This is a genomic window from Nonomuraea bangladeshensis (assembly GCF_039529455.1).
Lineage (GTDB): Bacteria > Actinomycetota > Actinomycetes > Streptosporangiales > Streptosporangiaceae > Nonomuraea > Nonomuraea bangladeshensis.
The window spans coordinates 53,106-110,177 of record NZ_BAAAMV010000024.1; the positions used below are offsets into that span (position 1 = coordinate 53,106).

Annotated in this window: 54 protein-coding genes (1 of these 54 cut by a window edge); 26 read left to right on the forward strand and 28 right to left on the reverse strand. The window is 68.1% G+C overall.

Annotated elements, in window-relative coordinates:
* On the forward strand, positions 1-2,545 hold a 2,545-nt coding region (locus ABD292_RS47400), incomplete at its 5' end, for an alpha-amylase family glycosyl hydrolase (protein ID WP_344219809.1).
* Here ABD292_RS47400 and ABD292_RS47405 read toward each other — a convergent pair.
* The 4 genes from ABD292_RS47405 to ABD292_RS47420 are packed head-to-tail and all read right to left on the reverse strand — an operon-like array spanning position 2,538 to position 6,944.
* Positions 2,538-3,236 carry a TetR/AcrR family transcriptional regulator gene (locus tag ABD292_RS47405; protein WP_344219811.1) on the reverse strand — a complete coding sequence of 233 codons (699 nt, stop codon included), beginning with the start codon at positions 3,234-3,236 and terminating at the stop codon, positions 2,538-2,540. The two genes, ABD292_RS47400 and ABD292_RS47405, sit on opposite strands and share 8 nt — an antisense overlap.
* Positions 3,233-5,503, reverse strand: coding sequence for a xanthine dehydrogenase family protein molybdopterin-binding subunit (locus ABD292_RS47410; RefSeq protein ID WP_344219813.1), 2,271 nt, complete (start codon positions 5,501-5,503; stop codon positions 3,233-3,235). The genes ABD292_RS47405 and ABD292_RS47410 overlap by 4 nt, the downstream gene beginning before the upstream one ends.
* A complete protein-coding gene (locus ABD292_RS47415) occupies positions 5,500-6,489 on the reverse strand; it encodes an FAD binding domain-containing protein (protein ID WP_020547428.1) in 990 nt (329 codons plus the stop codon). Before ABD292_RS47415 ends, ABD292_RS47410 begins: the two co-directional genes overlap by 4 nt.
* Positions 6,486-6,944, reverse strand: coding sequence for a (2Fe-2S)-binding protein (locus tag ABD292_RS47420; protein ID WP_344219917.1), 459 nt, complete (start codon positions 6,942-6,944; stop codon positions 6,486-6,488). The genes ABD292_RS47415 and ABD292_RS47420 overlap by 4 nt, the downstream gene beginning before the upstream one ends.
* Positions 6,945-7,096: 152 nt before the next feature.
* On the opposite strand from ABD292_RS47420, the gene ABD292_RS47425 reads away from it, so the two are divergent.
* Both ABD292_RS47425 and ABD292_RS47430 read left to right on the forward strand, forming a co-directional pair.
* Entirely contained in the window at positions 7,097-7,924 is an 828-nt protein-coding gene (locus tag ABD292_RS47425; protein WP_020547430.1) for a TetR/AcrR family transcriptional regulator, read from the forward strand.
* 31 nt (positions 7,925-7,955) lie between these two features.
* Complete coding sequence (locus tag ABD292_RS47430; RefSeq protein ID WP_026215209.1) at positions 7,956-9,158, forward strand: cytochrome P450; 1,203 nt, start codon at positions 7,956-7,958, stop codon at positions 9,156-9,158.
* Positions 9,159-9,435: 277 nt separating this feature from the next.
* Here ABD292_RS47430 and ABD292_RS47435 read toward each other — a convergent pair whose 3' ends face one another.
* Positions 9,436-9,651: a DUF397 domain-containing protein gene (locus tag ABD292_RS47435; protein WP_033411412.1), complete on the reverse strand. Its 216-nt coding sequence runs from the start codon at positions 9,649-9,651 to the stop codon at positions 9,436-9,438.
* Entirely contained in the window at positions 9,639-10,469 is an 831-nt protein-coding gene (locus ABD292_RS47440) for a helix-turn-helix domain-containing protein (protein WP_344219817.1), read from the reverse strand. The genes ABD292_RS47435 and ABD292_RS47440 overlap by 13 nt, the downstream gene beginning before the upstream one ends.
* 259 nt (positions 10,470-10,728) lie before the next feature.
* Between ABD292_RS47440 and ABD292_RS47445 the strand changes: the two genes are divergently transcribed.
* The 4 genes from ABD292_RS47445 (at position 10,729) to ABD292_RS47460 (ending at position 12,095) form a co-directional block, all read left to right on the forward strand.
* Complete coding sequence (locus tag ABD292_RS47445; protein ID WP_344219819.1) at positions 10,729-11,205, forward strand: ATP-binding protein; 477 nt, start codon at positions 10,729-10,731, stop codon at positions 11,203-11,205.
* A gap of 58 nt (positions 11,206-11,263) precedes the next feature.
* A complete protein-coding gene (locus ABD292_RS47450) occupies positions 11,264-11,473 on the forward strand; it encodes a hypothetical protein (RefSeq protein ID WP_344219822.1) in 210 nt (69 codons plus the stop codon).
* A 63-nt stretch (positions 11,474-11,536) separates the two neighbouring features.
* Positions 11,537-11,743: a hypothetical protein gene (locus tag ABD292_RS47455; RefSeq protein WP_344219824.1), complete on the forward strand. Its 207-nt coding sequence runs from the start codon at positions 11,537-11,539 to the stop codon at positions 11,741-11,743.
* Between the two features lie 31 nt (positions 11,744-11,774).
* Positions 11,775-12,095 carry a hypothetical protein gene (locus ABD292_RS47460; RefSeq protein ID WP_344219826.1) on the forward strand — a complete coding sequence of 107 codons (321 nt, stop codon included), beginning with the start codon at positions 11,775-11,777 and terminating at the stop codon, positions 12,093-12,095.
* Between the two features lie 694 nt (positions 12,096-12,789).
* Here the strand turns inward: ABD292_RS47460 and ABD292_RS47465 are convergent.
* On the reverse strand, positions 12,790-13,368 hold the full coding sequence (locus ABD292_RS47465) for a site-specific integrase (RefSeq protein WP_425565254.1): 579 nt from the start codon (positions 13,366-13,368) through the stop codon (positions 12,790-12,792).
* 59 nt (positions 13,369-13,427) lie between these two features.
* On the opposite strand from ABD292_RS47465, the gene ABD292_RS47470 reads away from it, so the two are divergent.
* Positions 13,428-13,964 (forward strand): GNAT family N-acetyltransferase, encoded by a 537-nt coding sequence (locus tag ABD292_RS47470; protein WP_344219830.1) that lies wholly within the window; start codon positions 13,428-13,430, stop codon positions 13,962-13,964.
* Positions 13,930-14,970, forward strand: coding sequence for an IS630 family transposase (locus tag ABD292_RS47475; protein WP_344219832.1), 1,041 nt, complete (start codon positions 13,930-13,932; stop codon positions 14,968-14,970). Before ABD292_RS47470 ends, ABD292_RS47475 begins: the two co-directional genes overlap by 35 nt.
* A gap of 100 nt (positions 14,971-15,070) precedes the next feature.
* On the opposite strand, the gene ABD292_RS47480 is transcribed toward ABD292_RS47475, so the two are convergent.
* The 5 genes from ABD292_RS47480 to ABD292_RS47500 form a co-directional block, all read right to left on the reverse strand.
* A complete protein-coding gene (locus ABD292_RS47480; RefSeq protein ID WP_344219834.1) occupies positions 15,071-15,862 on the reverse strand; it encodes a tyrosine-type recombinase/integrase in 792 nt (263 codons plus the stop codon).
* The gene (locus ABD292_RS47485) at positions 15,838-16,164 is read right to left on the reverse strand and encodes a hypothetical protein (protein WP_344219836.1); all 327 of its coding nucleotides are present in this window, start codon (positions 16,162-16,164) and stop codon (positions 15,838-15,840) included. The genes ABD292_RS47480 and ABD292_RS47485 overlap by 25 nt, the downstream gene beginning before the upstream one ends.
* 41 nt (positions 16,165-16,205) lie before the next feature.
* The gene (locus ABD292_RS47490; RefSeq protein WP_344219838.1) at positions 16,206-16,481 is read right to left on the reverse strand and encodes a helix-turn-helix transcriptional regulator; all 276 of its coding nucleotides are present in this window, start codon (positions 16,479-16,481) and stop codon (positions 16,206-16,208) included.
* Positions 16,482-16,792: 311 nt separating this feature from the next.
* Positions 16,793-17,731 carry a TRM11 family SAM-dependent methyltransferase gene (locus ABD292_RS47495; protein WP_344219840.1) on the reverse strand — a complete coding sequence of 313 codons (939 nt, stop codon included), beginning with the start codon at positions 17,729-17,731 and terminating at the stop codon, positions 16,793-16,795.
* On the reverse strand, positions 17,731-18,669 hold the full coding sequence (locus ABD292_RS47500; RefSeq protein WP_344219842.1) for a hypothetical protein: 939 nt from the start codon (positions 18,667-18,669) through the stop codon (positions 17,731-17,733). The genes ABD292_RS47495 and ABD292_RS47500 overlap by 1 nt, the downstream gene beginning before the upstream one ends.
* Positions 18,670-19,286: 617 nt before the next feature.
* Between ABD292_RS47500 and ABD292_RS47505 the strand changes: the two genes are divergently transcribed.
* The 9 genes from ABD292_RS47505 (at position 19,287) to ABD292_RS47545 (ending at position 30,827) form a co-directional block, all read left to right on the forward strand.
* Positions 19,287-19,751, forward strand: coding sequence for a hypothetical protein (locus tag ABD292_RS47505; protein ID WP_344219844.1), 465 nt, complete (start codon positions 19,287-19,289; stop codon positions 19,749-19,751).
* Between the two features lie 265 nt (positions 19,752-20,016).
* Complete coding sequence (locus ABD292_RS47510; protein ID WP_344219846.1) at positions 20,017-20,913, forward strand: hypothetical protein; 897 nt, start codon at positions 20,017-20,019, stop codon at positions 20,911-20,913.
* Between the two features lie 345 nt (positions 20,914-21,258).
* The gene (locus tag ABD292_RS47515; RefSeq protein ID WP_344219848.1) at positions 21,259-21,678 is read left to right on the forward strand and encodes a pilin; all 420 of its coding nucleotides are present in this window, start codon (positions 21,259-21,261) and stop codon (positions 21,676-21,678) included.
* Positions 21,679-21,743: 65 nt separating this feature from the next.
* Complete coding sequence (locus tag ABD292_RS47520) at positions 21,744-23,435, forward strand: TrbL/VirB6 family protein (protein WP_344219850.1); 1,692 nt, start codon at positions 21,744-21,746, stop codon at positions 23,433-23,435.
* Positions 23,432-24,394: a PrgI family protein gene (locus tag ABD292_RS47525; RefSeq protein WP_344219852.1), complete on the forward strand. Its 963-nt coding sequence runs from the start codon at positions 23,432-23,434 to the stop codon at positions 24,392-24,394. Before ABD292_RS47520 ends, ABD292_RS47525 begins: the two co-directional genes overlap by 4 nt.
* Positions 24,391-26,241 (forward strand): VirB4 family type IV secretion system protein, encoded by a 1,851-nt coding sequence (locus tag ABD292_RS47530; RefSeq protein WP_344219855.1) that lies wholly within the window; start codon positions 24,391-24,393, stop codon positions 26,239-26,241. The genes ABD292_RS47525 and ABD292_RS47530 overlap by 4 nt, the downstream gene beginning before the upstream one ends.
* Positions 26,238-28,811, forward strand: a complete 2,574-nt coding sequence (locus tag ABD292_RS47535) for a DUF8128 domain-containing protein (protein WP_344219857.1) — start codon at positions 26,238-26,240, stop codon at positions 28,809-28,811. The genes ABD292_RS47530 and ABD292_RS47535 overlap by 4 nt, the downstream gene beginning before the upstream one ends.
* 70 nt (positions 28,812-28,881) lie before the next feature.
* Entirely contained in the window at positions 28,882-29,823 is a 942-nt protein-coding gene (locus tag ABD292_RS47540; RefSeq protein ID WP_344219860.1) for a replication-relaxation family protein, read from the forward strand.
* Positions 29,820-30,827 (forward strand): C40 family peptidase, encoded by a 1,008-nt coding sequence (locus tag ABD292_RS47545; RefSeq protein ID WP_344219862.1) that lies wholly within the window; start codon positions 29,820-29,822, stop codon positions 30,825-30,827. The genes ABD292_RS47540 and ABD292_RS47545 overlap by 4 nt, the downstream gene beginning before the upstream one ends.
* A 153-nt stretch (positions 30,828-30,980) precedes the next feature.
* Here ABD292_RS47545 and ABD292_RS47550 read toward each other — a convergent pair whose 3' ends face one another.
* From ABD292_RS47550 to ABD292_RS47560, 3 genes are all read right to left on the reverse strand, one after another.
* Positions 30,981-32,063 (reverse strand): hypothetical protein, encoded by a 1,083-nt coding sequence (locus ABD292_RS47550; RefSeq protein ID WP_344219864.1) that lies wholly within the window; start codon positions 32,061-32,063, stop codon positions 30,981-30,983.
* 635 nt (positions 32,064-32,698) lie between these two features.
* Entirely contained in the window at positions 32,699-33,019 is a 321-nt protein-coding gene (locus tag ABD292_RS47555) for a helix-turn-helix domain-containing protein (RefSeq protein WP_344219866.1), read from the reverse strand.
* 5 nt (positions 33,020-33,024) lie between these two features.
* The gene (locus tag ABD292_RS47560) at positions 33,025-34,068 is read right to left on the reverse strand and encodes a tyrosine-type recombinase/integrase (RefSeq protein ID WP_344219868.1); all 1,044 of its coding nucleotides are present in this window, start codon (positions 34,066-34,068) and stop codon (positions 33,025-33,027) included.
* 512 nt (positions 34,069-34,580) lie between these two features.
* On the opposite strand from ABD292_RS47560, the gene ABD292_RS47565 reads away from it, so the two are divergent.
* On the forward strand, positions 34,581-35,324 hold the full coding sequence (locus tag ABD292_RS47565; protein ID WP_344219870.1) for a GIY-YIG nuclease family protein: 744 nt from the start codon (positions 34,581-34,583) through the stop codon (positions 35,322-35,324).
* A gap of 84 nt (positions 35,325-35,408) precedes the next feature.
* Here the strand turns inward: ABD292_RS47565 and ABD292_RS47570 are convergent, their stop codons facing one another.
* The 6 genes from ABD292_RS47570 to ABD292_RS47595 all read right to left on the reverse strand — a co-directional run bounded on the left by ABD292_RS47570 (position 35,409) and on the right by ABD292_RS47595 (position 40,228).
* On the reverse strand, positions 35,409-35,843 hold the full coding sequence (locus ABD292_RS47570) for a ParB N-terminal domain-containing protein (RefSeq protein WP_344219872.1): 435 nt from the start codon (positions 35,841-35,843) through the stop codon (positions 35,409-35,411).
* Positions 35,840-36,397, reverse strand: a complete 558-nt coding sequence (locus ABD292_RS47575) for a hypothetical protein (RefSeq protein ID WP_344219874.1) — start codon at positions 36,395-36,397, stop codon at positions 35,840-35,842. The genes ABD292_RS47570 and ABD292_RS47575 overlap by 4 nt, the downstream gene beginning before the upstream one ends.
* A gap of 65 nt (positions 36,398-36,462) precedes the next feature.
* On the reverse strand, positions 36,463-37,056 hold the full coding sequence (locus ABD292_RS47580) for a hypothetical protein (protein ID WP_344219876.1): 594 nt from the start codon (positions 37,054-37,056) through the stop codon (positions 36,463-36,465).
* A gap of 154 nt (positions 37,057-37,210) precedes the next feature.
* The gene (locus ABD292_RS47585; protein ID WP_344219878.1) at positions 37,211-37,660 is read right to left on the reverse strand and encodes a hypothetical protein; all 450 of its coding nucleotides are present in this window, start codon (positions 37,658-37,660) and stop codon (positions 37,211-37,213) included.
* A 155-nt stretch (positions 37,661-37,815) separates the two neighbouring features.
* Positions 37,816-38,820 (reverse strand): DUF932 domain-containing protein, encoded by a 1,005-nt coding sequence (locus ABD292_RS47590; protein ID WP_344219880.1) that lies wholly within the window; start codon positions 38,818-38,820, stop codon positions 37,816-37,818.
* A 220-nt stretch (positions 38,821-39,040) separates the two neighbouring features.
* A complete protein-coding gene (locus tag ABD292_RS47595) occupies positions 39,041-40,228 on the reverse strand; it encodes a hypothetical protein (RefSeq protein WP_344219882.1) in 1,188 nt (395 codons plus the stop codon).
* Between the two features lie 416 nt (positions 40,229-40,644).
* Between ABD292_RS47595 and ABD292_RS47600 the strand changes: the two genes are divergently transcribed.
* On the forward strand, positions 40,645-41,352 hold the full coding sequence (locus ABD292_RS47600) for a hypothetical protein (protein WP_344219885.1): 708 nt from the start codon (positions 40,645-40,647) through the stop codon (positions 41,350-41,352).
* Between the two features lie 1,284 nt (positions 41,353-42,636).
* Here ABD292_RS47600 and ABD292_RS47605 read toward each other — a convergent pair.
* Positions 42,637-43,479, reverse strand: coding sequence for an ATP-binding protein (locus ABD292_RS47605; protein WP_344219887.1), 843 nt, complete (start codon positions 43,477-43,479; stop codon positions 42,637-42,639).
* A 277-nt stretch (positions 43,480-43,756) separates the two neighbouring features.
* Between ABD292_RS47605 and ABD292_RS47610 the strand changes: the two genes are divergently transcribed.
* A complete protein-coding gene (locus ABD292_RS47610) occupies positions 43,757-44,146 on the forward strand; it encodes a hypothetical protein (protein ID WP_344219889.1) in 390 nt (129 codons plus the stop codon).
* A gap of 52 nt (positions 44,147-44,198) precedes the next feature.
* Here the strand turns inward: ABD292_RS47610 and ABD292_RS47615 are convergent, their stop codons facing one another.
* The 3 genes from ABD292_RS47615 to ABD292_RS49160 form a co-directional block, all read right to left on the reverse strand.
* Complete coding sequence (locus ABD292_RS47615; RefSeq protein WP_344219891.1) at positions 44,199-45,878, reverse strand: AfsR/SARP family transcriptional regulator; 1,680 nt, start codon at positions 45,876-45,878, stop codon at positions 44,199-44,201.
* A gap of 368 nt (positions 45,879-46,246) precedes the next feature.
* The gene (locus ABD292_RS47620; protein WP_344219893.1) at positions 46,247-47,410 is read right to left on the reverse strand and encodes a hypothetical protein; all 1,164 of its coding nucleotides are present in this window, start codon (positions 47,408-47,410) and stop codon (positions 46,247-46,249) included.
* Between the two features lie 249 nt (positions 47,411-47,659).
* Positions 47,660-48,043 carry an SSI family serine proteinase inhibitor gene (locus ABD292_RS49160; RefSeq protein ID WP_425565253.1) on the reverse strand — a complete coding sequence of 128 codons (384 nt, stop codon included), beginning with the start codon at positions 48,041-48,043 and terminating at the stop codon, positions 47,660-47,662.
* 1,460 nt (positions 48,044-49,503) lie between these two features.
* Between ABD292_RS49160 and ABD292_RS47625 the strand changes: the two genes are divergently transcribed.
* Positions 49,504-49,863 (forward strand): hypothetical protein, encoded by a 360-nt coding sequence (locus tag ABD292_RS47625; RefSeq protein WP_344219895.1) that lies wholly within the window; start codon positions 49,504-49,506, stop codon positions 49,861-49,863.
* 48 nt (positions 49,864-49,911) lie between these two features.
* On the opposite strand, the gene ABD292_RS47630 is transcribed toward ABD292_RS47625, so the two are convergent.
* From ABD292_RS47630 to ABD292_RS47640, 3 genes are all read right to left on the reverse strand, one after another.
* A complete protein-coding gene (locus ABD292_RS47630) occupies positions 49,912-50,796 on the reverse strand; it encodes a pentapeptide repeat-containing protein (RefSeq protein WP_344219897.1) in 885 nt (294 codons plus the stop codon).
* A 197-nt stretch (positions 50,797-50,993) separates the two neighbouring features.
* Complete coding sequence (locus ABD292_RS47635) at positions 50,994-51,581, reverse strand: HD domain-containing protein (RefSeq protein ID WP_344219899.1); 588 nt, start codon at positions 51,579-51,581, stop codon at positions 50,994-50,996.
* A 12-nt stretch (positions 51,582-51,593) separates the two neighbouring features.
* On the reverse strand, positions 51,594-52,742 hold the full coding sequence (locus ABD292_RS47640; RefSeq protein WP_344219901.1) for a helix-turn-helix domain-containing protein: 1,149 nt from the start codon (positions 52,740-52,742) through the stop codon (positions 51,594-51,596).
* A 127-nt stretch (positions 52,743-52,869) separates the two neighbouring features.
* Here ABD292_RS47640 and ABD292_RS47645 point away from each other — a divergent pair, with 127 nt between their 5' ends.
* The 4 genes from ABD292_RS47645 to ABD292_RS47660 all read left to right on the forward strand — a co-directional run.
* Positions 52,870-53,226 (forward strand): hypothetical protein, encoded by a 357-nt coding sequence (locus ABD292_RS47645; protein WP_344219903.1) that lies wholly within the window; start codon positions 52,870-52,872, stop codon positions 53,224-53,226.
* Positions 53,227-53,954: 728 nt separating this feature from the next.
* Complete coding sequence (fxlM, locus tag ABD292_RS47650; protein WP_344219905.1) at positions 53,955-55,187, forward strand: methyltransferase, FxLD system; 1,233 nt, start codon at positions 53,955-53,957, stop codon at positions 55,185-55,187.
* Between the two features lie 68 nt (positions 55,188-55,255).
* On the forward strand, positions 55,256-55,450 hold the full coding sequence (locus ABD292_RS47655; protein WP_344219907.1) for an FxLD family lanthipeptide: 195 nt from the start codon (positions 55,256-55,258) through the stop codon (positions 55,448-55,450).
* An 81-nt stretch (positions 55,451-55,531) separates the two neighbouring features.
* On the forward strand, positions 55,532-57,072 hold the 5' portion of the coding sequence (locus tag ABD292_RS47660) for a lantibiotic dehydratase (RefSeq protein ID WP_344219910.1). 1,528 nt of this gene lie beyond the right edge of the window; the window shows 1,541 of its 3,069 coding nt (coding positions 1-1,541); it begins with the start codon at positions 55,532-55,534; its stop codon lies beyond the right edge, outside the window.

The window sequence follows — 57,072 nt, forward strand, 5'->3', positions numbered from 1 at the left end:
GAGCACCGCCAACATCCACTACGGCATCGGCGGCACCTGGACCACCGTCCCCGGCATCGCCATGGACACCGCCTGCACCGGCTGGAAAAAGAAGACCGTCGACCTCGCCACCGCAACCACCTTCCAGGTGACGTTCAACAACAACAGCGGAACCTGGGACAACAACCACGGCAACAACTACACCCTCGGCACCGGCACCACCACCGTGAAGAACGGCGTCGTGAGCGCGGGGGCGTCGGATCCCTGTGGGGCCGAGCCGCCGCCGGACACGACTCCGCCGACCGTGCCCACGGGCCTGGCGGCGACCGCGTCGGGCACGAACGTCACGCTGACCTGGACGGCGTCGACCGACAAGGTGGGCGTCACCGGCTACGAGATCAGCCGGGCCAAGGGCGACGAGACGCCGGTCGTCCGATCCACGTCCGGCACGACGTACAAGGACTCCGGGCTGGACCCCCAGACGTCCTACACGTACAAGGTGCGAGCACTGGACGCCGCGGGCAACAAGTCCGCGTACACCGGTGCCGTCTCGGTGAAGACGGGCGACGGGCCGCCGCCGGCGTCCCCGGGGACTCCGCTCGGCGGCGATCCTCGCAAGGACTCCATCTACTTCGTCATGACGGCACGGTTCTATGACGGCGACACCTCGAACGACAGGGGCGGAAGCCAGAACATCAGGTCCGGTAACGCGACGAACAACGACCCGATGTTCCGCGGCGACTTCAAGGGCCTCGTCGACAAGCTCGACTACATCAAGGCCCTCGGCTTCTCCGCGATCTGGATCACCCCGGTCGTGCTGAACCGCTCCGACTACGACTACCACGGCTACCACGGCTGGGACTTCTACCGGGTGGACACGCGGCTGGAGACGCCCGGGAACACCTACCAGGACCTGATCAACAAGGCGCACGCCAAGGGCCTGAAGATCTACCAGGACGTGGTCTACAACCACAGCTCCCGTTGGGGCGCCAAGGGCCTGTTCGTCCCGCCCGTCTACGGCATCCGTGACGAGCAGTGGAAGTGGCTGTACAGCAAGAAGGTTCCGGGCCAGGAGTACGACCCGATGGTCGAGCACCAGGGCGACGACCCCGACATGACGGCCGCCCAGAACGAGATGGCCAAGGGACGGCCGTACAACGGCGACCTGTGGTCGACCGAGGAGCCCGCGGGCAACACCTGCAAGAACTGGGGGACCCCGACGCAGTGGTTCAGCCCCGAGGGCTACACCATCTACAACTGCCAGTGGCCGAGCCCGACCTCGGGCATGTTCCCGGCGAAGTACTACCACCAGTGCTGGATCGGCAACTGGGAGGGCGAGGACTCGCGCAGTTGCTGGCTGCACGATGACCTGGCCGACTTCAACACCGAGAACGCCGAAGTGCAGAAGTACCTCATCGACGCCTACAACCGGTACATCGACATGGGCGTCGACGGTTTCCGCATCGACACCGCCATTCACATCCCCCGCGTCACCTGGAACCGCCGCTTCCTGCCGGCGATCTATGACCGGGTGAAGGAGAAGTTCGGCGAGGAGAAGGCCAAGAACTTCTACGTGTTCGGCGAGGTGGCCGCCTTCGTCAACGACAAGTGGAACCGCGGTTCTGTCAACCACTCCGCGCAGTTCTACACCTGGAAGGAGCGCAAGGAGTACAGCGCCGACGACGAGAAGGCCGCGATCGAGCAGTACAACTACGAGGAGCAGCTCGGTACGGGCAACCAGCCCACCAGCACCAACGCCCGCCTGAACGGCAACGATTACCACGCGCCGGACCACTCGAAGTTCTCCGGCATGAACATCATCGACATGCGCATGCACATGAACTTCTCCGACGCGCAGAACGCCTTCAACAACGGCAAGGACTCCGACGACAGCACCAACGACGCCACCTACAACACCGTCTACGTCGACTCCCACGACTACGGACCCAACAAGTCGTCCAACCGCTACGCCGGCGGCACCGACGCCTGGGCCGAGAACATGAGCCTGATGTGGACCTTCCGCGGCATCCCCACGCTCTACTACGGATCGGAGATCGAGTTCCAGAAGGGCAAGCAGATCGACTGCGGGCCCACCTGCCCGCTCGCCACGACGGGCCGCGCCTACTACGGCGACAAGATCGAGGGCTCCGTCAACGCGAGTGACTTCGGGGTGGTCTCCAGCGCGTCGGGACCCGTCGCGACCACCTTGAGCCAGCCGCTGGTCAAGCACCTGCAGCGGCTCAACCAGATCCGCCGGTCGATCCCGGCCCTGCAGATGGGGCAGTACTCGACCGAAGGCGTGACCGGGCAGATGGCCTACAAGCGCCGCTACACCAGCGGATCCACCGACAGCTTCGTCCTGGTCACCGTCTCCTCCGGCGCCACGTTCACCGGCATCCCCAACGGGAAGTACGTCGACGCGGTCACCGGGGACGTCAAGACCGTCACCGACCAGACCCTGTCGATCGCCGCCAGCGGCAAGGGCAACGTCCGCGCCTATGTGCTCGACCAGGCCGGCAGCCCGGCTCCGGGCAAGGTCGGAGCGGACGGGCCGTACCTCAAGTAGTTCCTTGAGAGATGGAACGGGGAGCGCGCGGTAGTGCGCTCCCCGCTTTCGTCGGTCCCGGCCCGTTCAGCTGTGCGGCGGGCAGGTCTTCGGTCAGGTAGCGCTGCACGGTGGGGCCGGTGGCGGCCACCAGGTGGTCGGGCGGGGCGGAGGCGACGGGTTCGAGCTTGAGGACGTGACGGATCACGGCCAGGCCGATGAGCTGGGTGGCGGCCAGGGCGGCCCGAGCGGGGGCCTCCTGTTCGTCGATGCCGAGGTGCTCGATCACCGGCCGCAGGACCTGAGTGGTGAGGAACTCGCGCAGGAGCCGTGCGATCCACTCGTTGTTCAAGCTGGAGCCCAGCAACGCTGCGGCGGCGCTGCCGGCGGGAGAGTCCCAGATGTCCAGGACGGCCCGCACCAAGGCGTCGCCGAGCTCGGCGCGGGGTGCCGCCAGGACCTTCGGCATCAGGTCCGCCGGGTCGAACGGGGCGCTGACGCAGGCCAGGAAGAGCTTGTCCTTGGTGCCGAAATAGTGGTGAACCAGCGCCGGGTCGACCTCGGCGCGGGTGGCGACGGCACGGATGGAGGCGCTGTCGTAACCCTTGTCGGCGAACAGATGGCGGGCGGCGGCGAGGATCGCCTCCCGAGTGCCGGGGTTGCCGGGGCGGCGTCCGGCCCGGGGATGTGCCCCCGGGCTGTCGCGATTCACAGCAGTTTGTCGAGGGTGATGGGCAGGTCGAGGACGCGTTTGCCGGTGGCGTGCCGTACGGCGTTGGCCACGGCGGCGGCGACGCCGGTGATGCCGACCTCGCCGATGCCGAGCAGGCCGAGCGGTGTGGTGGGGTCGGGCTCGTTCAGGTAGTGCACGTCGATGTGGGGGATGTCGGCGTGCACGGGCACGTGGTACTCTGACAGGCTCGGGTTCACGATCCGGCCGTCGCGGCCGTCGACGAGGGTCTGCTCCGACAGGGCCATGCCGATGCCCATCACGATGCCGCCGCGCAGCTGGCTGGTCGCCGTCTTGGCGTTGATCACGGTGCCGACGTCGAAGACGCCGAGCCAGCGCGAGACGCGTACCTCCATGGTGTCGGGGTCCACCCGGACCTCGCAGAACTGCGCGCCGGTGGCCGCCCGCACCTTCCGGCGGCATTCGAGCACGGTGCGGGCGACGAAGCCGAGCATGCCCGCCTTGGACTCGGCTTCCAGGTGGTCGCGGCCGGCCGCGGTCAGGATCTCGCCGTAGGTCTGGCCGCCGCCGGCGTGGTGGAGGCCGCCGTCGCGGGCCACCAAGTCCTCCAGCTTGTGGCCGCGCAGGGGTGAGCCGGGCGCGCGGCGGGCCAGGGCGAGGGCGGACTTCTTCAGCTTGGCGCAGGCGTCGATCACGCCCGCCGCCGCGCTGGCGGTCTGCACCGAGCCGATCGCACCGGGGCCGGGCGGCAAGTCGGAGTCGCCGTACTCCACATGGACGGACTCCAGCGGGACGCCCATCTCGTCGGCGGCGATCTGGGCCTGCACGGTCGCGGTGCCCATGCCCATCTCGTGCATGCCGCTGCGCACCACGAGCGTGCCATCGGCGCCCAGCCGGACGGTGACCTGCGCGGGCATGCGCATGGAGGGGTGGAAGGCGGTGGCCACGCCCATGCCGACCAGCCAGCGGCCGTCGCGCATGACGCCCGGCCGGGGGTCGCGCTCGCGCCAGCCGAACCGCTCGGCCCCCAGCGCGTACGCCTCCTTGAGCATGCGGTGGGTGAACCGCTGGCCGCCCACCGGGCCGCGCTCGGGCTCGTTGCGCATGCGCAGTTCGATCGGGTCCATGCCCAGTTGCCAGGCGAGTTCGTCCATGGCCGATTCCACGGCGAAGGTGCCGATGGACTCGCCGGGGGCGCGCATGAAGGTGTTGGGCAGCAGGTCGAGCTGGACGACGTTCTGGGCCAGGTGGATGTTGGGGGCGGCGTACAGGTGGTGGGAGGCCGCGGTGATCGGCTCGGGCATGCCGCCGATCCGGCCGGTTCTGGAGACGCTGGTGTGGATGAGCGCGGTCAGACGTCCCTGGGCGTCGGCGCCGAGCGCGACCCGCTGGGTGCTGGGGGTGCGGCCGCCGACGGTGTGGCAGACGCCCGCTCGGGTGAGCGCGAGCCGCACCGCGCGGCCGGTCGCCCGTGCCGCCAGCGCGGCCAGCAGGGTGCCGGCCCAGGCGCGCGACTTGCCGCCGAACGCGCCGCCGACGTGCGGGGACAGGATCCGGACCGACGTCTCCGGCACCCCGAACCGCTGCGCCAGGTGTTTGCGCAGCCAGGGGATGTTCTGCGCGCCCTCGTGCAGCGTCAGGTGGTCGCCGTCCCACACGGCGGTCGTGGCGTGCGGCTCGATCGCGTTGTGGTTGTACGGCGGCGTGCTGAAGCGCAGGTCCACCGAGACGGGCGCGGCGGCCAGCGCGGCGCGCGCGTCTCCCTTGTCGGCCCCGCTCTCCATGATCGGGATGCCCTTTTCCGGGACGGCGTTCGGCTCTCCGGCCGCGAAGTCCACCGTGGCGGGCAGCTCCTGGTAGGACGGCCGCACCAGCGACGCCGCGTACCGTGCCGTCTCGGGCGTCTCGGCGACCACGACCGCGATCGGCTGGCCGTTCCAGTGCACCTCATCGGTGGCCAGGTAGTTGACCGACGTGCCCGAGGCGATCGAGCTGAGGTCGAGGAAGCTCATCTTGGGCGCAGGCTTCATGGCCGGGGCGTTCTCGTGGGTGAGCACGTCGATCACGCCGCGCACCGCCCGTGCCGCCGCCGTGTCGAGGGCGATGATGCGGCCGCGCGCGATCGTGGCGTGCACGAGCGCCGCGTAGGCCAGGTCCGGGTAGGGGAACTCGGCGGCGAAGCGGGCCTGGCCGGTCGTCTTGGCCGGGCCGTCGCGCCGGTCGACACCCTGGCCGACGTACTTGGATGTACCGGTCGCGGGCTCTGTCTCGGCGTACTTGATGCTCATCGAGCTGCCTCCTCGTTCAGCTCGCGCAGCGTGGCCACGATGGTGGAGACGGCCAGGGTGGTCTTGAACGCGTTTCCCTGCCGTACGGCAGCAGCGGCCAGCTCGGCCTCGGCCGCCCGCCGGAAGGCCGCCTCGTCGGCGAGGCCGCCGAGCAGGATCCGCTCCGCCTCGCGGGCCCGCCAGGGTTTGGGGGCGACGCCGCCCAGCGCCAGCCGGACGTCCGTAACCGTGCCGTCGCGCACTTCCAGCGCCGCCGCCACCGAGACCAGGGCGAAGGCGTAGGAGGCGCGGTCGCGAACCTTGCGGTAGCGGGAGCGGGCCGCGGCGGGAACGGGCGGCAGTTCGACCGCCGTGATCAGGTCGCCGGCTTCCAGCGTGGTCTCGACCTGCGGGGTGTCGCCGGGCAGCCGGTGCAGGTCCGCCAGCGGGACGCGCCGCGTGCCGCCCACGCCGCGCACCTCCACCACGGCGTCCAGCGCGGCCAGCGCCACGCACATGTCGGACGGGTGGGTGGCGATGCAGTGCTCGCTCACGCCCAGGATCGCGCAGCCGCGGTTGAACCCCTCCAGCGCGTCGCAGCCGCTGCCGGGCTCGCGCTTGTTGCAGGCCGAGGCGGTGTCGTAGAAGTAGGGGCAGCAGGTGCGTTGCAGCAGGTTGCCGCCCACGGTGGCCATGTTCCGCAGCTGGCCGGAGGCTCCCGACAGCAGCGCCTGCGACAGCACCGGGTAGCGGGTGCGCACCCGCCGGTCGGCGGCGAGGGTGCTGTTGCGCACCAGCGCGCCGATCCGCAGCCCGCCGCCGGGCAGCTCCTCCACCGTGTCGTAGGGCAGGCCGGTGACGTCCACGAGGGTGTCGGGCCGCTCGACGCCCTCGCGCATCAGGTCGACCAGGTTGGTGCCGCCGCCGAGGAACTTCGTGCCGGGCTCGGCGGCGGCCTGGACCGCCGACTCGACGTCGGCGGCCTTGATGTAGGCGAACGGTCTCATCCCGAGACCTCCATGATCGCGTCCACGATGCCGTTGTAGGCGCCGCAGCGGCACAGGTTGCCGCTCATCCGCTCCCTGACCTCGGCCTCGCTCAAGGCGCCGGAGTCGGCCACGGCGCTGGGCATCCCCGCGGCGTGCTCGGCCAGCATGCCGATCGCCGAGCAGATCTGGCCCGAGGTGCAGTAGCCGCACTGGAAGCCGTCATGGCGGATGAACGCCTCCTTCAGCGGATGCGCCACCCCCTCGATCGTGGTGATCTCGCGGCCGTCGTACTGGATGGCCAGCGCCAGGCAGGAGTTGATCCGCACGCCGTCGGCCAGCACCGTGCACGCGCCGCAGGCGCCCTGGGCGCAGCCCTTCTTCGGCCCTGTCACGCCGAGCCGCTCGCGCAGCGCGTCCAGCAGGCTGACCCACGGCTCCACCTCGAGTGAGGCGACGGAGCCGTTCACCTTCATCCGTATCTCGGCCACGCGCTTCTCCTGCCGATCCTTGTCAATCGCGGTCCTTGCTCAGTCCTTCGCGACCTTCACCAAGCTATGATACTTCACTTGATGTTATGATTATCAGTGTGTCATGTTGAGGTTATAGAGGTCCAGAGGAGGCGCGGATGCCGGACACCGAGGGCCGCGTTCCCGTCGACGTCGTGGAGGCCGCCCTGCGGGCCGCCGAACGGCTGGGAAAGGACGTGGCCGACGTGCCCGTCCTGGCGATCGCCCAGGAGGCCGGCGTCTCCCGCAGCACTCTGCTGCGCCGCGTCGGCGGCTCCCGCCAGGCCCTGGACGCGGCGGTGCGCGCCGCCGGGGTGGACCCCGGCGGGCAGCGCCCGGTGCGCGAACGCGCGATCGAGGCGGGTGCCCGCCTGATCGGCGAGCACGGCCTGGCCGCGCTCACCCTCGACGCGGTCGCCACCGCCGCCCGCTGCTCGCTGCCCAGCCTGTACGTCACCTTCGGCGGCCGGGACGAGCTGCTGCGGGCCATCTTCGAACGCCACATGCCGCTCCTCAACATCGACGACGTGATCACCGGCACGCCCGCCGACCTGAGCGAGACCGTGAACCGGATCTACCTGCTGCTGGCCGAAGCGCTCACCCGCGAGCCCAGGGTGATGCCGGCCATGCTCGCCGAAGCGCTGGCCCGCCCGGGCGAGCCCGCCCTGCGCCGCCTGCTGGAGCACTTCACCCCCCGCAAGCTCACCGGCCTCGGCCTCGGCGGATGGCTGGCCAGCGAAATGGCCGCCGGACGCATCCGCCCGTTACCGCTGCCGCTGCTCATCCAGCAACTGATCGCCCCGGCCGTGATGCACTTCGTGCTGCGCCCTGCCATCGACCAGGTCCCCGGCTTCGACCTGCCCAGCGTGGAGGAGACCTGCGCGGTCTTCTCCGAGGCGTTCCTACGCGCCGTCGCCACCCCCGCAGCCGGGATCGAGCATACGTAGGCCCCACCCACCACCTCGCAAGGAGCAGACCATGACCGAAGCTCCACAACTGCCGATCCAGATGCGACGCGACGGGTTCGACCCCGTCGAGGAGCTGACCCGGATCCGCGACAGCGAAGGCGTCGTGCAGACGATGACACCGTTCGGCGTGCCCGCCTACCTGCTGTGCCGCTTCGACGACGTCCGCCAGATGCTGTCGGACCCGATCCGGTTCAGCAGCAACAGGCCCGCCCCGTTCACCCTGCGCGCCGGCAGCGAGATCAGCCAGGAGGAGCAGGCCCGGCTGCGGGCCGGCAACCTGATCGGGTTCGACCCGCCGGAGCACACGCGGCTACGCAAGATGCTCACCGCCGAGTTCACCATGCGCAGAATGCGCCGGCTCGAACCACGTATCACCGAGATCGTCGAAGCCGCCCTGGACGACCTGGAGCACGCGGGAAAGCCCGCCGACCTGGTCGCGCACTTCGCGCTGCCGGTGCCGTCCCTGGTGATCTGCGAACTGCTGGGCGTGCCCTACTCCGACCGCGGCGAGTTCCAGGCCCGCTCGGCCCGCATGCTGGACATGTCGTCACCGATGGAGGAGCGGCTCGCGGCATCGCAGGAGAATCGCGCGTACATGGCCGGCCTGGTCGCCGAGGCGCAGGCGCGACCCGGCGAGGACATGTTGGGCATGCTGGTCCGCGAGCACGGCGACGACCTCAGCACCGACGAGCTCGTCGGCATCTCGGGGCTGCTGCTGATCGCCGGGCACGAGACCACCGCCAACATGCTCGGCCTGGGCGTCCTGGCCCTGCTACGCCACCCCGACCAGCTCGCCATGGTCCGCGACGATCCCGCCCGGATCGAACCGGCCGTGGAGGAGCTGCTGCGCTGGCTGTCCATCCTGCACACGATGCCGCCCCGCATCACCACGACCGACGTGGAGATCGCCGGACAGACCATCCCCGCGGGCTCACTCGTGACCGCCTCCCTGCCTGCCGCCAACCGCGACCGCGCCTTCATCGACGACCCCGACCGCCTCGACATCACCCGGGGAGACCTCGGCCACCTCGCCTTCGGCCACGGCGTGCACCACTGCCTGGGCGCGCCGCTGGCCCGCGCGGAGATGCGCATCGCCTTCCCCGCCCTGTTCCGGCGCTTCCCCCGCCTCGCCCTGGCCGACCCGTTCGAGGAGATCGAGTACCGCACCTTCAACGCCATCTTCGGCCTGAAGTCACTGATGCTCACCTGGTGACGAGGCAGGCGCGGGAGGAACTCTTTTCGCGTCTGAATCAACGGGCTGTGAGCAGGCGTTAAGAGAAGACGTGATGATCGGCGGGACGGCGTATCGGCGAGGCCGCGTCCAGGGACGACGTCGGCGGTGGCACGTGCCGTGTCAGGTGGAGGGGATGCGGATCACACGGTCGTCGTCGGCGGCAGGCCGCCCGCAAGATGGCCACGATCGCGTGGAAGGCCGGAGGGTCTTCGGCTAGTACCGAAGAGCCTCCGGCCGTCTCCCGTGACGGCATGTACTAGAAGTCGAACTCACCCTTCTTCGCACCATCGACGAACGCTGCCCAGACCGACGGTGAGACCACATACGGAGCGAGATCGAGGCGCTCCGTGTCGCGCAAGCCCACCCGGCCGTCAGGCAGGGGCGCCACTTCCAAGCAGTCACCGCTATCGCCAGAGCGGGTGGCCTTCCGCCATGCAGCGTTCTTGAGAAGTTCTTCGGTCAGTTCGTCCATTTCTCTGCCATCTCCCTTATGAGCTGCAGCGAAGCTCGACGGGGCAGGGCTTCGTTGTGCAGCATCTCGTACTTCAGCCTGACCTCGCGGACGCGTTCGCTGTCGGCCGTGATCTGGCCTGTGATGATGGACTCGAGGTAGACCATATCTGGCATCCCTGGCCCGCCAGCGAGAATGAAAGCTCCTTGCAAGCCGGTGGTCAGCCAGGAGTTGTGCGGGAGCACGCGGATGTTGATGCGGGGGTGCTCATCCAGGGCGGCCAAGTGAGCCATCTGCTCGGCCATCACCGCCTCACTGCCGGTCGGTCGGGTCAGGACTCCTTCATCCAGTATCGCCCAAAGGGTAGGCCCCCTGTCACGCTGAAGTACACGCTGGCGTTCCAAGCGTGCGGCGACATTGTGTTCGACCTCGTCAGGGGTGATGGCGGGTCTGCCGCTGAAGATGGCTCGTGCATACTCCGGAGTCTGGAGCAGGCCAGGAACGATCAGTGGCTGCCAGGTTTGCAGGGTGTCTGCCTGCTGTTCGATCTCCGCCAGTTGAGCCAGCCAGATGGGCCATCGGGTGGCGTATTCGACGGTCTCGCGCCAACGGGCTAGCAGCCCGCCATCTGCTCCAAGTGCAGAGTCGGCGGCGCGGACGAAGTCTTCATGCGCTGGGCGCTCTCCACGCTCGACCATGCTGATCTTCGATACCGACCAGCCGAGCCTTGCAGCGAGTTCCTTTTGCCGCTTCCCTGCCGCTATGCGGTAATCACGAAGATGGGTACCAAATTCAACCCTCGGCGCCTTCAGTTCGGCTTCCGGCTCGCTGTTATCCAAGGTAGAGAACTTTCCTTCCCGAGAACACACGAGAAACGCACAGTCGTGTGTAGCAGCACACCTGGTTCGTGTCTGGGAAGTGCTTTGCATTGCGACCATCACGCAGGTGTTTTCTGAGATGGTCTCCTCAGGCCAGCTTGGACCACGCCGTCCAACCACACAAAACGGCTAGCAGACGTGTTAATCATTGCGCGCATTCTTCACCAAAAGAAGCAGCCGGTGATCGGGAAGTAGCGAGGCAAATCCGGTGATCTATCCCATGACTCCCATCATCCACTTTGAGAAACTCGGTGTCACCCAGCTGCCGTGCAGCGATCAAGCACCATACCTGGCACGGCAGACGGTGCGCGCATGGTTGGGAACCGAACATGCCGCCTTCGAGATCGCAATGTTGGTGACCTCGGAGCTGGTCACCAACGCCGTGAAGTACGCCGACGCCACCACTGCTGACGGCCCCCCTGGGCAGATCACGCTCAAGTTGTCTCAGGACGAGTCCATCCTGCGGCTGGTGGTGACCGATCCCGGTTCACGCTGTTCGGCACCGGCCCGCATCCCGATGCAGGGGCCGAATCTGCATTCCGAGCACGGGCGTGGGCTGGCGATCGTGGACAACCTGTCGCGCGGCCGGTGGGGAAGCCACCGACTGCCCAGTGGTGGACACCGCTGCGTGTGGTGCCACCTCGACCGGGAGCCTACCCCGGCGCAGCTAGAGGAACTCTTCCACGCCCCGATCTAACCGGCGGACGAGCCTCGCCCTGGAGTTCTGGCTGACATCAGAGAAGGGAAGAGCTTTTGTGCGACGCCATCACCTGATCGTGCTCTTACCGCTGCTCGTCACCGCCGGTTTCGTCGGCTGGATCACCGCCTCCCCCGAAAGCGTGCCACTCCCGGTCATCGTGGCCGTGCTCGTGCTGGGACCGAGCGTCTTCGTCGCCGCCGTGCTCGGGCACCAGTGGTGGGCCCGCCGCCGACAGAGCAACGACCGCTCCCTGTTCAGCCGGTGATCGCCTCGGCCCACGATCCCCACCTCACGCTTCTTCCCATCTCTCGTACAGGAAGGCTCTCCCATGTCCCGTGACAAGATGCTCTCCGCGCTGGCACTGCTCCTGACCGGCGGGTTCGTTGCCTTCGCTCTTTTGGCTCCCGCCAGCCTGACGCGGCCGGTGTCCCAGGCGGTACTCGGCGCCATCCTCTTCGGCCTCGTCGCAGTGATCGCGCGGAAGGTCTACCTCGCTCGGCGTTCGACCAGCCGCAACCAGCCCCCCGAATCCTGACCGTTCCAGCCCATCCTCGTGGGAGATCGTCATGCCCGAACCCGTCCCCGCCGACGTGGCCGAGCAGGCCGCCACCTACCTCGCCGCGCTACGAGTCTTGCTGAAGGAACGAGGCCTGCACGCCCGCCTCCTTACCCCTGCGAGGCTGATGCCGCGCCTACGGGTCATCAACCCTGACTGCGCCTCGCTGTGTGAGATGGTCACCGCCGCGCCGCTCGATGGCGAGTGGAGCTTGTGGTGGTCCTGGGCCGAACAGATCACCGGTGTCGATGACATGGCCGCCGCTGTCGAACGGATCGGCCACGTGCTGACCCCGGCCGTACCGGCCGCCCGCCTGACCCCACAGGCCTAGACCGCCCCAGGGCGCGTGGCCCACCCGGGGCGCGAGCCCGGGAGGCGTCCTTCGCCGCCGCCGTACGGCGTCAGGGCACGCACCCCCGACCCGACCGGCCGGCGCCGGACGGTCCCGAGCCCTGTCAGCCACAGCAGCTGAGCGGGCGGATCCCTGTGGCTGACAGCGCCCTTACCCGGCCACGTCCGAGAAGCCGGGTGAGGGTACCCCCGACTTCTCGCGAGCATGCCGGACCGGGCCCAGGCGGGCCGGTGCGCTCCCGAGATAGCGGTGACCGCGAACGCCTCACGCGCGAGCGCGGACGCGGTCGCCTCAAGGTGGCCGGCCGGAAGAGGACAACGGCCAGCCACCTCCCGAAGGCGATCACGGCGGGTTCCCCCGTCCGCCTGATCGTCGCCAGGGCGGCCCCTTACGGGGAGGAGAGCGTCGCGGCAGCGGAGGCCGTGACGCGAGGGGCCGCCCACCCCCGCAATCGTCCGGCGGCAAGCGCCTGCCTTCCCCAAGGATGCTGCCGCCGGACCCGGCCTTCGGGAAGGCGTCCGCCGTGGGTCACGAGCAGCGGCCGGGCGCATCATCCCCGCCCGAAGGACCCGACTTGCGATGAGAAGTGGAAGAGAGCGGAGGCCGCTCCCCCTGTGCGGCTGACCGGCCTCCGCTTACATCTCGTCCTTCCTGCCCTGATGAGGCGATACAGCTAGCTGGTTGGCCTGGTCGGCAGGGGCACTACTGACCCACCGGCCTGTCCCACCTCGGCGTTGGACCGGGTTCGGGTTGTGCTCGGCCGGGGTGGGACCGGCCGGGGCGCGGGCACCGGCGATCCGGTCAGGAACGCGGCGGTCGCCTCGGCCGCGGCTGCGGCGGCTTCGGGGTAGACGCTGGTGTAGGTATCGCGGGTGAAGGACGCGGTCTTGTGCCCCAGAGCCTCCTGCACGAGCTTGATGTCCACCCCGGCCGCCAGCATCGCGGTGGCCGCCAGATGGCGCAGGTCGTGCAGCCGGATCGGCGGCAGCCCGGCCTGGTAGCAGATCTGGTAGAAGCGATCGGTCACATGCTGGGGGTGCAGCGGCCGGCCGAGCTCGTCGCTGAAGACGAACCCCGACTCGGCCCAGTCCTCGCCCGCGGCCAGCCGTTCTTTCGCCTGCCGCGTGTGGTGTTCCTTCAGCAAGGCCATGCTCTCGGCGTCGACGGCGATCTCGCGGTCGCTGGAGTCCGTCTTCGGTGTCCCTTGGATCGGGTCCCAGCCGAGCTGGGTGATCTGCCAGTGAATCCCGATCCGCGATGCCTAGTGCCGCATCAGGCAATGTTTGCCCCGTGTGACGCGTAAGGTATTGCTTGATCATCAGGGTCGTTTCGTGGGGGCTGGGCGTGATCCGCTATACCGATGACATCGCCGAGGTCGGTGAGGGGATGCTGCGCGGGTTCTTCGTCGGCTGGCCGCGGCCAGCCTCGCCTGCGCAGCACTTGGCGGTGCTGCACGGAAGCTTCCGTGCGGTGGTGGCCATCGACAGCACCGCTGGTCGCGTCGTCGGTTTCGTAACCATGATCAGTGATGGCGTGCTCACCGCGGCGATCCCCTGGTTGGAGGTCCTCCCCGGTTACCAGGGCCGGGGGATCGGAACCGAGCTGATGCGCCGCATCCTGGAAGGCACGGAACGGTTCTACTCGGTGGACCTGCTGTGTGACGCACCGCTGCAGCCCTACTACGCCCGCTTCGGGATGGTCCCCCTGCCCGGGGCGGCCCTGCGCCACCCCGCGGCCCTGCGCGGCCGCGCCATTGCAACGCCGCATGCGCAGAATGCTGGTGCGCCCAATCGGGAAGCGCCAGGCTGTGCGGGTGGCGGAACGAGTAGGGGTTCGTGCGATCGATGACGACGAGGGCCGGCGGCTGCTGCGGATCATCCGCAGACGCACCGGCTCGGTCGTGACTTGGCGGCGCGCGCAGATGGTACTGCTGTCCACACAGGGCATGTCGGTAGCGAAGATCGCCGAGGTGACGTTCACCAGTCCGGACCGGGTCCGCTATGTGATCCACAACTTCAATGACGACGGTTTCGAGGCTCTTTACCCGAAGTACAAGGGCGGACGGCCCAGGACCTTCACCCTCCCCGAACGACGCGAGATCAAGAAGATCGCCAAGTCCAAGCCGGCCGAGCATGGCCTACCGTTTTCGACCTGGAGTCTGGCCAAGCTGGCCGACTTCCTGGTCGCCGAGGGGGTGATCGACGACATCAGCCACCAGGGCCTGCGCATCCTGCTCCGCGAGGAGGGCGTCTCCTTTCAACGCGTAAAGACCTGGAAGACCTCCCGTGACCCGGACTACGCCGCCAAGAAGGCCCGCGTGGAGCACCTCTACGCGATCGCCGACGGCGAGGTCATACCCGAGGACGGCGAGCCCAAAGTCGTCTTGTGCCTGGACGAGTTCGGCCCGCTCAACCTCCAGCCCCATCCTGGGCGGCAGTGGGCCGAGCGCGGAGGGAAGCACAAGGATCCCGACCGTGAGCCCCGGCCCCGTCGGCGGGCGACGTACACCCGCCCGCACGGGGTCCGGCACCTGTTCGCCGCCTACGACCTTGGCAAGGACAAGCTCTACGGGCACATCAAGCCGAGGAAGAACCGCGCTAGGTTCCTGGAATTCTGCCGCTACCTGCGCAGCCTCTACCCGTCGGAGGTCCGTATCGCGATCGTGCTCGACAACTTCTCCCCACACCTGACCACGACGAAGGACACCCGGGTCGGCGACTGGGCCGCGGCCCACAACGTCGAGCTCGCCTACACTCCGACCAACAGCTCCTGGCTCAACCGCATCGAGGCTCAGTTCACCGCCCTGCGCTACTTCGCCCTCGACGGCACCGACCATGCCAGCCACAAGGAGTAGGGCAGCATGATCCGCCGCTACATCATCTGGCGGAACAAGCACGCCGCCGACGAACGCCTCCGCGAAGTAGTCGACAGGGCGAACGTTGCCTGATGCGGCACTAGTAGTTGACATCCGGCTTGCGGATTCCTACGCCCTCCCCTCGCCGCAGCCCGCACATCGCATACAGCCGGTAGAGCGCGAACAGGCGGTCGTTGCGTGCGTAGGCGAGAAACTGCTGCAGCTGCTGAGGTGTCCACACCATCACCGGTGAGGGGCGGGGCGCGCCGATGTAGGCGGCGACCGGGTCAACCCGTTTGCCTCCCGTGGCCCGCTTGAGCCGCTTGAGCCGCTCCAGATGGCCGGCATGGTCGGCACGCCGCTGAGTGACACGCTCCTCCGTCCAGACGACCGGCTTGGGCCGGGTCACCGCGGCGAGCTCGACAACAGCGGCGGGGTTGAAGTCCAGCAGCCGATCCTGCCGGATCGCGATTTTGAGCGCGTGCCGCAGCGTCGCCCGGATACGGTGCATCGTCGTCGGGCCGACCGGACGCCGGTATCGCACCGCCTGCACGCGGGCGGGGTCGCCGCTGGCGCGTTCGGTGGCGATGATGTCGTTGAACTCCTCGATCGCATCGAACATGCCCGCGATGTCGGACACCCGCAGCCGGTCCAGCCGGACGTCGCCCAGGTACGGTTTCAGGTAGAGCCGGATGTGGGACTCATAGGCGCGTTTGGTGGTCGGCTCGATGGCGCGCTTGCGCCCCAGGAACTCCTCCAGCCACTCCGCGACCGTGACGTGCCGGTTGAGGTCTTGGCGAGTGCGGACCTTACGCCGCACCTCTTCGGTGTCGGGCAGGCTTTTGGTGTCCTTGAGCATCGACAGCATCAGCGCGGTGATCTGCCTGCGCACCGCCGGGTCGGGGTCGAGGGCGAGCAGGCCGCGGGCGTGATCCAGCCCGCCTCCGCCTCCTCCAGCGTGGCGAACCCGCGCCGCCGCAGTGGGGTGCGCCGCCTGCCGTCGGCGTGCGCGGGCAGCTCGAGCTGGTAGGCCCACGTGCCGTGCGTTGAGCTCCACCGTCGGCCGCCACTGGCGTGGCCGGTGCGCAACTTCGGGCAGGTCTTGCTGATGTTCTTGCCGGTCTCGGGGTCGACGCAGGCGCAGATCTTGAACGTGGTGCCCTTGGCGACCTTCGCCTCCCTCCCTGCCGTCATGGCTGTCTGAGACGCGATGTCTGAGGTTGCGCCCATCGTGGTCATCCTTCCTTTCCTGCCGGGTGGCTGCTGCTGTCCGGCCCGGTGTGATCGACTTGCTCTGCTGGCGGGTCGAGTAGCGCCCGCAGCCCGCGCACCGGCACGGCGTACCTGCCGCCGATGCGCAGCACCCGGCAGGGGAACTCGCCCGCTTTCGCGAGCCGGTATGCCTTGGTGCGGCCCATGCCGAGCAGCCGCCCGGCCCTCAGCAGGCTCACCACCTCCGGCCGCTCCATCGCCTCGGCGGGCAGGGGCTGGTTCGGGGTTGTGCTGGTCATGTGTCACCTCCATGCGCGTTGATGGACAGGGGCCGATCCGTACCGCGCGGGGATGCGCGGCCCCGTCCGGCAGGTGCGGGCTGTGGTGGGCGCTACGCCGCCGCCCCGCCCGCGTCCCGTCGCGGAGCCGGGGGCGGCCGTCCCGTGGACGACGGGGCGGTCACAGCCCCGGCATGCCGGGGTGCGGGGCGGGGTTGGTGGCGGCGGTATCGACGCCCACCTTCATGGCCCGTGTAGCGAAATCCGCAGGTCAGGGCACGAACCCCTGTTCCTGGCCCGAATCCGGGCCGGGAACAGGGACGACTGACGTGTTACTCCGGCTCGCCGCCGTCTCGCAGGCCCGAGATGTCCCCCGACGAACCCTGGAGTTCCTGCTGAAGATCCTTCGGTCTCCGTGAACCCGCGGGCTCCGCAAGCGCGCGGAAGATGAGCAGGTCTTCATGAGCTATGGCGTGGATCGGCAGGCCGCGCGCCCATGCCTTGCGTGCCTCGTGGAGCTGGAAGAACGACGCTCGGTTGAGGAGGTGGCCGTCGCCAAGCCCGCACAGCAGGCACACGATCCGGTCGGCGAGCACCAGCCCGGCTTCCTGAGCGATCTGGTGGACGTGGCCGGGCAGATCGACCAGCTCGCCCCGCACCCGATACGGCCGCACGGTGATCGCCGCCACCCCGCCGGGGCGCAGCAGTTCCTTACATCCGGCCAGGATGCGGCCGAACCCCTCCAGCAGCGCCGGAAGTTGCTGATGGGCGAGGTTGCCACGATCGGCCGAGTAGTGGTGGTTCCACTTGCGCACGCCCGGCTCGCCGGTATCGCGCGTGGAGCGGATGTGCCCGTGGGTGTGAGCGCCGTAGGGCGGGGAGGTGAGCACCAGGGCCGCCCGCCCGGCCAGGTCCGGCAGCAGCCGGGCGATGTTGCGTGAGTCCCCGGCCACCACCCGGCCGAACCCTTCGGCTCCCTGTTTCCTGGCGTGGGCGAGGTTGGCGACCGCCAGCCGCGCCCACTGCTCCTCGTACTCCACCCCCGCGACGTGCCTGCCCAGATGCGCGGCCTCGACCAGGGTGGTACCGATCCCGCACATCGGATCGACCACCAGCTCCCCCGGCCGGGTGTAGGTGCCGATCACCCGAGCGGCGATCGAGGGAAGCATCTTGCCCGGATGCCCCATCGACTCCGGCAGATACCGGCCCCGCCGCTGCACCCGCGACGGCTGCTGCCCGGTCGTCCACACCGACGTCGTCACCTCGGCCATCAACGACCACCTCCCACCGGGGCAACGCCCCTGGCAGCGACTGGCGAAGCAGTACTGCCCGCCGGAGGTGTCGTCGGTTCTGGCGGCTCGGCGAGCCCTCGTGGGCGGGTGAACAGCAGCACGTCCGAGTGGACGCGGGTGCTGGCAGGCAGTCCGGCACATGCCGGAAGTTCTTGGAGGGTGGCCAGGCCGTGACGCAGGTGGTCCGGTTCGATGTGCTCGCCGCGAGCGGGCTGGTGCAGGGCGATGATGTGCTGCAGATACGCCAGCCCCGCCTCACACGCTTGGGCGATGATCTCCGGCAGCGGATCGACCACGCGGCCGGCGCGGTGCAGGCCGGTCACCACGGCCAGATGCCCGCCCGGCTTCACCAGCCCCGCCACGTCGGCGAGGTCCAGGACCTGCGCCTCAGCGCTGGAGTCTGGCCGACCACCCGCGGCGAGCGGCTGCGGGCAGGGCCGCTCGGCCACCACCAGGCTGCCGTTCCCCGCCAGGTCGGCCAGCATTGACGGCCCGTCGTCTGCGGGGTCGGTGACGCGCAGGTCGGTGACTTCCAGGTCGTAGCCGGGGTGGGTGCGCGCCAGCCGGGTCCAGATCACCCCCGCCCGACCCGCGTCGGTGAAGACGGCCACCGGCAGGCAGCCCGCGGTCAGCGCGGCCGAGATGACCTGGTGATCGGTGGCGCCCAGATGGATGACGCTCTCGCCCATGCGGGCGCAGGCGGCGATCAGATGACGGGCCAGCGGACCGGAGACCGGGTGGCAGCAACCCGCCTGGCAGGTGGCGGCCGTTTCGGTGTCGGCTGCGGCCAGCCACACGGTCAGCGGCAGATGCCCTCGTGAACGGTCTTGCACGTCGCGGCTTACGCACAGTTCCCGAAAGAGATCGGTAGCTGGGGCGGAGGTGCTGGACGAAGAGGTGGTGGTCGGTTCGGTCATGTGGGTGTGGCCCGAGTACCGGGTCAGCGATCCCTGTCACTGATCCAAATACCGGCCCGAGAGCCTGTGTTAGGACAGGCCGTCAAGCAAAAGTTCGACAAGTACTTGCCGCTACCATGTGGCTCCGCCATGTGCGCGTGAACACCTCCGGTTGCTCTTCTCTGCGCGCCCGTCCTCTGGCAGGGACGGGCGCAGCCTCCGGTGAACACCAGGGCTTCGAGGACGTACCCCATCGGGAAGAGCGCATCTCCGCATCTCAATTCCGCCGCTCACCTTCCGTATTCGTCCTGTCACGCTGATACTGGTGTGCTTGCGGGTCGGATACCGAGGCGGGTCCGGCCCGTACGGGCGGGCTGGACATTGGAGGGGCCCAGTCCGTTCGGGGATGTGCTGGCCTGGCCGCCTTTCACACCGGGCCAGCACATACGCCCCACCATCGCCGATGATCCCGCATTCGATCTGACGTTTCCGCAGGTCACAGCGTTCTTGTGCACGTGCCGTACACCCTTCGGGCAGTGTCCGTCGCCCGCCTTCATCCCGGTTGGCCACCACCTCTCGGCAGCATCGGCCTAGGTTGAGATGACACGGTCCCAGCCGTGTCATCGGGGGTGGTTCACATGGCAGACCGGAAGGATGAGCTGGCCGAACGCCGCTTCGCCAAGCTCGTCGACCAGCTCAAGGCGATGATGACCGCCGGTCTCAAACCGGAGTACCGCGGCTTCTACGGCCAGCTCATCCTCACCCACGACGCGGTGATCGAGCTGGGAGAGCTCGCCGACCTGCGATGGGCCGCACGAGCAGCCGGACGCCGGCTTGGCTGGCGCGTACGCACTCACGTCGCCGACAACGGGACCCTCTTCATCATCGACGACCGGGACCCGCCCCAGGAGATCCCCGCCAGCTGGCAGGCCGTCGCGCGGCCGAGGCCGTCTCGGCCGTCATCACCCGCGTCCAGCACGAGGCCCGCATGTTTCGCACCAGCCAGCCCATCACCCGGCCGGACGACCGCGACGAAGGTTCCTGACCAAGCCAGGTGCGATCCCTCGGTTCGAGCCAGGTCCAACCGGTTGACGCGATCTTGACGCGAGATTTTCGACCTCATCCTGTTCCCGCAGGTCAGGCCGGTTTCCGCATGCAGAATCGCGTGATGCGGCTTCGCTCCGATCGGCGGGCACGGACCGCAGGTTTCCGGCGTTTTCGCAGGTCAGACCTGCTTCTGAAACGTGATCCAAAACTGGTGTGATCTTTGCCGTGCCCGATGTCTGATCATTTCTCGTCCGGTTCTTGCCCAGGGCCTTTGGCGGGATGGCGACGTCCGAACCGAACTCGTCCCTCGGGAGCGTCGCCATGTCTCACCCTTCGACCAGCCTGTCTGCACACCTCGCCAGCACAACCGTCAACAGCACGCCCAGCCACACCTCGGTCCGTCTCTCCTCGGACACCACCTCGACCACCACCACGTCGACTACCTCGGCCGTCACGACCACGAGTTCGCTGCCGCTGGACGTGGCCGGGCACGCGTTCGAGCTGCTCATGCGCGGCCCGCAACCGCTGGCCGTCGATGGAGCCGCGCTCGGGGAAGGGCTCCCCGCCCGGCTCATCCCGCTGGACGAACTACGGCACCTGCTGCTGCACCCGTCCTGCACCCGCACCACCCGCGACCACGTGTGGCGGCACCTCATCACCCAGGCCCGCACGCACCGCGGCGCGTGGATGGTCGCCGCCGTCGCACTCGCCCGCCCCATGCTGGGCCGCCTCGTCACCGCCCTGACCAACAAGACCCACGCCGAACAGAGCGGCCATCTGGACCGGCTCGCCCGCATGGACCAGGAAGACCTGGAAGCCGAAGTCCTGACCGCCTTCATGGAAGCCCTGGTCCGGGTGAACCTTGCCTGGTCGCACCCGCTGCTGCGGCTGTCACGGCTGACACAGTTCGCCGTGCTCCAGGCCCTGGCCATCCAGCCGCCGCGTCCGCTGGCCGATCCCGACCTGCTCGACCGCGCCGAGAGCGGGCAGCAGGCACTCACCCACCCGGCCGGCCACCCCGACCTGCTGCTCGCCCACGCGGTCGCCGAAGAGGTCATCACGCGGGATGAGGCGGAGCTGATCCGCTTGACCCGGCTGGAGGGCATCTCACTCAGCTCCTACTGCCGCCACCGCGGCCTGCTGTACTGCACCACGCTCAAGCGCCGTCAGCGCGCCGAGAACGCCCTCTACCAGGCGCTTCTCAAGCGCACCCTGTAGCGATCGGACCGGCGCCAGCGCGAGTTCGCCAGCAAACACCACGCAAAATCCGCTGGCCGCCATGTCCTAACTCGACGCTTCGACCTGGTCTTTGGACAAGTGAAGGCAGCGCGGAAGATCGCCGAGCCCGGCAGCGGGACCCGTACCTGGTCACCGGTCCCTGTCACCCGGCCCAGCCCACGCTCCGCACCTCGAAGGAGGACGCCCACCCGGCCCCGCCGCCGGGCCCGGCACCTCCGCGCCGCCCTCTCCCTCCACCATCGGCCCGCACCAGCGGCCCGCGCCGTCGCCCGCCCGCGACCGCGACCGCCGCTCGCTCCGCTCCACCGCTCTGGGAGGCAGCACATGATCCGCCCACGCCGCACCACTTCTCCGCACGCCCTCAGTCTCAAGATCTGTCTCATCGTTCTGGTCGTTCTCGGCGGTCTCGTCATGGGCACCCTGCTCGACTACGTGATCGTTCATGCCGTCGCCTTCGCCGCCGCCTACGCCGACGCCACCGGCCTGGACTCGGTCAGCGCGGCAGCGGCTCCGTCCTCGCTGAACGCGGTGATCGACAACCTGCGCAACGTCATCGTCGGCCTCCTCGTAGCACTCGCCACCCTGTTCCTCACCGTCGCAGGAGTGCGCTACATCCTGGCCGGCGGCGACCCCGGCGAAGTCGAAGCCGCCAAGAAGGGCCTGCGCTACGCCGCCCTCGGCTACGGCATCGCCGCCCTGGCCCCGCTACTGGTGACCATCCTCAAAGGCATCGTGGGCGCGTAATGCTCTGCCCCCATGAACCGGGCGGAGCAGGAAGGCTACCGACGGCCTGGCTGGTTCGGGCCTGCGTGAGCTTCCTGCTCGCCGCCACCGTAACCGGGCTCGCCACACCTCTACCGGCCCGCGCCGAACCCACCCCGACGCCTTCGGCCACCACGAGCCCGAGTCCCGCTCCGTCGCCCCAGGTGACCTGGATTCCGCCCGCCACCACACCACCCACAACGTCGCCTACAACACCGCCGGGTGAGGTGCCTGAGTGCGGGTGGATGGATGTCGGCTGCAAGCTCAATCAAGCGATGAACGGCTGGTTCACCAGCCTTGTCACTGACGCGATCAACCCTGCTTTCGTCACGGTCGGCAGTGTCCTGCTGGCCGCTCCGCCGCCGCTGATGCTGGAGCGGGTCCGGGAGCTGTCCGGGCACGTCCGGCTCGTCGCCAACGCGCTGCTGGTGCTCATGGTGGTGGCCGGTGGCGTGATCGTGATGGCCCACGGCACCAGCCCCGGCAACTCCACGACACCGGGCGAGATCATCCCGCGCCTGATCGTCGCGGTGATCACGTTGAATGCCTCGCTCACGATCTGCCAGTACGCGATCGAGCTCACCAACGCCATGGTGACGGCGCTGCTCGGCGACGGCGTCGACGGCCAGCGGGCCGGGAACCTGATCGCCGCCAAGGTCGACGCTCTGATCAAGGACCCGACCGGCACCGTGCTGTTCCTCGTCCTGCTGATCGGCACCGCCGTGCTGATGGGGCTGCTCCTGACCTTCATCGGGGTCATCCGCGTCACCCTGCTGCTGTTCCTGATCATCACCGCGCCGCTCGCCTTGTTGTGTCACGCGCTGCCGCAGACCGAAGGGATCGCGCGCCTGTGGTGGCGTAGTTTTTTCGGCCTGCTCGCCATCCAGATCCTGCAGGCCATCGGGCTGATCCTGGCGTTCAAGCTGGTGCTCACCGATTCGGCCGCCGCCTATCCGCTCGCCCCCGCCACCCCCAGCACCGGTGACGCGGTCGAGGCGATGGTCCGGCCTACCGCCAACCGGGCGCTGGACGTCCTCATCTTGATCGGCGTCCTGTTCGTCCTGATCAAGATCCCCGGCTGGGTCGCCAAGACGATCTGGCAGCAGGGCCAGCCCACCATGCTCAAACGCCTCGTCAAAGCCGTGATCGTCTACAAGACCCTCGGCGCCGCCCGCAGCCTCGGCAAGACCGGCCGGGCCGCCGCTGCCCGCACAAGCGGTACGCCAGCAGCCCACCGGCACGGCCGTCCAGGCAATGGCAAGAGCGGCCCCGGTCGAAGCCCGAAGCCCGGCAGCCCAACTGCGCCTAAGCCTCCAACCGGCCCGAAGACGGGAGCCGCCATGCCCAACCGTTCGCCGTCCTGGCAGCAGCTCGAACTCCCGCTCAACCTGCCGGCGTCCACCCCATCCGCGCCCACGCCCGAAGCGGCTGCCGCCTCGGCGAGGCGGGCCCGGCAGGGCACGCAGCTCGCGCTGCCGTTCCCGGTCACCCGCGTTCCACGCCCACCCGCACCAGCGGGTGCTGCGCCGTCACGCACACCTTCGGCATCATCGGCGCCGTCGTCGGCGGCGGGGGCGCCGATGATGCCGTGGATTCGGCCCCGCCCGCCGTGGGTGCAGGACCGGCTACCCGGCATGCCCACCCGGCCGCCCCGCCCCGGCCAGCTCCGCCTGCGGCTCGACCCGCCACCCCGCCGCACCACCCGCGCCCAGCGCCAGCCTCCAGGGGAGACCCGATGAAGCACGAGGCAGAGCCGCCGCCGCTGCTGGCCCGCATTCCGGCCGACATCAACCAACCCGACAAGATCGCCTACGGGCTCACCTTCCGCCAGCTCCTCATCGTCGCCCTGACCGGCGGCATCGCCGCCGCCGTCTACTACCTGTTCCACCAGCTCCTGCCCGTCGTCATCCTGGCGGCGATCCTGCTCCCGCTCATCGCCCTCGGCCTCGCCATCGCCCTCGGACGACGAGATGGGCTGAGCCTGGACCGGTTCGCCCTCGCCGCCGTCCTGTTCGCCCGGACCTCCAAGAAGCTGGTCGCCGCACCGGACGGAGTCAGCGGGCCGCCGAGGTGGTGCCGCCTGCGCGGTAAGCTGCCCGTCCCTTTGAGGCTTCCGGTCAAGGCGATCCGGACCGACGGCGCGCTCGAACTCGCCGACGGCGGCGTCGCCGTCCTGGTCGAGACCGGCACCCTGTCGTTTCACCTGCGTACCACCGGCGAGCAGGCCGCGCTGGTCGGCGGGTTCGGCAGGTGGCTGAACTCTCTCGAAGCACCTGTCCAGCTCCTTGCGCGGGCCAGGCCGGCGGACCTGTCCGACCTCGTCCAGACTGTCGAGGCCCACGCCGAGGTCCTGCCGCTTCCGGCGCTGGCCCAGGCAGCGCGCGAACACGCCGCCTACCTGGCCGAGCTGAACTCAACGCGTGAGCTGCTGACCCGGCAGGTCCTCGTCGTGCTCCGCGATCATGCGCTCTCTGGCCGGGGCCGCCGGGCTGTACGGCGGGACGCCTCCGCGGCGGTGGTCTTGCGCCGGGCGGCAGAAACCGAACGCGCCCTGGCCTCACTCGGCGTGACCACCCGCGTCCTGACCGCCGATGAGGCCGCCCAAGCGCTCACCGAGTGCCTCGACCCCGGAGCCCGTCATCCCGCCGGACAGGCACTGTCAGACGAACTCATCACCTCGACCAGGAGCACGCCATGAGACTGCGCCGCCGTACCCGAGAGCAGCAGCCGAGCCCACTGACCCATCCCGCCGCTGTTGGCGTAGGTGTTCGCACCCTCACCCTGCCCAGCGCCGTGGCCGCGACGTTCGCCGTGACCGGCTACCCGCGCGAGGTCGGCGCGGGCTGGCTCGAACCCCTGCTCACCTGCCCCGACCACCTCGACGTGTCCCTGCACATCGAACCTATCCCGCAGCAGGTCGCCGCGATGCGGCTGCGCCGCCAGCTCGCCCGCCTGGAATCGGCCAGCCGCGCCGACGCCCAACACGGCCGCCTTCAAGATTTCGCCGCCGAGGCCGCCGCCGACGATGCCACCGACCTGGCCGACAGCCTCGCCCGAGGCCACGGCCGCCTGTTCAAGGTCGGCCTGTACCTCACCATCCACGCCCCTACCGAGCCGGAGCTGGCCGCCGAGGTCGAACGCGTGCGGGCGCTCGCCTCCTCGCTCCTGCTCGACGCGCAACCAGCCACGTTCCGCGCGCTGCAGGCGTGGACGACGACCCTGCCACTCGGCGTCGACTCTCTGAACCTGACTCGCACCTTCGACACCAGCGCGCTCGCAGCGGCCTTCCCGTTCACCTCACCCGACCTCGCCACCGAGGCGAGTGAGACGAGCGTGCTGTACGGGCTGAGCGCCACCGGCTCCGGCATCGTGCTGTGGGACCGCTACGCCCAGGACAACCACAACTCCGTCGTCCTGGCCAGAAGCGGCGCGGGCAAGAGCTTCTTCACCAAACTCGAAACCCTCCGCCTGCTCTACCAAGGGGTCGAGGTCGCCGTCGTCGACCCCGAAGACGAATACGCCCGCCTGACCCGCGCGGTCGGCGGCACCTGCCTGAACCTCGGCGCAGCCGGAGTCCGGTGGAACCCCTTCGACCTGCCCGCCAACCACGGCCCCCGCGACGACGCACTCTCACGCCGGGCGATGTTCCTGCAGACCCTGATCGCCACCATGCTCGGAGGCCAGCTCACCGCGCAAACGCGCGCCGTCCTGGACTCGGCGATCATCGCCACCTACGCCGCTGCTGGAATCACCCGCGACCCCGCGACCTGGACCCGGCCCGCACCCCTGCTCACCGATCTGGTATCCGCTCTTACCGAAAGCGGTAAGTCAGCCAGTTCTACCGGGGCGGAGCTTGCAGCGCAGCTCGCTCCGTACGTCACAGGCTCCTACCGCGAGCTGTTCGACGGCCCCACCACCACCCATCCGTCCGGGCATCTGACCGTGTTCTCACTGCGGGACCTGCCCGAGGAGATGAAAGCGGTCGGCACCCTGCTCGCCCTGGATGCGATCTGGCGGCGAGTGGCCAACCCCCGCGACCGCAAGAAGCGACTGGTCGTCGTGGACGAAGCCTGGCTGCTGATGAAGGAGCCCGAGGGCGCGCGGTTCTTGTTCCGGATGGCGAAGGCCGCCCGTAAGCACTGGGCCGGGCTCGCCGTCATCACCCAGGACGCAGCCGACCTGCTCGGCAGCGAGCTGGGACAGGCGATCGTCGCCAACGCCGCCAACCAGGTGCTGCTCCGCCAGGCGCCGCAGGCCATCGGCGCGGTCGGGGACGCCTTCGACCTGACCGACGGCGAACGCCAGTTCCTGCTCACCGCCGAGCGAGGCGAGGCGCTCCTCATCGCCGGCCCCGCCAGCCGAGCCGCCTTCCACGTCATCGCCTCACCCACCGAGACGGGGCTGGTCACCACTGACCCGCAGTTCCTGGCCGGACTCGAGGAGTCCTCATCCATCCAGCCCGCACCACCACCTCAGCCCACCAGCGTCACCAAGACCACGAACGGCCACGAGCACCTGGACGATGAGGAGGGCGACCCGCTGTGAACTTCACCATCACTGATCCTGAGAGCCCGTGCCTGCTGTGCGGGATCGACGACCGCGACGTCAAAGCTGCGCTCGATTTCCTGGCCGAGCTTCCCGCCCGGTTGCCCGAGTTCGCCTTCGCCCACGGGCCCCATCTGCTCGCCATCCTGGCGCTCGTCTGGGCGACGGACTATGCGGTGCGCTACCTGCTCGGCTGGGCTCATCACGCCGACATGACCCCGCAGGCTCGACTGATCGAGATCTCCTCGCCGCCGCGTAGTGACCCCGAAGGAGCGCTGGTGCTGTGGCGGCAGTTGATCGGCCTGCTCCGGCCCGCCTGGGCACGGTTCTTCGACGGGCAGCCGCATCTGGTGTGGGAATACCACGGCAGCGACGCCGGGGTCCGCATCCGGCTGTGGGTGCCCGGCACCGTACCGCCCGGCATCGTGGAAAAGGCCGTCCAAGCAGCCTGGCCTGGCGCGACCACCACCACCTCTCCCGCCATCTCGCCCCTGCCCGAAGGTTCGCAGGTCGCGGGGGGCAGGCTCGTCCTGGCCGGGCCCGAGCACTTCCCGCTCACCACCAGCCACGACCACGACCCCGTCCGATCCCTGCTTGAAGCGATGGGCGGCCTGCGCGAGGGCGAGCACGCCGTCGTGCAGATCCTCGCCCGCCCCATCACCGGCCGACGGCTCCGCCACGCCTACCGGGCCGCCGCCCACCTACGCGGAGGAGGCAGCCGCAACGATGTCGGCCGCTTCTTCGACGCCCTCCTCCCCATGCCTGCAGACTCGCGCGAGCACCGGCCCAGCGAGCTGGCCCGCGACTATCCCGAACGCGCCGAACAGGTCCGCGCGATCCTCGCCAAGGCCGGACAGCCCCGCTACGAGGTGGCCATCCGGTATGCCGTCTCCACCAGCAGCCAACCAAGCGCGGCGACCGCAGCCCAGCAGCCGATGGGCGTTCGTCCTGATGCTGCGGATCCTTCCAGCCACGCCGTCGGGTGGCTGCGAGGTCAAGCCCACACGCTGGCCGGCGTCTTCGCCCTGTTCACTGGAAGTCACCAGTACCTGCGCCGAGCCCGCCTCTGGCGACCCAGCCATGCGATCAGCTCGCGCCGTCTTGACCACGGCTACCTGCTGTCGGTCGCCGAGCTGGCCGCGCTCGCCCACCTACCGTGGGACATCGACGCCCCCGGCGTCGCCCGCGCCGGAGCCCGCCCCGTCGCCCCCTCACCTGCCGTCCCCCGCCACGCGTCCAGTGGTACGGCACGCATCCTGGGCGACGCCGACAGCGGCCCACAACGCCCCATCGCACTACCCGTGGCCGATGGGCGGCACCACACCCACGTGCTCGGCGGCACCGGCGTCGGCAAATCCACGCTGCTGGCCAACCTCGTCCTCGCCGACGCCCACGCCGGACGAGGCGCCCTGGTCATCGACCCGAAAGGCGACCTGATCACCGACATCCTCAACCGGCTCCCTGTACGAGCCATCGGCAGAACCGTCGTGTTCGACCCGCAAGACGCAGGCCCGCCACCGTCGATCAACATCCTCGCCGGACACGACCCCGCCTTCGCCGTCGACTCCGTCGTCACCATCTTCCACAGATGCTTCTCCACAGCCTGGGGACCACGCGTGGATGACCTGCTCCGCTCCACCTGCCTCACCCTGACCAGCGTGCTCGGACGCAAGGCAACGCTGGTCGATGTGCCCCGTCTGCTCACTGATTCGGCCTTCCGGACCCGCACTACGTCTCAGCTGCGTGATGAGCTGCTGGCCGGATTCTGGGACTCGTACGAAGCCCTCACCCCAGCCGGACAGGCCACCGTGATCGGCCCCGTCATGAACAAACTCCGCGCTGTCCTGCTCCGGCCATTCGTGCGGCAGGCACTGGCCAGCCCGGACACCACCGTCCCCATCGGCCAGCTCCTCAACCAGGGAGGGCTGATCCTTGCTCGGCTCCCGAAGGGCATCCTCGGCGATGACGCCGCCCGCCTGTTCGGCTCCATCCTGCTCGCCCACACCTGGCAGGCCACCACCCGCCGCTCCACCCTCGCCGAAGCTGACCGGCCCGACGCCTCGCTGGTGATCGACGAGTGCCACAACTTCTTGAACCTGCCCGGCCACATCAACGACGTACTCGCCGAGGCACGCGGCTACCGCCTGTCCCTCGTCCTGGCCCACCAGCATCTCGACCAGTTGCCCGCCGATCTGCGCGAGGCCCTGTCCGCCGACGCCCGCAACAAGATTTACTTCAATGCCTCGCCCAAGGACGCGGGCGATCTCAAGCACCACACCGCACCGTTGATCAGCCCGCACGACCTTACCCACCTGGGCGCCTACCAAGCCGCCGCCCGCCTCGTCGTGGACGGCCAGCAAACCTCCGCGTTCACTCTGCGCACCCGTCCCGTGCCCGCCACCGTCGAAGGCCGCGAAGCCGCGATCCGGCAGGCGTCCCGCCAACAGTTCACCCAACCCGGCACCGCGCCACGGCTCCCCATCCGCAGGGCTCGCCAGGTCAGCGTGGAGCTGGATGTGCGACCCGGCCTCCAAGGCCAGTCCACCACTCGCGATGAGCAACTCGGCTAGCCCGCCCAAGCCCGCCACTTGGCTCGCATGCCCAGAGCCATCCATGCCAGCCCTAACCCAGGAGACCGTCATGCCCGTCACCCGCATCCCACTCGGCCTTCCCCGCTTTGACGCCGACGCAATCGCCTACGCTGCCGCCCGTCTAACACCGCGCGACTACCAGGTCCTGGAGCACCTTCTCCACCACCGGGTACTGACCACCCATCAGCTTCAGCGGTTGTTCTTCACCAAGCCGCAGCCCACGCGCCGCCGCCTGGGCATTCTGCACAAACTCAATACGATCACGCGGTATCGGCCCTGGAGTCCCTACGGCGGCTCACACCCTCACCACTGGGTCCTCGGCCGAGCCGGAGCCGAACTCCTCGCCCTGCGTAGCCACACCACCGTCAAAGAGCTGGGCTACCACCCAGACCTGGCCATGTCGATCGCAGTCTCATCCAAGAGCGGCCACCAGATCGGCGTCAACGACTTCTTTGTCCACCTCGGTCACTTGGCCCGCCACAACCCGGACGCCAGCCTACGAGCGTGGCTGTCGGAAAAGCAGTGCGCCAAGATCTGGGGCGACCTGACCCGACCGGATGCCTATGGATGCTGGTCCGAGCACGGCCGCCAAATCGACTTCTTCCTCGAACACGACACCGGCAGCATGACCCTCGCGAAGGTCACCAGCAAACTCGCCGCCTACGCCGATCTCGCCGACGCCACCCGCATCATCACCCCGGTGTTGTTCTGGCTGCCGAGTCACGCCCGAGAGGCCAACCTCCGCTCGCTGATCAACACCGCCGACCTGCCCGTCGCCACCGCCGCACATACCGGCCTCGGCGACGGCCCGGCAGGACCCTGCTGGCTGCCCACCACCGCCAGGAGCGATCATCGCCGGATGCGACTGGTCGACCTCGCCAACGGCTGGCCGCACCTCCCCCTCGGCCGCACCCCAGAGCAGCCCGTGAGCGCCGAAGATGACCGTAAGTTCCTCGACCGCGTCTTCAGCGAGGAGGGCCAGAGCAGGTGAAGGCGGCCGCGGCCGGCGCCGCCCTTCTGCTGCTCATCTTCTTGGCATTCCTCGCAGCCGCCACCAGCATCCTCACCGGCTACGGAACGCCTGGTGGTGTCGCCTGCGCGATCACAACGCCGACGATGAGCAGTACGACGGGCGAGCCGGTCGCGGCTCCGGCTACCGTCCGCGCCGCCTCTGCTCCAATGCTGGACGGCGAGCAGCAGGCCAACGCCGCGCTCATCGTCCAGATTGCGATGGAACGCGGCTTGCCAGCGCGAGCGGCGGTGATCGCGCTGGCCACCGCCCTGCAGGAGTCCATGCTGCGCAATCTGCGCTACGGCCATCTGGATTCGCTGGGCCTGTTCCAGCAACGCCCCTCCCAAGGCTGGGGAGCCACGGAGCAGGTTCTCGACCCTCGGCACGCCATCGGCACCTTCTACGACCGGTTGGTCACGGTGCCGCGCTGGGAGCAGCTCCCGCTCACCCGCGCCGCCCAGGCGGTGCAACGTTCCGGCGTGCCCGACGCCTACGCTCAGTGGGAACTCCTCGCGCAACGCGTCGTCGACGCGCTGGCCGGGACCTGCGTCCCCCTCATCCCCGGCGAGCAGGTCGCCGCCGTCATCGCCTACGCTCACGCCCAGCTCGGCAAACCCTATCTCTGGGGAGCTGAAGGACCCGCCAGCTTCGACTGCTCCGGCCTGACCATGCGCGCCTACCAGGCAGCCGGGATCTCCATCCCCCGCGTCGCCGCCGACCAGTGGCGTTGGGGACCAGCCATCCCGATCGGCCAGGAACAGCCTGGCGACCTCGCCTTCTTCCGCATGGAAGGCGACGGCCCGGGACACGTCGGCATCGTCCTCGGAGGCGGGCGGATGATCCACGCACCCAACCAGCGCACCGTCGTCCAGATCGGCACCTACCAACGCGGAGACCTGATCGGGTTCACCCGCCCCCTGCTCAGGTTCGCGAATTCTGAAGGTGATTCCCGCGGGAACTCGAGGACCGGTGGCTCTGGATGAGCCTATCGGCATCTTGGGTTCGGGAACCGAAGGAGCCGGTAGGTGCCGGATCGCCGCACAAGCAGTGTTCTTCGCCCGAGCCAGGAGCAGTCGGGCTGATCAAGTCGCGTCGGGGTGTGTCGCCCAGGAGGACCTATTTCACTCAGCTCCGCTTCATTGCGGGGCGGGTTTGTCGAGATCGGTGAAGCTGGGGTGGTCGACTGTGGCGGTATATCGGGTGGCCCCTTTGATGGACAGGCCGAACAGATCACCCAGGCGTCGAGGGTCGCCGTCGCTGGCGTGGGCCTCATCCAGGATCCGGTCTTCGCGAATCATCTGCGCGGGCACTCCGAGCTTGCGGCTGACCCATGCGGTGCTGACCGGGGTCAGCCGCACTGCGGTGCGGATGCTGAGAAACAGGTGAGGGTTGGCGGTGGTCGGCCAGCGGGCGTTGCGGTAGGTGAGGTAGGCCGTCAGTCGTTCGCGAACCGGGGGCGCGAGGGGGATCACCCGCTGGTCCAGGTACAGCCTGCCGTCACGGAGATCGGTCAAGAGTAGGTGGCAGATCTGCCCGCACCGCAGGGCGTGGAAGGCGAGCAGGGCCCCGAGAGCGGCGCGTGCGGGGTCGGTGGAGTCCAGGATTTGGCGGAGGATGCCGACCTCGACCGGCAGTGGTTGGCGGGTCTCAGGCGGTCCGGTAGGGATCTTCGCGATGGGGTTGGTGAAGGTCATCCGCCGCGCCTTCAACACGGTGAAAAGGGAACGCAGTGCAGCGCCCACCAGGGCTCGTGGGCTTCCCGAGGTGGGCAGAACGGCTTGCACGTCGGCTCGGCAGATGTCGCGTAGCGAGAGGTGGCCTGCCGCAGCCCATGTCTGCAAGGCGGGCAGCGCCGAGCGGACCCGCACCGTGATGGTGTCGGGTGAGCGGGGTTTCGATCGTGGATGTGTAGTGCTGCCGTGGCGCATCACGTCGAACCACACGCGTATCTCGGCCGCCATCACCGCAGGCAGGACGATGATCTTCTCGGCGAACCACGTGTCGATGGTGGGCACGCGATCGTCCTCGAGCAGCCCAGCGGCCTCCAGCACCTCCAGGACGGGCCGGACCGGCAGGTCGAAGCGCCTCAGTACGGCGACTTCACTAGCCTTGATCGCGTTGGTGGAGTCGTTGAGCAAGCCCAGCAGCGCGCGGACCGACTGACGGACCTTCTTTATTTGAGCGTGTTGCCATCCAAAGCGGGCCGCATGCTCGACCATGACCTGCTCCAAGTGAGCGGCCAGCTGCGGATCGGCCGGTTCGGGGGTCAGACCAGCTGGCAACGCCTGCTGAGGCGGCCGGACGGCGGGCATCCCGGGCAGGACCGGTTGATGCCAGACCGAAGGATGGCTCGGATACTGCCGAGGCGAAGGCGCGCGTGCAGGACTTCGTCGTCCTCCGCGCTGACGATACAGATCAGCAAGGAACAGCTGCTGACCGTGCCGGACCGCTTCGGTCTCGCCTATGCCTGGTCGATCCCGCCGGGCGATGATCGTCTGGTGTCGGCACAACCGGCAGATGCCCCTGGCATTCACCGTGACGCGGCGGCTGCACGCTCGGCATTCTCCGACTTCCAGTTTCCGCGTGTGCCAGGACAGGCAGGCATGGCACAGCCCTCCGTACGCGCGGGTGAGGCCCCAGGCCAGACAGTCCCCGCAGGCGGAAGCGATCTGCGGGGCGTGGTGATGGCAACGACGACACAGGCCGCTGGCGTAGTAGTCCCCGCTTGAGCCGCAACGGCGGCACGGCGGCGGCTGCGGGCCGCCCGGCTGACAGTCATGGCAGAGCGTGCCATAGCGTGCCGCCGGTGGTTTGGCTCCGCAGCTGCAACACATTCTCCGCCACGACGACCGGCTCATGCCGGTGGCAGCGTGCGGTTACGTCCCAGACGCGGCAAGATCGCCGGGAGGCTCTCGCCTGGAGCCGTCGCCGTGGCGGCCGGTCGGCGCGCGGCGACCTTGTCCGGCTCGCAGATCAGCAGCTCAGCCGGGCTGCACTGTAGTACGTCGCAGATCACCTCCAGGTCGTCCAGGCGGACCGTGGTCGGGGTGCTGGTCCACAGCGCCGACATCTTGCCCGCGCTGATCTCCAGCCCGGCCTCGGCCAGCCGGCGGCGCATCTCGGTGGACTTCCAGATCCCGCACTCGGCGGCCCGCATCCGCAGGTTCCAGCGCACCTTCCTCACCTCTCATCGGCTCGGAGCCGGGCGGCCACCCGGTCATTGGCCTGGGTCCAGGCTTGTTCGATGTGCTCCTCACGCACGTGGATGTACCGGGTCGTGGTCGACAGCCATTCGTGCCCAAGAAGATCTTGAATGGCCTTCAAATCCAAACCGCGAGCATAAAGAGAGGAGGCGCAGTAGTGGCGCAGGCCATGCGGCGACAACCGCCCCGTCCAGGCCGGTAGCCACCGCTCAACCGCCGAGGACAGGCCGACCCGCAGCGCGTTATCTCCCACCCGGCCACACCGGCCGGTCAGGGCATCGCGCCGCTCGCTGGGCAGGAGCGGCGCGTCCGGATCCTGCCAGTCATCTCCGTACTGGTGGCGAACATCAGTCAGCCACCACTCCAGCAGATCGTCTACCGAGTTGATCATCGGGACGAGACGGGTCTTGGCCCCACGTCCCCGGCTGCCCTTGCCGAACCGCACATGCAGCTTGCCGTGTCGACCCAGGTCCGGCCGATAGTCCCGGATGTCCAGCATCAGCGTCTCAGTGATCCGCAGCCCGACCCGCCGCCACAGCGACGCGGCGAGATAATCCCGAGCCGCGGGAAGGTATTTGCGCGCCGCCGGCAAAGCCTCCCGCCACGCTGCGAACAGCGCCTCGACCTCGTCATCGCGGGGCGGCACCCGGATAACCCCATAGTCAGGGTTGGACGGCCGGTTGAACTCATCAATCGGCTGCACGAGCACCACGCCGGTCAACGCGTGAATGTCACCCTGGTATCGGACAAGCAGGAACCCGAAGAAACGACCCAACGTCTGCGCCTTGTTGCGCACCGTCTTCCGCGCTTGGCCACGTCCACGACGCAGATGAACCAGGAATCGATCAGCGTCCGCCGGTTCGGCTTCCCACACCGGACGGCTCAGGAAGCGGGCGAACTCGAAGACCACCTCCCGCTCGTCGGCGACATAGCCGTCCGTGGCACCCGAACCCGCCAGCGCCAGCACATACTGATCGACCAGTTCCTGCTCGAAATCCTCGACATCCTGCGGCGATCGCAACGCTCGGGGCACTCCAAGCGATCGCACAACCGCAAGCCCCATCGGCCACCTCGGTTCCCAAAGCCCGACTAGACCCAGCAAACACCGAGGGACCTTCGAAAATCCCGACCAACTGTCAACAATCAAGACCAGATAGGTATGACTGGAATGGCCTGCGCCACTGGCCAACCCAGCCAACAGCTAGAGACCACGAACCCAGCGGGTTTCCTACACCGGCCGCGCGCGTGTCCACCGCCCAACCCGATCCACGCTGACAAACGTCACCGGCCGTATGACGCGGGTACCCCGACCGGCAAACGTGCAGGACCATACGCGACGCCGATATGGCATCGAGGTCACGCGGCAATTGCCGGTTATGACATCGCCATCAGCATCGCCTTGCCCGACACCTGCCCGCGTTATCCCGGCAGTGAGCTGCGTGTTTCTTCCCGGAATTCGCCGTTACTCTGCGCGACATGGCCGATACTAATTGAGAAGAACGTGTTGCTGCACCAGGTGAAGGAGATGCCCTCATGTGCGCTGTGCGACTCGCCCCGCCCCCGCTCGTCGTCAGCCTCTCCTACGACCTCAACAACCCCATCAAGATCCGAGCCAAGCACAAGGTCGCCGGCATGCTCCTGCTCGACCGAGATCACGCCAACCGCCTCGAACAAGGCTGGAACGTCCCCGGCGCCTACGTCCTGCTCGACCGTCCAGACGCCGAGGGAGGGTGGGGAGCTTACGTGGGCAAGGCCACCAACCCCGGGCTCCGCCACCGCGTCCTCCAGCAGCTCAAAGACCGCGACCACTGGTACCGGGCCCTGCTTATCCGCTACGAGTCCAACGATGACGAGACGCTCAACAGCAGCGAAGCGGGATGGCTCGAAGGCTGCCTCTACGACCACCTTGCCGAGGCGAGGCAGGTCAATCTGCACAACCGCAATCGCCCCCAAGACCCCACTTTGACCGACGACGACGAAACCAGTCTCATCGACTACCTGCTCCCCATCGAATCCGTGCTGCGTCTCATCGGCCACACCCTCCATCCACGAAACCCCAACGCCCCAGACGGCGGCGGTCCCCTCGTCGAAATGATCCGACGCGACTCTGCGCCCACACAGGAGGCGCCAGAGCCCTACGTGAGCGTCTTCGGGTACGGCCCCAACCCGTACCTTCTCCAGAACCCAACGCCTCAAGCCCTCCAGAAACGCATTGCGCTGATCAGAGCAGGCAAGCATCCTCGAATCGTTGAACTGGATTCCGCCAAGAGGGTGTGATCCGGTGATGCAGAAGGTATGCCCCGGCCAGCACACTTTGACTGTGCTGGGCGGGGCATACCTCCTACGCCACCGGATCAGGCTCTACCGCAAGTAGCCCTGTCCCTTCTCTCCGCCGAAGATCCGGCAGGCGACTTCCTCTTCGGCCGTGAGCACCACGGCGGGCAGCTCTGCCACCTCCATGGTCAGGGCCTTGTACAGGCGGTGCCAGCCGTCGATGATAAGCATCCCGCCGTTCGGGACAGTGGCCACGATCAACGGCTCAGCCAGATCCACCTCGGCGGCGTGCTCGGTATTGATGGCGATCAGCCGGAGCATGCCCGCCCATTCCCTGGGGTCGATCCGGCCCTGCGGAGTGCGGGCGCGGGTGAGCTTCTTGGCGGTGGTGATGTCCCATCTCCAGGCCATCATCTGAAAGAACTCCAACCGCGAGCTGTCCGGGCGGCCGGTGGCGGACCTGCTTGTGGTCGGTGGCTCGGGAGCGCTGGAAGGGTTGCCGGTGGCGGTGCTGTTGCTCATGCCCTCTCCTCCTGCCCAGTCGAGTTGCTGCCCGGGGCCTGCTTCGCCGGGGAGGCCGGCCCGAGTGTCTTGGCCTGGGCCAGGAAGGTTCGAGCCGCGTCCTGCCTGATGAGGGCCAAGGCCCGCTCGACGTGGGCGAGGGCGAGTTCGTGCTCGCCGCGCAGCCCAAGGGCCTGGAAGCTCGTGACGGGGTCGAGCGCGCTGGCGTCGTCGTCCAGATACGGGCTGATCCAGGAGACGAACCTGGCCACCGTCTGCTCCGAAGTCAGGCCCCGGCCGCCTCGCGCCCGCTGGATGTGCCGGTCGACGAGCAGCCACCAACCGGCGAGTGTTTGGGCGTGCAGGACGTCGTAGAGCACCTCGGCGCTCAGCCGCTCGCCCCGGCTCAGCCGCCGTCCGATGGCGTCGGCGTTGTGCTGCCGTATCTGGCGGGCCTGCTCGATCGCCGCCTCCACCGACAACGCCTCGCTCTGAGCTGAGCCGGAGGCAGGGGCTGCGCTGGTGCCCGTGTCCATATCGGACGTGGCGGCGTCGGGATACTGGGGGTTCCGCATGGGACTGTCCTTTCGTCGGATGGTGACGCCAGCGCCGGGACGCACTGACACAGCCGGGCGAGCGTTCATCGCGCGTCCGGCGTGGTTGAGGGAGCCGCCAGGACCGTTACCTGGTTCGGGGACGAGCTGGCGGGGTGGCGGTTGTCCATGGGCATGTCCGGAGCCGGAACATCGGCTCCATCGCGGGACTCGGCGAGGTGCTGGATAAGAAGCTGGCCGCTGGTGGTGAGGAAGTCGCGGGCGGCGATTCGTGAGGCGTGGGCGAGGGCGTGATCGAACAATGTGCCCGGGCGGGCGGCCGGAGGCTCGCCGGTCAAGTAGTGGCGAGCCCAGGAGCGCACCCGCCGGACCGCGTGATCGGAGGTCAGCTTCTTGCCGGTGATCTCCTGGTCCACCAGATCCCACCAGGCGCGGGTCGCCTGGGCGTGTGCGGCGGCGAACAGCTGCTCGCTGGAAAGCCATCGCCCGTTCTGCAGGGCGATGACCCCTTGGGCTGCCGCAGCGTAGTAGGCGTGGCGCGCGGCGGTGATCTTCTCTGCGGTCAGCGCGTCGAAGGAGTGTGTGCCATCGGCCGGACCAGCACTGGGCCCTGGTGCGGGCGTAGTGCCGCCCGATCCACCGTCTGGGCGCAGAGAGCCGGGCTGGTAGCGGTCATCCATGGATGCCTTCCTTTCGTTTCGTCGGGTGACATGGGCGGATGAGGGGCGAGGGACGCAGGCCGCACCCCGACCGTGCCGGATGGGTGCATGCGAGCAGGCGGTACGGGCCGAACGCGGTAGGCGGCCCGGCTGTCACAGCCGGGACTCCTTGACGTCAGCCGCATGCTCGCCCCCGGCGGGCAATGGGGTGAGCGGTAGTGGCGTTGACCGGGTGCGTGTCCGGCGGGGGCGGCGGGGTGAGCGCGTCGGCGAGCTTCTGGGTGGCGTCCAGGAAGGCACGCGCGCCGCCTCGGCGGGACTCGGCCATCGCCAGGGCGAACAACCCGCCGTTGGTCAGCGGGCGGGCGTTGATCAGCAGGTCCTGTGCCCGTTGCCGGACGATCTCCAGCGCGGTCGCGCCGTCGACGGTCTCCTCGCGGCCGTGGGTGAGGTCCGTGACCTGCTGCCACCACGACATCCGCTGGTAGGCGTAGGCGATGCGGCCCAGGTCCTTGTCGTGCAATGTGCCTTCGTCGTCGAGGGAGGCGATGCGGTTGAGGGCCTCACCGAGCTCATGCCGGGTGAGGCAGGCGTTGTGCAGGATCAGGTCTTCGAGTCGTCCCATGGTGAACTCCTTGTCTGGCGGGTGGTGGTTGTGGAGGACGGGCGTCCGGCCCGGATGTAGGTCGGAGCGGGTCTTGGGAAGGGGCGCAGCGCCGTGATGTCTGACAGCGGTTGCGGTACGGCCCCACCCCGGGGGCCGTACCGCAACCGTCGGTGTCAGGCGGTGGCCAGGAGGCGGAAGGCTCGTGCCTTGATCTTGGCGTTGTCGTGGTCATCGAGCAGGGCGCGCTCGGCGCGTACCGTGGCCACATCGCGGCTGCCGAACACGGGGCTCTTGTGGTCCAGCCGCTCGGTCACGGCGTTGTATGCGGCCCAGCGGGTGTTCCGGATCGGCTCCTGGGTGGGGGCCTGCGCGAACAGGTACTCCAGCTCGCGCATGGCCAGGTCGTGATTGCGCTTGGCCAGTTCCTTCGCGTCGGCGGGGAGCGGGTGGAGCCGGGTGGCGAACTGACGGAACTCCTTGACGTCCATCGGGACCGCGAGCAGCTTCTCGGCCTCGGCGGCGAACGCCTCCCCGTGCTTCCACGTCAGCTTCAGCGCCTCGCGGGCCTCGGCGATGCGCCCGGCCACGTTGCCGGTATGCCGGACGGTGAACTTCGAGGCGTGATTGGCCAGCGCGGCCCGTTCGGTGTTCGCGCACACCACCCGGACCGGGGTAGCGACCGTCGTGAACGCGCCCCACCCGTCATGCCGGGAGAACGCCGCCAGGTAGAGGTCGATCTGATCGAACCCGCCCACCATGAGCGGCTCGGGCAGGCGCATGGTGACGAACACCCGCCGCCCGCCGTTCAGCGACCCGCCGGTGTCGAAGATCGCTCCGGACTCGTCCACCAGCGTCTGCAGGAAGTCGGTGACGTCCTCGTTCTGCAGGATCTGGTAGTCCCGTCCCACCCGGCCTAGGCGTTCCGGTTGGCCGGTGACCGGGTTGGTACGCACCACCAGGAAGTCCTCGTCCGTGACGACCTGCTGGCCGGTGACAGGGTCGGTGACCTGACCGACCGGCACCTTGCGCACGTTCCACCCGGCGAGTTGGGCGTGGGACAGCAGTTCCTCGGCCGTCATCGGGCCGGGCGCGGTGTAGCCGAGCCCGTGCCAGCCGGGTTTCCCTGCGGCGGCGAACCCGGCCGAACCGTTGGCGAAGATCTCGATTTCGTGAGCCATGACAGTGCCTTTCTGACGTGTGGCTTCGATGTGCGGGCACGCGGAACAGACGCGATGCCGCGATGGGTGTTGTCAGTGGGGTTCGACCCGGCCCCGTGCGGGCCGGTGGTCGGCGGGCGAGGGTCTACGCCGTCCGGCGCGGGTGGGGCGGTAGGGGTGTCCCGCCCGCTATCGGGCCGGGGCGGGCGGGCCGGTAAGGGAGGCCCGCCCAGCCTCGGGCTCAGGCCGCGTGGTCGTCCGTGTCGTGGGTGTCGGCGGGGGCGGGCTTGGCGGTAGGGGCGAGGCCGAACCGGCGGGGCCGCTCACACGTCAGCATCGCCTCGCCGAGGTTGACCAGTCGGTCCAGGGCGTTGGCCACCGCGCCGGACGAACGGTTGATGACCTTGCCGATCTCGTACGGGGTGAAGTCCTTGTCCGGGAACTCCACCAGGTGCGCATACACCAGGTCCCGCAGCACACCCGGACGAACAGCGTCACCCGCGCCCACGCCGCCACCGGAGCCCGGACGGGCCGCCGACACCGCACGGGCCGGGGCGGCGGTGCCGGTCAGCACCGCCCGCGCGTTGCGGTGTGCCGAGGTGGCCTTCGTCATGGCCATTTCGAGGCATCCCAACGCCATCACGACGTTCCCCTCATCCTTCGCCAGAATCGCCCCGCTGAGCAGGCTCGCTATCTCGGCGAGCTCCTCCTTCGCGCGCGCCCAAGCCGGTTCATCCGCCACCGGCTCCGATGCAGCGGCCTCGGGGACCAAGTCGAGGCCGTCGTCCGTCTCGTCCAAACCCTGGCAGGCCGCCTCGTCGGCTATCAGGTCCTCCGGCTGGCTGATCAGCCGCTCGGTCAGGTCCTCCTCGTCGGTCCGCTCATCGGCCGGTGCAGGGTCGGCCGCCGCAGCGGCGGGGAGAGCCTCCTCGTCAGGCGCGGGCACCAGCTCAGCGTCCGCCGTGTCCGTGTCTGTGTCCGGCGCCGTGAGCTCGGGGGGCGCGACATCCAGCGTTCCCAGGGCGTGAGGCGGGACCGAGATGTCGGCACCACCGGTCAGTTCGGCGTCGGGGGTGATCGGGAACCACCGGTCCGCCGCGCGGCCGCGCGTGCCGCCGTCGCTCGCGCCCGACTCACGCCGGGCGCGACCGTCCGCCTCGAGCTGGTTGAGGATCTTGCCCGCTACCATGCGGCTCAGACCGGCCGCCGCCCCGATCGCCGTCGCCGACCCGCCCGGCTCAGCGTTCAGAACCGCCCACACCGCCGCTACGCGCCCGTCGGTGTCCGTAGCGGGGTCAGTGTCCGGGGCGGTGATCGCGGGGCCGTCAGGGGCCGTCAGGGGCGCGTCCTCGGCTGGAATGATGACGGCGATTTCGGTGCCATCGGGAACGGATTCGGTAGCGGTCATTTCCGTGTTCTGAATAGCCATTGCGTAACGCCCTTTCCGGTCGTATCACCAGTTCCCTGCGGGCCGGTGTTTTTTGTTTGCGCCACGACCATCCCTCGCACCCAATCCGGCTGGCAAGTCGATCGGACAACGAATGTCGTCACCCGAACGGCTGGAGAGGCTACCCTAATAAAACAACCACTGATCTGTGGAAACATCTCCACGAAAAAGCCTTGAGGTCGGCTTGACATTGACGGCCGGCCCAGCTCTTCACACATTCCGCCGAACGACGGTGAACGATACCCGAATGCCCGAATATTCGCTCAAAGGAACTGCGAAGCTAATGCGCGTACCGGTTGACATTCACATGGCGTCGAGCGTCCATAGAGTTAGGCGGTAAACACCGCCGGAAAACCGTACCGGAATGACGCTCCGGGAAATACGAAAGGTCACGCGACATGACAAACACCGACGCCATCACCGGTGTGCGCCGCCCCGCCATAGAAGACGGACACGCCCGCGCGCTACACGACCATGGCCCCAGCTGGGCGATCATGTGGGACGACCGCGACAATCAGCCGATCATCGTCCGCCCCGAACGCGGCGACGACGGCGCCCTCCTCGAAATCTGCGCATACGAGGACATGTTCACCCTCGACGGCGATTGCGTCACCTGCGAAGACGCCCACGCATGCGGCACCTGCGGACACTTCAACTTCGAGGTGATCGCTGAGCACATGACCGATATCCTCGGCGACTACCTACACGGCCGCGACGACATCGCCACGTGCATGCCCCTCACGCTGCCCTACACCCGCACCCTGACCCCGTACGGCATTCGACGCCTGTTTCAGGGCACCCGGCACGGCGACACCTTCCGCCAGTTCTACCGCTCACCCGAGGGCCACCTCATCGAGCTGATCATCCCCCTGTCGTACACCCCCGCCGACATCTCCACGCCCCCGCTCACGATCGAGTGGACCTACCTCGGCCTCACCGGCCCTGACGCCTCTTGGCCGGTCACCCATGTCACGATCGACACCCCGCCTGCCGACGTCGCCGAGCTGATCGCCGCCCACATCGCCATCCATCCGCCCATCCCATCGGCTGACGCCACAGCCAGCCCGGACGCGCCCGAAGGGGCCAATTCAGCCACCACCACTTAGCCCACGCCCCAACAGCCATACGGCCCCGGTACCGCCCCACAGCGGTACCGGGGCCGCACGTTTCCCCCGAACCCAAGCAACCCGCGTCGGTGAACCCGTAGCCGGTTGCGCCATCCAACGCCGCCAACCCCAAACAGTCCCATGCGCACGGCTCCCCCGGCCCCGCGTCGCCCCCTCACGCCCCAGTGGGATCGACCCTAGCCAGCCGTTGCGGCGCGCCCGTCCCCCGGAACCGCCGAGATGAAGGCACTGCTCGCCGCTCAGATCGAGGTCAGGATGAGGGCCGGCCCACGACCAAGCCGCTGGCCGGCGAGATGCTGCTGAACGTAAAAGACGGGAGGCAGAGGGAGACAATAGAGATCGAGCACCATCGTTGTTCACGCGAACAGCGCCACATATTCAAGGAGTCGCCTCAGGGCGATTCGGGGCAGCCATCGCAACAATCGAAACCCTCACAGCCTGAGCAAATGACACACCGGGGGTGTCGCGCTCTCAGCGGCAACACCGGACGCGACAACAAAACGCGACACCGAATACGACACCGAACAACGCCCAGCTCTTGAGCCCGCAACAGTGAACGCGACACCCGCACTGCCAAACTCGCTCTTTCACTCGGCGGGGTTCGCCTCACCCCTTACGCGAGGCGAACCCCCAGGCCGGCCGCCAGGGCCGCGCGTGGACGTCCACCGTGCCAGACAGGCGGAACCGTATCAACGCCCACCTGCACGCTGGGTGTCAAGCCCCGCGTTCCCAAATCACACGGCGGGGACCGGCATGCCACCGCTCAGGCGGCGACAGCCGCCACTGCACCGGGCTGGGACCGGACCCGCCGATGACGCGGCCTGCCCCCACCAGCAAGAAGCCGGTTGCGAAACGCCCCATCCTCGCGCTCCCCCGCCCGCGCCTCCGGCCGGCAGCGGCTCCGACCTCTGCACCACGGCCACCTCAACCACCCATGCGGCCACCGAACCACCCGCCCCGGGCTAGCGGCAACCGCCCACGTGCCCGTCCCCGACCGTTCGGCGGTCAACGCCCCTGACGGCGGCCCACCCGCCGCCAGGGGGCCGCTCGGCCCCGCCCCGGCTACGCCCACCCCTGACGACAAGGTGTGTCGCAGTTCGTCGGGACCGGTGGCGGTGAACATGATGTGCTTGCCACGCATGGCCAGCCACCGATACCGCACCACCAGGAAGGCCCAATCAGGCCAATCCCGGCGCAACTCTGCCAGCGCCTGTTGCGCCCACGGCTCCTGACCGAACGCGGACACCTGATCCGCGCGCGATCTCAACTCGCCTCCCACAGGTCCGAGCGAGGGTCCAGGCCGACAACCTCCCCACCCGCCCAGCCCGGTCTGTTCTTCGAAGCCATCAAGACATGGGGCAGGCCGACCGAACGATGGCGTGGTGCCTCGCCCACAGCTCTCTCCCCCACCGACGCACAGTCGCGGCAGACCTCAGCATGAATTGACAGGTAGCTTGGCGCAGCGAGAAGCGGGTCCAACGCCTGCCCTGCACGATCGAACGCATTGATCGCCGAGCTCTGACGAACCTCGTCAGCTCTTCGAGCTGCACAGGCAGATTCGCTGATGAGCGCGAGATCGGCCCATACGGCGTGACCGGTAACCGCGTCACCTGCGACTCCCACCCGGATCGCCAGCTCAGCCACCCCGAGCAAGCCCCGCCCGTGCTCAGCGGTATCGGAGGCCGAATCGGACGTCCGAGAGAAATCCGGAACGGAGCCGCCACCCAGGTCATAGACCACGACCCGGGCCACCGCCGCCCCTCTCAGCACCTCCACCACGAAGAACCCGCGCGCCTGCCCCGAACGCGTGTGCCTCAGCGCGTTGCTGACCAGCTCGGCCGCCACCCACCGAGCGTCGTCCGTCCGCCCGCTGTCGGCCAGCAGCTGCCCCACCATCCGCCGCGCGGGGGCTGCCTGATCCGCCTGACCTGGGAAGGCCCGCCGCCAGGCCATCCCACCCCACAGCTGCGAGGCACGAAACGTCGACATCACCAACCCCGGCGCAAGATCCGGGAACACCTCCCCTAGCGGCTGCTGCTGGCCGGTCTGCGAAGCGAGGGAACTGTCCATCTCGCGCGAGATCGTGTGCTGGATGCGCTTGTCCATGTTGGCCGTCCCTTCCGGTCATACCCCCGGTCGGTCCAGGAGCGGCCAGCACGATCGCCCACCTCGCCGCCCGAATCACACCCCCAATCCACATCCCCAGCCACACCGCACGCCGACCAGCGGCGGCATCCATCGCCGCACCATCGACATCCTTTCGATCGCCCCGTCGATCACCCCACGCGCAGACTGGAGCTCCTCACCGGAGCCGGCCTACCGTCCCCCGGAACCCGACCATGGGCCCGCGTGACGCCCTGAACATCGAAGGGAACCTGAGCACATGTCCGGCACCGGATACCAGACGCTTCTCGATTGCCGCCGCCGCAGCCGATACCTGCGCCAGCACGGCTTCGCCACTGACCAGATCGCCATCATCCTCGGCCTGGACCACCCCGCCACCCCACTACGCCTCCACCGATACGCCGCCGGGCTCACCGCAGCGGAGACGGTCGACGCCTTCCATCGCCTCGCCGGCACCGACGGCACCGAACTGCGCGAATCCCGCCTGTATGATTACGAGACCTGGCCGCGATCGGGCCGACGCCCCTCCGCCTTCACCCTGTGCCTGCTGGCGCGCATCTTTGGCACTCGCCCCGTCAATCTGCTCACGGCCGACGCACTTGCCACCTACTCGACCCGGGATCAGCGCACCGTCCGGGAAGGCGGGTGAGGCCCTGGCCACTGAGGACCAGGGCCCTCGCCTTGCTCACACCGTGGTGTGCCTACCGAATGAGTTGTTCGTACACCTGCCGAGCCTGCGCGCTCGGCACCGCGTCGATCTCCGCCATCCGCTCCTTCAACAGCTCGAACGTCCGCCGTACCGCGGGCAGGCGCCCCAGCTCACCCTGAATCGACATCAGCAGGCACCACAGCACCTCACTGTGCGGATCGACCCGCTCCACCGCCAGCCGCAGGACGTCCACCGCCCGATCGGGATCCTCTGCCCGTGCCAACTCGGCGAGCCGCTCAGCCGCGTCCACCGCCTGCCGCTGAGCAGCCTGCCGCAGCGGGAGCACCCACAGATCATCTCGCCCAGCCAGCAATGGCCCCCGGTACAGAGCCAGCATCTCCTGCAAGGCGGCAAGTCGAGCGGACTCTCCCTCTGCGGTGCTCGTTCGTACGAAGGCGTCCTCGAATCGCCAGAAGTCCACGTCGAAGTAGGCGGCCGCCAACTGCCGGCGCTGCCTCACTTTCACCACGAACTTCACGCCGACCCCGAGACCGGACGCCTGTCGCATCACCTGGTTAAGCTGCCGGACCGCCGACTCCAGCAGCCGGCCACCTCGGTCACCATCGTCTGGCCACAGCGTGTCGATGATGCCCTGCGTCGACATGCCGTCCCGTGAGGCGGACAGTAGCGCGAACAGATCGGATGCCTCCGCGCGGCCGAAGGGAAGCTCCGCATTGCCATAAGACAGCCGGAGCGTTCCGAGTATCTCGACCTTCGCCTTTCCCTGCGCTGCCCCGAACCTGGGCTCCGCTTGTGGGCCAGGAGGAGGGACAGGAGCCGTTCCCTGCACATCAACGGTGCTTGTCTCGCCAGCGTCTTCTTCGACCTTGCCCAGCTGAGGCTCAACGACGTCGATCTCCACAGTGGAGGAGTCAACAGCAGCAGGCGCGACGGCGGGGCCAGTCGCATCGAAGTCGATCCCCTGTAGCTGCGCAGCTGTCGTCGTGTGGTCTGGAGCGTCAGGGGGTCCACTGGTGATCCCGTCCGTAGACTCTGCTACCACCCATCTCGGCCAGAAGCGCCGGCAGACGACCAGGGCAGCGCCCGACAGCATGACCATCAGCCCGAACACCAGCGCAGCACCAAGCGGCCCCCGTGTATCAGACGGCCGCCCCGCGCGCTGGACCGATACATCATCTCCACGTCCGGTCACCGCAGGTGGAGGAGACGATGGAGAGGGCGACGGCGAAGACTTCGGACCGGCATGGATTTCATGACGCGGCGATCGGGAGCCCTTCTTCAGACCATGGCGGCGGTCGGCCTGCCTGGCGTCATCGCCGTGGCCCGTTCCGGGTGTTGCCAGGTGATCCGTTCGCGAGACCGCTTCCCGCTGCTCGCGCTCCTCGTCTTCCCCTCGCCTGCGGTGCACCACGGGTGCATGTCGTGACGGCCTCACTTTCGAGACCGAGTCCTTCGGGGCTATGGAGATCGAGCCTTCCGGCGTCATGCGCACCTGCGGCCTCGGAGGCGCGATCTCCTCTACCGGCACACGCCGAGACTCCGCCAGCCGCTTCCCGAGGTCCGGTACCCGTCCCTCTTGCAGGTCCCTGTTGACAGATGCGCACCACTTCTCGATGTCGAACAGCTGGCGCGCTTGTTCTGAGACTGGCGGGCAATACGGCTCGGCAAAGGCCGAGCCCATGCTCGAGCCATCCAGCAGTACGAACGCCAACGCCCCCACGATGAGAACTCGACCGAGAAACGCAGCTTCTTCGCTCTTCCAGCTATTTGGAAGACATGCCCGAATCACCGGGCTTCTCCAGAGGGGTTGATCACGTCAATCGATCTACCACCTCGCCCTTAGTGTCACGCCATGGAAATTGAATGCAATTCATAAAGCCAGGAGATGATGACACTCACTGCGTCAGCTCTGGAGCGTGTTCAGACCATGCAAGAACCCGCGGCGACCCACCCGCAGGCCGCCTCCCACGCGTCGGCGCCCTTGCAGCTACACACGCCGTACGGGTCTGGACGTGAGTGCCGATCCATGATTCCGAATTGAAGTATCCGGAATGGTGAGGGAAGCAGAACTTGAAGGCTTCAGCCGCTGGCCGGCAGGCGGTCGAGCGTACGGATGAGGGCGGCACGCCCGGTGCGCAGGGCGGCGGCCGGGTCGTCTCCAACCGGCCCTTGCCAGCGGAGGTAGACCATGGTCGTGCCATGACGCATGCCTAGGGCGACATGGGCGACGGAGCGGCGGAGGGCACCCTTGAGGCCGCTTGGCGGGTCGGGGCGCCGCACGGCGAAGGTCCTGATCTCACCTGTCCACGGGCCCCTGGTGAAGGGCTCGAGTCCGGGATTGACGCTGTAGATCAGCTCGGCATCATCGGATGAGCACCAGCCGCTCCAGCCGAGCAGCTCGGAGCGGGCCTGTTCGGCGCTCTGCTCGTCAGGCAGGAACAGCACGCCCTCGGCGACCGACACCTCGCCGTCGAGGCGGCGGATCGCGGCCGGTGCACCGGCGTAGGCGATCTGTTCGTGGAATGGGTCTGCGCAGACCCGTTCGTGCGAGCCCGGCGTGTCTCCGGGGAGCGGCCACACCGCCATCTCCTTGCCGTACGCGGCCGGAGGAGGCAGGGCCGCGGCGACCACCACCGAGGCCGTACGGGCAGTGGGCGCGGGAACGGGGCGGGCGGAAACCCCGCCGACAGCGGCCAGCACCGATCCAGCCAGCGCGACGCCCTGGTTCAGCGGGCGCAGGTCCGGCTCGCCGCCCGCCGCGAACGGCCAGCCCCAGCTCACCTCCGCAAGCAGCCCGCCACGCGCGGCCACGACCGTGCCCCTGGCGCCGGAGTCGCCGTCCTCCGTCCAGTTCTCGGTGGTGGTCAGGGTTTGCATGCCGCGCCACCCCCACCGGTCGAAGTCGGTCACGGACTTGAGCGCGTCCTCCCCGGAGCACTCCCCCGTGCCACGCCGAGCCGCTGCGACCGCGCGTCCGGCCGCCTGGGGCGAGGTGATCCAGAACCGCACTTCCAGCTCGTCCACATCCGGGAGGAGCAACCGGCCGCTGTAGCCGGGGACGCCGGCGGGCGGCATGCGCGTCTCCACATCCTCAGGCCAGCACCAGGGGAACAGGGGCGTGTCAGGGCGGGTGACATAGGAGGCGTAGGTGGGGTCGTCGTCAAGGTGCTGGCGCAGCCGCTCAGCGATCTCCTCGATCGAGACGGCCGACCGCTCCGACATGGGCAGGGCGGGTGTCTTCACCTGATCGAGGGTGCCGAGGGTGAACAACAGGACGACGGCCGCGGCCGCGACACGTAGCCCGCTACGCCTGGCAAGATCCATAACGGGTATGACGCCGCGCACCTGCCCCAGGTTGTCTTCGGCGACTTCTCACGCCCAACACGATGCCGCAGAATCTAATAGCCGAAGACATCAAACGCCTTCGGCGACTTCTTGATGAAGAGGCCACGAGGCGGCCGAACATCAGGTATTCGACGAGCGCAGACCGCGTCAGAACCGAAAGATGGGTCCTGTAGTGGCGTAAAGCATGCAGACGTTGCGAAAGGTCTTCTGCCAACCGATGGGCCGATTCCACCACAGGCCGTTCATTGTGGCCGTGACCGGGTCATCCTCTCTCGTGCACTGACGCGTTTCGTTGGAAAGGCGGGTGAAGTCCCCGTCGACGGCGTCGATTGCGGCACATGCGGCCTCCCCGTGGGGATGTTGCTCGGTCTGGTCGGGACAGCGCATGGCAACTGCCTTCAAGGAAGTGTTCCCATGAGCCGAGATGGCGAGGAAGACCACGTTAGGCCGTACCGTCCCGTAGGCCGGAAGGGCTGTGGAAACGAGACAGAGACCAAGGCCGGCGCTCGCGAAGAGCAGGGGCAGGCGCATCGACACTCCAAGCGCTCAGTAACTTAAAGTTGTCATCACACTACTGTAAGCCATCGCTCTGTGCTTGTCATTGCGCAAGTAAGCCCCGCAAACAGGATCGCCGCTCGTTCGAGCCCCGCCTGACGTCGGCAGGACTCGGACAGTTCCACTCAGCCTCGATCCGACAAGATGAAGAATTCACTGCGATCTGCCGGTGGGACCTGCACGTCAGAGCGCGGGCTACCCGAAGGAGCGCTGGAGAAGTACCGCCATGGGACTTCAAGGGAAGATCAAAGTCCAGCCGGCGCCCGTTGCACCGTGGTTACGCTGCCGACCGTAACGATCAAGAGCATCGGGAGCCGAGAATGCCCGGAATGGGTGCACGGTGGCGCAGGCGGGTCTACGCCAGGACTCTGCTACTGGCGGGCGGAGCCACCGCCGCTGTAGGTGTCGCCATAGCCCTGGGCGGGGCAGGGACAGCCACGCCCAGCGGTCAGCAGAACTCCTCACCTCAGACCATGAACACTCGACAAGATGCCAGCAGCAAGGTGGTTGCCGCGCCTTCTCTTCTGCCGCGCAAGTCAACTACCTCATCCGGAAGCATCCCTGGCTCTGCGCACGAAGCGACCGGAGATCGAGACGGCGGCACAGGTGCTGCGAAGCCCGTCGTCGCGATCAAGACTCGCGAGCAGGCCGGTGCACCACATGGTCACCATGGACTCGTACGCCCCCGGCCGCCGGCCCACTCCTCAGCGGACCGCTACTTCCCTCGGCCGAGCCATCGGGTAAAGCGCGGACCCGCTGATCCGCATCCGATCTGGCCAGGCAACTCCGAACGGAGTGAGATCCCATCACTGATCGACATGAAGTGTGACGAGTTGTTCCCAGCTGACAAGCGTGAGTTCCGGCTGCGCAACGTCGCCTGCCATAGCCTCTTGGGCTGAATTGCCCCTCACCTGAGTGTGCGTGAGTTCTGGCGCCAAGCTCAGCGGCAGGTGCTACCACTCAGGTGAGAAGTCATGTTCAGCGCAGATGCCGCACCTCGAGGCCGTCTGGTCGTTGATCCGATGGGCGCTTTCTCCCAGGAAGCCGAGGCTCGTCTCTGGCCGTACCGCAGCAGGGTCAAGGCGGCTGAGGCGCCGAAGGTTAAGGCTGCGCACCCGAGTTGGGCAAGGGTCGCGAAGGTGAGCACCGACGGCATCCAGGTCAACCAGCGCCCTTGCGGGGCAGGAACCGCACCCGCGCCACCCGCTGGCCCGCGGGCGACCGGCACGCGTACCCGGCGGTGGCCGCATGTACTTCGGTGGCCCCGCAACACTCAGCCCCCGCAAGGAGCACCTCGGGGGCCTTCCATGAGCTCAATTGATGCGGCGACCAAAAGTTGATCAAGCCATGGCATCACAGCTCCGACTTGCTCGACCCCCGACATGCTGCGGTCCACAGTGACACCGTTCTACCCCTCTCGCTGGAACGGACCACTGATGTTCCCTCGCACCGCCCTGGCAGCCGCCGCCCTCAGCGTTTTGGTGGTCGCTTCTCCAGCTGCCGCTCAGTCCTCTGGCGGCTGGCGTGACGACGCAGGTTGGGGCTCGGTCAAGGTCTCGGCCGACCGCAAGCACATCACCGTCTGCGACTTGAGCGGTGACGGCCGAGCCGTCCGCGTCGAATACGCCACCACCTACCTGCAGACGTGGACGGTGGTCGACACCAACGGTGCCTGGTGGGGCTGCGGAACCGACTCCACCTTCTTCAGCCGCATCACCGTCTTCAAGCTCTGCGAGGGGCGCAAGTTCGGCACCTGCCGCCCGTCAATCTGGGTCTCCAGGAGCACGCTTACCTGAAGAAGCGAAGAGGACTGGAGTTCTGAGGAGCGCGCAAGATGAGCAGGGTCACTCCGACGTCGCTGGTGTCCCGCTCTTCGGGTGGAGCTGGACGCCGGTGAAGGCTTGAGGGCTGCATTGGTGCGTTTCCGGGGGGTTCTCGCCGAACCTGGTGAATTCATCGGTCGTCGCCACGCTCTTGATCTGTGCGGGTGTCAGTCCGAAGACGGACCGTAGATCCGCCCCGCGCAGATCGGCGTTCTTCACGTTGACGTTGCCCAGTTGAGCGTCGGAAAGGTCGGCGCCGCGCAGATTGGCCCCTTCCAGATTCGCATCCGTGAGGTTGGTCCTGACCAGGCACGCCCCATGAAAGTCGGCGAAGCGCAGATCTGCGCCGGAGAAGGAGGCGTAGAAGAGGTCGCTCTGGCTGAAGTCCGCGTGAGCGAGCTGGGCTCGTACAGAGAAGGACACGCGCGGGAAACGCGTCTCGGAGAAGTCGACCGTCCCGTCCTGGGGGCCGTTGAGGGCTACGGCGGTCGTGAGGGCCGCCTGGACGTCCGTCGGAAGGGCCTTGGCGGTCCTGGCCAGCATCATGTCACCGAAGGTGGCGGTGCATTGCGCGGCCGGTGGCTTGGAGAGGCAGAAGTCGTGATTGCGGACGAAGGCGGCGAGGACGTTACGGACGGTGAGGCGGTCACGCGGGGAGTCGCGGGCGAGGCGTTCCAGCGCGTAGATCCCGCCGAGTCGGCCGTCGGCCGAGGGCGAGGTCAGGAGGTCCACCGCCTTGCTGTATCGGTCGGTGAGCAGCACCCCGAACGACGTGACGACCGCGGTGATGCTCTGGAGCGGCCGCTGCCGGTGCGCGTCCCACAGCTCCTGACGCTCCTTGGCCGGAAGCGCGTTGAGCTCTTCCGGAGACGGCGGAATCACCGGTGGACGACGCAGTCGGAACATGTATCCCAGCAAAGGACACGGAGCAAGACTCCGCCAGTGAGATGGAGGCGGTGGTACCGACTCGTTGGCTACCACTCGCGTATCGCCGGTCGGCAACGATCTCGTACACCAGCACAATCCCTGCAGGGCCGAGGCCGAGCAGATGGATCTTCCGCATCAGCAGGGACAGAGCCGCCGATCGGCTCGCTCACCGCCAACTAACTCGACGGCGCAGACCCGCCGTTCAGAGCATGTGCCAACCAGTCCAAGGACCCCGAGCGTTGCACTTCTTCTGCCAGACGCTTGCCCGTCTCCGTGGCGAGTGCGGCAACCGACGTGTCGATCCAGCCCTGCACGTTCTGGTGGCCCTGGTCGCGGTACTCGAGGGCCTGCATCAGGCAGTCGAGCTTGTCGGCGTCTCGCGCGCAGACCGCTTCCAGGCTGGTCTTCGTTTCGTACTCGTCCACTGCTCCGGTGATCACGTCGGCGACTGGGCCGGGGATGTCGCGGACCTGGTCAGCGGTGACTTGCTCGTTGGGCGCGACCTGCAGATAGCGCTTCCCCAGATAGGGGATGTCGGTGGTGCGCGTCTCCTGCGTGTCGTGGAACAGACTCAGGAACGCTGCCCGCTGAGGATCTGCGCCTTCCATGGCGGCGAGTACCGCGGCGATGATCGCCGTACGGAAGGAGTGCTCAGCGATACTCTCCGGCTCTCGAACTCCGGCGATCAGCCACCCTGTGCGCTTGTACCGCTTGAGCAGACCGATCTCGTAGAGCAGGCCCGCCAGCCCTGCCAGATCCTCCACGTAGGAACCCCCTCAACCTCGGTCGATCATGCGCAGAGCGTAGACCACGGCCTCAAGCTCACGCCTGGACCGATCCGATACTGCCGGGAAATCCAGTGCTTGACGAGCGCTTCCGATCACTTGCTTCGCCGCTGAAGGCGACAGCGCGTCCGGTCGCAGCATGATCAGGGCCCACAGCGTGTGGGTCACCACCTCCATGTAGGGGTTGACCGGCTCCAACCTGTTCGCCAGGTGTCGCAAGAGTTTTGTGCCCTGCCAGGATTCCAAGCCGAGCTCGATCATGAACAGGTCCGTCACCTGGGGCTCGGATGCTTCCCCCAGCCAGTAGGCCCAGTAGTTGAGGTTGGCCATCTCGCAGACGTCGTCCGACAGCCTCGTGCTGATGAACTCTTGCAGACCTTCCCGGTCGCCCAACCTCGCCAGCGAGTGGGCGCCGGAGCGGACCACCGCCCATGAAGGAGTCCACTCGCTGGTGCGCCGCAGCCGGCGCATCTCGGAGCGTTGCATGCTGGCCAGCCACTCTCCGGTATCTGGTGACTCGTCGAAGCTCGCCACGTAGTACGCCTGCCGCCGCAGCAGTGCGCTCCGCGGTTCATCATCTGTTGCGCTCTCTGCGGCGATCTTCAGATGCTCGAAGAAGTGTGCTCGTTCACCGGCCTCCAACGCAGGTGAGGGGGCCGCAGGACCACGCCGTCGCGTCTCACTGGCCAGGTGCCGGAACGCGGAAGGCGGATTCGCCGTGAGCGGCCATGATGCGAATTCCGTGAACGTTCGGTTGATCACCCACGAGGCAAGCGGATGCTCATCAGCCACGTGGGTGGTCGGATGGTTCAGCACGTGCCCGATGAACTGATCGGCTTCGAGAGCTGTGTCGAGCTGCCGTACGAGCTGTGGATGAGCGTCCAGTTGGAGTAGCGATTGCCGCAGAGCCAAGTAGGTCGCCATGGGGATCGCCATGAGGGGCCGGCGTCCCGACTCCCATCCCTGCACGGTGGTGACGTCGATCTGGAGCCGCTCGGCGAAGCGTTCCTGGGTGAGCCCCACAGACTGGCGGATGATCTTCAGCGTGTGGCCCGAAATGCGGCCCTCATGCGCGCGCTCAGCGAGGCCCTGACCACCAGTCAGGGTTGGCGTCCTGCGGGAAGCCATGATGGTGATCACCGCCGTTGCTACTCGTACTCGGGGTCAGTACCCGGCCGCATCGGCCTTGCCTAGCGTGGCTTTCAGCGAGCCCAGCGTAACTCTCATCAGCGCTGGGGTGGTGGAAACCTAGAGGCAGGAGGCGGGAATGCGACCCAGGCGAGCCCGGCCACGACACGCAGCGCTCCGCAAGAAGCACGACACGATGGCCGACGCGAGCACCACCCCGAGCGAGGCTCACCTCCTGGCTCAGGACGTGGAACGCCGGTGTCGCCGCCGCTGGTCGCTCATGTGGGAGCCCTACCGCCAGGTCTTCACCGCATATCCGGTGTTCGACTACGACGTCCACACTCCCGTCGAAGCGAAGACCGCTCCCGAGCTGTGGCGCGTAATCACCGAAGACGACCCCGAACTACTCCGCGTCACCGTAGAAGCTCTCCCTGCTCATCCGCCCACGAATCTGCACCTGTCTCCCAGCTTCCTCCTTCAGGAGGTGTCATGGTGACCAAGCAAGACGTGGCCCAGCAGCCGGCTCGGAGCTCGGACGGGCATCCAGCGGCACGTCTTGGTGTGGGACAGACGCGGGAGAGAGTTGCCCCTGTAGCTGTCCGCACTCTACGGAGGCTCTGGTCTCGCCCCCATGAGCCGTCGTGACGGGCCCGCGCCGCTCCAACTCCCTTCCCACCTCCTGCGGCAGTAAAGGTCTACGCCCATGAATTCCATCATGCTCGCCGTGATCAACAGCGGTCTTCCGCGCCGGCCGAGGCCCACAGCACTGCCAGAAACGGCTTCTCAACCGGCGCAGCCAACCGGGCCGAGCGCGGAGATGATCGACGACACCTCGCGACCGCCGCCCGCGCCGACCTGACCCTCAACGCCGTTCCACGACCTGATTCACCAGATTGATCGGCGAACCCCGAACATCAGCGTGGATCTCATCTTGCTCGCCTACAGAGACCCCTGGTCCCCCGATCTACCGCAGGACGCCGCTGTCCGTCGGGGACTCGTTCTACCGCTCATCGTTGCCAGCCTGGTGCTGCTGCTCGTCCTCGGTGACACCAGGCCCACCTCGGCCAACCTGCCGTACTGCTGCTTGCGAGACCCGCCCTGTCAGGGGTGCGCGACCTGACCCGGCGTGTCCGATGGACAGCGATGACCAGCCCCGCCAACGTGAACGCGCGCCGCACCGCCCCCTCTGCGAAGCCCTGACCCGACAGACCAAGGAGATCATCTGTGACTGGCACGACCATCGACGAGTCTCGCGCCGCTGAACTGAGGGACAAACTGGCGAATGAGCTCAAGGAAGCCGGATTCATCCGGTCACCCCAGGTGGAAGCAGCGTTCCGTACGGTGCCGCGGCATGCGTTCGTGCCTAGTGACACTCCGCTGGAGGTCACATATGAGGCCGACAGCGCGGTGGTGACCAAGCGGGATGCCAACGGCATGGCGCTCTCTTCCGTCAGCGCCGCGTTCATACAGACGGCGATGATCGAGCAGGCCGAGCTCCGGCCTGGCGGGGCCGTGCTGGAGATCGGGTCGGGTGGCGTGAACGCCGCGATGCTGGCCGAGGTCGTCGGGCCGCACGGCCAGGTGGTCAGCGTGGACATCGACGCGGAGGTGACCGAACGCGCCGTCGCCCTCCTCGGCGCCACCAGATATGGCGACCGAGTCACCGTGCTCACGACCGATGCCGAGCACGACATCCCAGGGTTCGGGCCGTTCGACGCGATCATCGTGACGGCCGGCGCCTGGGATCTGGCCCCGGCATGGCGACGCCAGCTGGTCAAGGGCGGCACGATCGTCGTGCCGTTGCGGATGAACGGTGTCAGCCGCTCCATCGCGTTCCAGCGCACGAACGAACACCTCGTCAGCACGTCGTCCGTCGTGTGCGGGTTCGTCCCCATGCAGGGAGCCGGAGCACACATCGACCGGGAGTTCCGGCTGCCTGACCCGAGCGGCCATGTGATCATTCTCCGGTTCGACGACGGAGCACCCGAGGATCCAGCGCTGCTGAACGGTGTCCTGGCGACGGATCGCAGTGAGGCATGGTCCGGCGTCACGATCCCTGATGGCGAGTCGTTCGCCGACTTGTACCTGTGGTTTGCCGGCTTCCTGCCGGGCTTCTGCCGACTGGCCGCCGGGGAAGGCACCGAACTGGTCCAGAAGCCGCAGACGTGGTTTCCTTTCGGCTGCATCCTCGGCGACTCCTTCGCCTACCTGTCAAGAAGGCCTGCCGCGGAGGGTACCGGTATCGAGTTCGGCGCACGCGCTTACGGGCCACACGGCCACGACGCCGCCATGGCCATGGTCGAGCAGATTCAGGCGTGGGACACGCAGGCCAGGAACCGGCCCGAGCCCACATTCGCCTACTGGCCGACCGGCCACCTCCCCGCCCAGCTGCCTGAAGGTACAGCCGTCCTCAACAAGACCCACGGTCTCGTCACGATCTCCTGGCCCACCGGCTGAGCGACCGTCCATCCGATCAAAGCCAGGATGCCCCACACCCAATCCCGAAACATGAGGAGTGTGATCAGATGCCCCCATCGCTGACCATCGACGCCGTCGAGGTCCAGAACCCCACTGACGTCGCCGACGAGGAGTGGACGCTGGACATGCGCGTCGTCGAGGCCACCACGCCGCTGGTGATCATGATGTGCGGCACCGACGACGGGTGCGGCAGCACCTGCAGCGGCAGTGCCTGCAACACCAGCTCCAACGACCCGTCCTAGCCCACTCTCTGCCGCCGGCGCCCACGCCCCATGTGCGCGTCGGCGGCGCGGCTCACCATCGACCAAGGAGAGGGGATCACGATGAGCGTCCCCCCGCTCTTTCAACACAGTCGCCTGGTCATGGTGCGGGCGAGCACCGACCCGGGCGATCTCGAACTACCCGCGCACCTCGACCTCAACGACGAGGTCGCCGTCCTGGAGGAAGGGCGGGCATGGCTGACAAAGGTATGGGCACGCGATGACGTACGAGAGGCGTTGCAGATCGCCAGTCCTGCCCTGACCGCGAGCGTCAACGCCTTGCTCGACACGGACACCGCGTCAGCGCGCGATCTGCGCCGTGCGGTCCTGTCCACCGGCGCCTATCTGCTGCGCTGGCAGCGCCGCGCAACCCCGTTCGGACTGTTCGCCGGAATCACCACGGCCGACATCGGCCCCGCCCGTGCCGATGTCGGCACCCGCCACCAGGCGTTCGCGCGGGCGGACGCCGATTGGGTCACCTCCCTAGCGAATCACCTTGAGCAGCATCAGGACCTTCGTCCCCGGCTGGCGGTGGTGACAAACAACCTTGGCATCGCCCGCGATGGCCGCTTCATCGTGCCCGTCCGGACGACAGACGGCGACCTCCATGCCCCGAGTCGCGGGCGTGAAGTATCCGTGCGCCTGACACGCCCTCTACGTTTCGCCCTGGCCGAGGCAACGACCCCGATCCGGTTGAGCCAGCTCGCCGCCAAACTGGCCGAGCGCTTTCCTGATACGCAGTGCGACAAGATCCTCGAGCTGCTGAACGCTCTGGTGGACCAGCGCATCCTCATCACCAGCCTTCGGCCGCCCATGACGGCCGCTAACCCCGTAGTTCATCTGATCAACGCCCTGCGCGGCGCGGGCGTCGAGGACCTTGCCCACGTCATGGAGCTGCTGCGTCACCTCGAAAGCATCCGCGATCTACTGGCCCGTCATGACAGCGTCACCGACTCCGGGCAGGCCGCCCGTCTGCGCGCCGCCGCCGGAACCCAGATGGCCAAGCTCGCCCCTAACCCTGCCCTGGCCGTCGACGTGGCCCTCGACGCGCGCATCAGCATCCCTGAACTCGTCCTGGAGGAAGCCGCGCGCGCCGCCACCGTGTTGCTGCGGCTGTCCACGGAGCCGTTCGGCCGTACCACGTGGATGGATTACCACGCCCGTTTCCTCGCCCGCTACGGTCCCGGTGCTCTTGTACCGGTGAAAGAGCTGGTGGCCGACTCGGGGCTCGGCTTCCCCGCCGGCTACCTCGGCGCACCCCGGGCCCGGCCAACCTGGCGCATGCTCACCGAACGCGACGCCTACCTGCTGAGTCTCATCCAAGAGGCCGCCATGTCCGGAGCCGACGAACTCGTCCTCACCGAGGCCGACATCACCGCCCTCACCGTGGGCGATCCCGACACCGTGGTGCCGCCGCAGCGCGTTGAGCTCGGCGTCGCGCTGCACGCCGCTTCCACCGAGGCGATCGATCGCGGCGAGTTCGACCTGCGCGTCGTTGCCGCACCCCGCGCCTCCTCCAGCATGGCCGGGCGATTCGCTCACCTCTTGGATGACGACAGCCGCATGCGACTCGCCGCTTCCCACGCCCAGCAGGACGGCTCCGG

Excerpts from the sequence above, each read along its gene's own strand:
- ABD292_RS49160 (WP_425565253.1), bottom strand. The coding sequence starts at position 48,043 with ATGCGCCTGCCCCTGCTCTTCGCGAGCGCCGGCCTTGGTCTCTGTCTC.
- ABD292_RS47625 (WP_344219895.1), top strand. The coding sequence starts at position 49,504 with ATGTTCCCTCGCACCGCCCTGGCAGCCGCCGCCCTCAGCGTTTTGGTG.
- ABD292_RS47460 (WP_344219826.1), top strand. The coding sequence starts at position 11,775 with ATGCCCGAACCCGTCCCCGCCGACGTGGCCGAGCAGGCCGCCACCTAC.
- ABD292_RS47485 (WP_344219836.1), bottom strand. The coding sequence starts at position 16,164 with ATGACGGCAGGGAGGGAGGCGAAGGTCGCCAAGGGCACCACGTTCAAG.
- ABD292_RS47580 (WP_344219876.1), bottom strand. The coding sequence starts at position 37,056 with ATGGATGACCGCTACCAGCCCGGCTCTCTGCGCCCAGACGGTGGATCG.
- ABD292_RS47420 (WP_344219917.1), bottom strand. The coding sequence starts at position 6,944 with ATGAAGGTGAACGGCTCCGTCGCCTCACTCGAGGTGGAGCCGTGGGTC.
- ABD292_RS47515 (WP_344219848.1), top strand. The coding sequence starts at position 21,259 with ATGATCCGCCCACGCCGCACCACTTCTCCGCACGCCCTCAGTCTCAAG.
- ABD292_RS47565 (WP_344219870.1), top strand. The coding sequence starts at position 34,581 with ATGTGCGCTGTGCGACTCGCCCCGCCCCCGCTCGTCGTCAGCCTCTCC.
- ABD292_RS47630 (WP_344219897.1), bottom strand. The coding sequence starts at position 50,796 with ATGTTCCGACTGCGTCGTCCACCGGTGATTCCGCCGTCTCCGGAAGAG.
- ABD292_RS47610 (WP_344219889.1), top strand. The coding sequence starts at position 43,757 with ATGTCCGGCACCGGATACCAGACGCTTCTCGATTGCCGCCGCCGCAGC.
- ABD292_RS47415 (WP_020547428.1), bottom strand. The coding sequence starts at position 6,489 with ATGAGACCGTTCGCCTACATCAAGGCCGCCGACGTCGAGTCGGCGGTC.
- ABD292_RS47550 (WP_344219864.1), bottom strand. The coding sequence starts at position 32,063 with ATGGTCGAGCATGCGGCCCGCTTTGGATGGCAACACGCTCAAATAAAG.
- ABD292_RS47645 (WP_344219903.1), top strand. The coding sequence starts at position 52,870 with ATGCGACCCAGGCGAGCCCGGCCACGACACGCAGCGCTCCGCAAGAAG.
- ABD292_RS47430 (WP_026215209.1), top strand. The coding sequence starts at position 7,956 with ATGACCGAAGCTCCACAACTGCCGATCCAGATGCGACGCGACGGGTTC.
- ABD292_RS47600 (WP_344219885.1), top strand. The coding sequence starts at position 40,645 with ATGACAAACACCGACGCCATCACCGGTGTGCGCCGCCCCGCCATAGAA.
- ABD292_RS47530 (WP_344219855.1), top strand. The coding sequence starts at position 24,391 with ATGAGACTGCGCCGCCGTACCCGAGAGCAGCAGCCGAGCCCACTGACC.
- ABD292_RS47570 (WP_344219872.1), bottom strand. The coding sequence starts at position 35,843 with ATGAGCAACAGCACCGCCACCGGCAACCCTTCCAGCGCTCCCGAGCCA.
- ABD292_RS47410 (WP_344219813.1), bottom strand. The coding sequence starts at position 5,503 with ATGAGCATCAAGTACGCCGAGACAGAGCCCGCGACCGGTACATCCAAG.
- ABD292_RS47435 (WP_033411412.1), bottom strand. The coding sequence starts at position 9,651 with ATGGACGAACTGACCGAAGAACTTCTCAAGAACGCTGCATGGCGGAAG.
- ABD292_RS47585 (WP_344219878.1), bottom strand. The coding sequence starts at position 37,660 with ATGGGACGACTCGAAGACCTGATCCTGCACAACGCCTGCCTCACCCGG.
- ABD292_RS47655 (WP_344219907.1), top strand. The coding sequence starts at position 55,256 with ATGCCCCCATCGCTGACCATCGACGCCGTCGAGGTCCAGAACCCCACT.
- ABD292_RS47605 (WP_344219887.1), bottom strand. The coding sequence starts at position 43,479 with ATGGACAAGCGCATCCAGCACACGATCTCGCGCGAGATGGACAGTTCC.
- ABD292_RS47495 (WP_344219840.1), bottom strand. The coding sequence starts at position 17,731 with ATGGCCGAGGTGACGACGTCGGTGTGGACGACCGGGCAGCAGCCGTCG.
- ABD292_RS47445 (WP_344219819.1), top strand. The coding sequence starts at position 10,729 with ATGACTCCCATCATCCACTTTGAGAAACTCGGTGTCACCCAGCTGCCG.
- ABD292_RS47455 (WP_344219824.1), top strand. The coding sequence starts at position 11,537 with ATGTCCCGTGACAAGATGCTCTCCGCGCTGGCACTGCTCCTGACCGGC.
- ABD292_RS47510 (WP_344219846.1), top strand. The coding sequence starts at position 20,017 with ATGTCTCACCCTTCGACCAGCCTGTCTGCACACCTCGCCAGCACAACC.
- ABD292_RS47500 (WP_344219842.1), bottom strand. The coding sequence starts at position 18,669 with ATGACCGAACCGACCACCACCTCTTCGTCCAGCACCTCCGCCCCAGCT.
- ABD292_RS47595 (WP_344219882.1), bottom strand. The coding sequence starts at position 40,228 with ATGGCTATTCAGAACACGGAAATGACCGCTACCGAATCCGTTCCCGAT.
- ABD292_RS47575 (WP_344219874.1), bottom strand. The coding sequence starts at position 36,397 with ATGCGGAACCCCCAGTATCCCGACGCCGCCACGTCCGATATGGACACG.
- ABD292_RS47590 (WP_344219880.1), bottom strand. The coding sequence starts at position 38,820 with ATGGCTCACGAAATCGAGATCTTCGCCAACGGTTCGGCCGGGTTCGCC.
- ABD292_RS47490 (WP_344219838.1), bottom strand. The coding sequence starts at position 16,481 with ATGACCAGCACAACCCCGAACCAGCCCCTGCCCGCCGAGGCGATGGAG.
- ABD292_RS47425 (WP_020547430.1), top strand. The coding sequence starts at position 7,097 with ATGCCGGACACCGAGGGCCGCGTTCCCGTCGACGTCGTGGAGGCCGCC.
- ABD292_RS47505 (WP_344219844.1), top strand. The coding sequence starts at position 19,287 with ATGGCAGACCGGAAGGATGAGCTGGCCGAACGCCGCTTCGCCAAGCTC.
- ABD292_RS47525 (WP_344219852.1), top strand. The coding sequence starts at position 23,432 with ATGAAGCACGAGGCAGAGCCGCCGCCGCTGCTGGCCCGCATTCCGGCC.
- ABD292_RS47540 (WP_344219860.1), top strand. The coding sequence starts at position 28,882 with ATGCCCGTCACCCGCATCCCACTCGGCCTTCCCCGCTTTGACGCCGAC.